The sequence below is a fragment of the Amycolatopsis nivea genome, assembly GCF_004522235.1.
Taxonomy (GTDB): domain Bacteria; phylum Actinomycetota; class Actinomycetes; order Mycobacteriales; family Pseudonocardiaceae; genus Amycolatopsis; species Amycolatopsis nivea.
The window spans coordinates 1-55,611 of the sequence record NZ_SDLT01000027.1; the positions used below are offsets into that span (position 1 = coordinate 1).

54 protein-coding genes and 6 tRNA genes (1 of these 60 only partly in view) are annotated in these 55,611 nt (G+C 71.8%); 19 read left to right on the forward strand and 41 right to left on the reverse strand.

Features of this window, described 5'->3' with window-relative positions; genetic code table 11:
* Positions 1-205 precede the first annotated feature (205 nt).
* From EIZ44_RS27775 to EIZ44_RS27830, 12 genes are all read right to left on the reverse strand, one after another.
* On the reverse strand, positions 206-907 hold the full coding sequence (locus EIZ44_RS27775; RefSeq protein ID WP_134732151.1) for a CBS domain-containing protein: 702 nt from the start codon (positions 905-907) through the stop codon (positions 206-208).
* 10 nt (positions 908-917) lie between these two features.
* Positions 918-1,415, reverse strand: coding sequence for a universal stress protein (locus EIZ44_RS27780; RefSeq protein ID WP_134732153.1), 498 nt, complete (start codon positions 1,413-1,415; stop codon positions 918-920).
* Between the two features lie 29 nt (positions 1,416-1,444).
* Positions 1,445-3,688, reverse strand: coding sequence for a phosphoenolpyruvate synthase (gene ppsA, locus EIZ44_RS27785; RefSeq protein ID WP_134732155.1), 2,244 nt, complete (start codon positions 3,686-3,688; stop codon positions 1,445-1,447).
* Positions 3,685-6,357, reverse strand: coding sequence for a cation-translocating P-type ATPase (locus EIZ44_RS27790; protein ID WP_134732157.1), 2,673 nt, complete (start codon positions 6,355-6,357; stop codon positions 3,685-3,687). The genes ppsA and EIZ44_RS27790 overlap by 4 nt, the downstream gene beginning before the upstream one ends.
* A gap of 9 nt (positions 6,358-6,366) precedes the next feature.
* Positions 6,367-6,993, reverse strand: coding sequence for a hypothetical protein (locus EIZ44_RS27795; RefSeq protein ID WP_134661435.1), 627 nt, complete (start codon positions 6,991-6,993; stop codon positions 6,367-6,369).
* A complete protein-coding gene (locus EIZ44_RS27800; RefSeq protein ID WP_134661436.1) occupies positions 6,990-7,400 on the reverse strand; it encodes a hypothetical protein in 411 nt (136 codons plus the stop codon). Before EIZ44_RS27800 ends, EIZ44_RS27795 begins: the two co-directional genes overlap by 4 nt.
* Positions 7,366-8,490 (reverse strand): acetate/propionate family kinase, encoded by a 1,125-nt coding sequence (locus EIZ44_RS27805; RefSeq protein ID WP_134661437.1) that lies wholly within the window; start codon positions 8,488-8,490, stop codon positions 7,366-7,368. The genes EIZ44_RS27800 and EIZ44_RS27805 overlap by 35 nt, the downstream gene beginning before the upstream one ends.
* A gap of 18 nt (positions 8,491-8,508) precedes the next feature.
* Entirely contained in the window at positions 8,509-11,154 is a 2,646-nt protein-coding gene (locus EIZ44_RS27810) for a GNAT family N-acetyltransferase (RefSeq protein ID WP_134732159.1), read from the reverse strand.
* A 61-nt stretch (positions 11,155-11,215) separates the two neighbouring features.
* Positions 11,216-11,623, reverse strand: a complete 408-nt coding sequence (locus EIZ44_RS27815) for an Hsp20/alpha crystallin family protein (protein ID WP_134661439.1) — start codon at positions 11,621-11,623, stop codon at positions 11,216-11,218.
* Positions 11,624-11,658: 35 nt separating this feature from the next.
* Positions 11,659-12,240 carry a flavodoxin domain-containing protein gene (locus EIZ44_RS27820; protein ID WP_134661440.1) on the reverse strand — a complete coding sequence of 194 codons (582 nt, stop codon included), beginning with the start codon at positions 12,238-12,240 and terminating at the stop codon, positions 11,659-11,661.
* A gap of 23 nt (positions 12,241-12,263) precedes the next feature.
* The gene (locus EIZ44_RS27825; RefSeq protein ID WP_134661441.1) at positions 12,264-13,064 is read right to left on the reverse strand and encodes a universal stress protein; all 801 of its coding nucleotides are present in this window, start codon (positions 13,062-13,064) and stop codon (positions 12,264-12,266) included.
* Positions 13,061-13,240 (reverse strand): hypothetical protein, encoded by a 180-nt coding sequence (locus tag EIZ44_RS27830; protein ID WP_134661442.1) that lies wholly within the window; start codon positions 13,238-13,240, stop codon positions 13,061-13,063. The genes EIZ44_RS27825 and EIZ44_RS27830 overlap by 4 nt, the downstream gene beginning before the upstream one ends.
* Before the next feature lie 165 nt (positions 13,241-13,405).
* On the opposite strand from EIZ44_RS27830, the gene EIZ44_RS27835 reads away from it, so the two are divergent.
* Complete coding sequence (locus EIZ44_RS27835) at positions 13,406-14,560, forward strand: site-2 protease family protein (RefSeq protein ID WP_134732161.1); 1,155 nt, start codon at positions 13,406-13,408, stop codon at positions 14,558-14,560.
* Here EIZ44_RS27835 and EIZ44_RS27840 read toward each other — a convergent pair.
* Together EIZ44_RS27840 and EIZ44_RS27845 are read right to left on the reverse strand one after the other, a co-directional pair.
* Complete coding sequence (locus EIZ44_RS27840) at positions 14,536-16,809, reverse strand: heavy metal translocating P-type ATPase (protein ID WP_134732163.1); 2,274 nt, start codon at positions 16,807-16,809, stop codon at positions 14,536-14,538. The genes EIZ44_RS27835 and EIZ44_RS27840 overlap by 25 nt on opposite strands.
* 83 nt (positions 16,810-16,892) lie before the next feature.
* On the reverse strand, positions 16,893-17,888 hold the full coding sequence (locus EIZ44_RS27845; protein WP_167754302.1) for a zinc-binding alcohol dehydrogenase family protein: 996 nt from the start codon (positions 17,886-17,888) through the stop codon (positions 16,893-16,895).
* 176 nt (positions 17,889-18,064) lie between these two features.
* Here EIZ44_RS27845 and ftsH point away from each other — a divergent pair, with 176 nt between their 5' ends.
* From ftsH to EIZ44_RS27860, 3 genes are all read left to right on the forward strand, one after another.
* Positions 18,065-20,008: an ATP-dependent zinc metalloprotease FtsH gene (gene ftsH, locus EIZ44_RS27850; protein ID WP_134732167.1), complete on the forward strand. Its 1,944-nt coding sequence runs from the start codon at positions 18,065-18,067 to the stop codon at positions 20,006-20,008.
* A gap of 145 nt (positions 20,009-20,153) precedes the next feature.
* On the forward strand, positions 20,154-20,630 hold the full coding sequence (locus EIZ44_RS27855) for a hypothetical protein (RefSeq protein WP_134732169.1): 477 nt from the start codon (positions 20,154-20,156) through the stop codon (positions 20,628-20,630).
* Between the two features lie 271 nt (positions 20,631-20,901).
* A complete protein-coding gene (locus EIZ44_RS27860) occupies positions 20,902-21,342 on the forward strand; it encodes a DUF6292 family protein (protein ID WP_134732199.1) in 441 nt (146 codons plus the stop codon).
* A 75-nt stretch (positions 21,343-21,417) separates the two neighbouring features.
* Here the strand turns inward: EIZ44_RS27860 and EIZ44_RS27865 are convergent, their stop codons facing one another.
* From EIZ44_RS27865 to EIZ44_RS27910, 10 genes are all read right to left on the reverse strand, one after another.
* Positions 21,418-21,876 (reverse strand): DsrE/DsrF/DrsH-like family protein, encoded by a 459-nt coding sequence (locus tag EIZ44_RS27865; RefSeq protein ID WP_134661449.1) that lies wholly within the window; start codon positions 21,874-21,876, stop codon positions 21,418-21,420.
* Positions 21,877-21,890: 14 nt separating this feature from the next.
* Positions 21,891-22,208, reverse strand: a complete 318-nt coding sequence (locus EIZ44_RS27870) for a TusE/DsrC/DsvC family sulfur relay protein (protein WP_134732201.1) — start codon at positions 22,206-22,208, stop codon at positions 21,891-21,893.
* A gap of 15 nt (positions 22,209-22,223) precedes the next feature.
* Complete coding sequence (gene sqr, locus EIZ44_RS27875) at positions 22,224-23,471, reverse strand: type III sulfide quinone reductase, selenoprotein subtype (protein ID WP_037806024.1); 1,248 nt, start codon at positions 23,469-23,471, stop codon at positions 22,224-22,226.
* Positions 23,472-23,546: 75 nt separating this feature from the next.
* Positions 23,547-23,882 (reverse strand): cupin domain-containing protein, encoded by a 336-nt coding sequence (locus EIZ44_RS27880; RefSeq protein WP_037806023.1) that lies wholly within the window; start codon positions 23,880-23,882, stop codon positions 23,547-23,549.
* 40 nt (positions 23,883-23,922) lie between these two features.
* Complete coding sequence (locus EIZ44_RS27885) at positions 23,923-24,486, reverse strand: DUF2231 domain-containing protein (RefSeq protein WP_134732203.1); 564 nt, start codon at positions 24,484-24,486, stop codon at positions 23,923-23,925.
* Positions 24,487-24,580: 94 nt separating this feature from the next.
* Positions 24,581-24,832 (reverse strand): ferredoxin, encoded by a 252-nt coding sequence (locus EIZ44_RS27890; protein WP_134732205.1) that lies wholly within the window; start codon positions 24,830-24,832, stop codon positions 24,581-24,583.
* Positions 24,802-26,133, reverse strand: coding sequence for an NADH-ubiquinone oxidoreductase-F iron-sulfur binding region domain-containing protein (locus EIZ44_RS27895; RefSeq protein ID WP_134732207.1), 1,332 nt, complete (start codon positions 26,131-26,133; stop codon positions 24,802-24,804). Before EIZ44_RS27895 ends, EIZ44_RS27890 begins: the two co-directional genes overlap by 31 nt.
* Positions 26,133-26,693 carry a ferric reductase-like transmembrane domain-containing protein gene (locus EIZ44_RS27900; protein WP_134732209.1) on the reverse strand — a complete coding sequence of 187 codons (561 nt, stop codon included), beginning with the start codon at positions 26,691-26,693 and terminating at the stop codon, positions 26,133-26,135. Before EIZ44_RS27900 ends, EIZ44_RS27895 begins: the two co-directional genes overlap by 1 nt.
* Positions 26,690-27,628, reverse strand: a complete 939-nt coding sequence (locus tag EIZ44_RS27905; RefSeq protein ID WP_134732211.1) for an FAD:protein FMN transferase — start codon at positions 27,626-27,628, stop codon at positions 26,690-26,692. Before EIZ44_RS27905 ends, EIZ44_RS27900 begins: the two co-directional genes overlap by 4 nt.
* Positions 27,625-27,948, reverse strand: a complete 324-nt coding sequence (locus EIZ44_RS27910; protein ID WP_134732213.1) for a hypothetical protein — start codon at positions 27,946-27,948, stop codon at positions 27,625-27,627. Before EIZ44_RS27910 ends, EIZ44_RS27905 begins: the two co-directional genes overlap by 4 nt.
* 111 nt (positions 27,949-28,059) lie before the next feature.
* Between EIZ44_RS27910 and EIZ44_RS27915 the strand changes: the two genes are divergently transcribed.
* The 10 genes from EIZ44_RS27915 to EIZ44_RS27960 all read left to right on the forward strand — a co-directional run bounded on the left by EIZ44_RS27915 (position 28,060) and on the right by EIZ44_RS27960 (position 40,376).
* Positions 28,060-28,743 (forward strand): response regulator transcription factor, encoded by a 684-nt coding sequence (locus EIZ44_RS27915; RefSeq protein ID WP_037806018.1) that lies wholly within the window; start codon positions 28,060-28,062, stop codon positions 28,741-28,743.
* Complete coding sequence (locus tag EIZ44_RS27920; protein WP_051728502.1) at positions 28,740-29,978, forward strand: sensor histidine kinase; 1,239 nt, start codon at positions 28,740-28,742, stop codon at positions 29,976-29,978. The genes EIZ44_RS27915 and EIZ44_RS27920 overlap by 4 nt, the downstream gene beginning before the upstream one ends.
* A 659-nt stretch (positions 29,979-30,637) precedes the next feature.
* On the forward strand, positions 30,638-34,339 hold the full coding sequence (locus EIZ44_RS27925) for a nitrate reductase subunit alpha (protein WP_134732215.1): 3,702 nt from the start codon (positions 30,638-30,640) through the stop codon (positions 34,337-34,339).
* Position 34,340: 1 nt separating this feature from the next.
* The gene (gene narH, locus EIZ44_RS27930; protein ID WP_134732217.1) at positions 34,341-35,966 is read left to right on the forward strand and encodes a nitrate reductase subunit beta; all 1,626 of its coding nucleotides are present in this window, start codon (positions 34,341-34,343) and stop codon (positions 35,964-35,966) included.
* Positions 35,963-36,640 carry a nitrate reductase molybdenum cofactor assembly chaperone gene (gene narJ / locus EIZ44_RS27935; RefSeq protein ID WP_037806015.1) on the forward strand — a complete coding sequence of 226 codons (678 nt, stop codon included), beginning with the start codon at positions 35,963-35,965 and terminating at the stop codon, positions 36,638-36,640. Before narH ends, narJ begins: the two co-directional genes overlap by 4 nt.
* The gene (gene narI / locus EIZ44_RS27940; RefSeq protein ID WP_134661462.1) at positions 36,637-37,383 is read left to right on the forward strand and encodes a respiratory nitrate reductase subunit gamma; all 747 of its coding nucleotides are present in this window, start codon (positions 36,637-36,639) and stop codon (positions 37,381-37,383) included. The genes narJ and narI overlap by 4 nt, the downstream gene beginning before the upstream one ends.
* Complete coding sequence (locus EIZ44_RS27945) at positions 37,376-37,774, forward strand: CBS domain-containing protein (protein ID WP_037806013.1); 399 nt, start codon at positions 37,376-37,378, stop codon at positions 37,772-37,774. Before narI ends, EIZ44_RS27945 begins: the two co-directional genes overlap by 8 nt.
* Entirely contained in the window at positions 37,771-38,538 is a 768-nt protein-coding gene (locus tag EIZ44_RS27950; protein WP_167754297.1) for a YwiC-like family protein, read from the forward strand. Before EIZ44_RS27945 ends, EIZ44_RS27950 begins: the two co-directional genes overlap by 4 nt.
* 133 nt (positions 38,539-38,671) lie before the next feature.
* On the forward strand, positions 38,672-39,898 hold the full coding sequence (locus tag EIZ44_RS27955) for an MFS transporter (RefSeq protein WP_134732221.1): 1,227 nt from the start codon (positions 38,672-38,674) through the stop codon (positions 39,896-39,898).
* 19 nt (positions 39,899-39,917) lie between these two features.
* Positions 39,918-40,376, forward strand: a complete 459-nt coding sequence (locus EIZ44_RS27960) for a hemerythrin domain-containing protein (protein WP_238606261.1) — start codon at positions 39,918-39,920, stop codon at positions 40,374-40,376.
* A gap of 203 nt (positions 40,377-40,579) precedes the next feature.
* Here the strand turns inward: EIZ44_RS27960 and EIZ44_RS27965 are convergent.
* The 6 genes from EIZ44_RS27965 to EIZ44_RS44875 form a co-directional block, all read right to left on the reverse strand.
* Positions 40,580-40,653 (reverse strand) — tRNA-Lys (locus EIZ44_RS27965).
* 9 nt (positions 40,654-40,662) lie between these two features.
* Positions 40,663-40,734 (reverse strand) — tRNA-Gln (locus EIZ44_RS27970).
* 4 nt (positions 40,735-40,738) lie between these two features.
* Positions 40,739-40,810: transfer RNA gene (locus EIZ44_RS27975), tRNA-Gln, on the reverse strand.
* Between the two features lie 126 nt (positions 40,811-40,936).
* Positions 40,937-41,010: transfer RNA gene (locus EIZ44_RS27980), tRNA-Arg, on the reverse strand.
* A gap of 30 nt (positions 41,011-41,040) precedes the next feature.
* Positions 41,041-41,113, reverse strand: a tRNA-Gly gene (locus EIZ44_RS27985).
* A 26-nt stretch (positions 41,114-41,139) separates the two neighbouring features.
* Positions 41,140-41,224 (reverse strand) — tRNA-Tyr (locus EIZ44_RS44875).
* A gap of 506 nt (positions 41,225-41,730) precedes the next feature.
* On the opposite strand from EIZ44_RS44875, the gene EIZ44_RS27995 reads away from it, so the two are divergent.
* The gene (locus EIZ44_RS27995; RefSeq protein ID WP_134732225.1) at positions 41,731-42,258 is read left to right on the forward strand and encodes a CGNR zinc finger domain-containing protein; all 528 of its coding nucleotides are present in this window, start codon (positions 41,731-41,733) and stop codon (positions 42,256-42,258) included.
* Between the two features lie 269 nt (positions 42,259-42,527).
* Here the strand turns inward: EIZ44_RS27995 and EIZ44_RS28000 are convergent, their stop codons facing one another.
* Both EIZ44_RS28000 and EIZ44_RS28005 read right to left on the reverse strand, forming a co-directional pair.
* Positions 42,528-43,298 carry an SGNH/GDSL hydrolase family protein gene (locus tag EIZ44_RS28000; protein WP_134732227.1) on the reverse strand — a complete coding sequence of 257 codons (771 nt, stop codon included), beginning with the start codon at positions 43,296-43,298 and terminating at the stop codon, positions 42,528-42,530.
* A gap of 4 nt (positions 43,299-43,302) precedes the next feature.
* Positions 43,303-44,493, reverse strand: a complete 1,191-nt coding sequence (locus EIZ44_RS28005; protein WP_134732229.1) for an MFS transporter — start codon at positions 44,491-44,493, stop codon at positions 43,303-43,305.
* 101 nt (positions 44,494-44,594) lie between these two features.
* Here EIZ44_RS28005 and EIZ44_RS28010 point away from each other — a divergent pair, with 101 nt between their 5' ends.
* Positions 44,595-45,662 (forward strand): DUF5937 family protein, encoded by a 1,068-nt coding sequence (locus EIZ44_RS28010; protein WP_134661469.1) that lies wholly within the window; start codon positions 44,595-44,597, stop codon positions 45,660-45,662.
* A 1-nt stretch (position 45,663) separates the two neighbouring features.
* On the opposite strand, the gene EIZ44_RS28015 is transcribed toward EIZ44_RS28010, so the two are convergent.
* On the reverse strand, positions 45,664-46,233 hold the full coding sequence (locus tag EIZ44_RS28015; protein WP_037806002.1) for a TetR/AcrR family transcriptional regulator: 570 nt from the start codon (positions 46,231-46,233) through the stop codon (positions 45,664-45,666).
* A 166-nt stretch (positions 46,234-46,399) separates the two neighbouring features.
* On the opposite strand from EIZ44_RS28015, the gene EIZ44_RS28020 reads away from it, so the two are divergent.
* Positions 46,400-47,743 (forward strand): MFS transporter, encoded by a 1,344-nt coding sequence (locus EIZ44_RS28020; protein ID WP_134732231.1) that lies wholly within the window; start codon positions 46,400-46,402, stop codon positions 47,741-47,743.
* A 22-nt stretch (positions 47,744-47,765) separates the two neighbouring features.
* Here EIZ44_RS28020 and EIZ44_RS28025 read toward each other — a convergent pair whose 3' ends face one another.
* The 5 genes from EIZ44_RS28025 to EIZ44_RS28045 form a co-directional block, all read right to left on the reverse strand.
* Positions 47,766-48,338 carry a dihydrofolate reductase family protein gene (locus EIZ44_RS28025; protein ID WP_134732233.1) on the reverse strand — a complete coding sequence of 191 codons (573 nt, stop codon included), beginning with the start codon at positions 48,336-48,338 and terminating at the stop codon, positions 47,766-47,768.
* On the reverse strand, positions 48,335-48,571 hold the full coding sequence (locus tag EIZ44_RS28030) for a VOC family protein (RefSeq protein WP_134732235.1): 237 nt from the start codon (positions 48,569-48,571) through the stop codon (positions 48,335-48,337). Before EIZ44_RS28030 ends, EIZ44_RS28025 begins: the two co-directional genes overlap by 4 nt.
* 169 nt (positions 48,572-48,740) lie before the next feature.
* Entirely contained in the window at positions 48,741-50,081 is a 1,341-nt protein-coding gene (locus EIZ44_RS28035) for an SPFH domain-containing protein (RefSeq protein ID WP_439098625.1), read from the reverse strand.
* Between the two features lie 116 nt (positions 50,082-50,197).
* Complete coding sequence (locus EIZ44_RS28040; protein ID WP_037805993.1) at positions 50,198-50,632, reverse strand: NfeD family protein; 435 nt, start codon at positions 50,630-50,632, stop codon at positions 50,198-50,200.
* Positions 50,633-50,724: 92 nt separating this feature from the next.
* The gene (locus EIZ44_RS28045; RefSeq protein ID WP_134732237.1) at positions 50,725-51,531 is read right to left on the reverse strand and encodes a DUF3097 domain-containing protein; all 807 of its coding nucleotides are present in this window, start codon (positions 51,529-51,531) and stop codon (positions 50,725-50,727) included.
* A gap of 161 nt (positions 51,532-51,692) precedes the next feature.
* Between EIZ44_RS28045 and EIZ44_RS28050 the strand changes: the two genes are divergently transcribed.
* Positions 51,693-52,685, forward strand: a complete 993-nt coding sequence (locus EIZ44_RS28050; RefSeq protein WP_134732239.1) for an aldo/keto reductase — start codon at positions 51,693-51,695, stop codon at positions 52,683-52,685.
* Between the two features lie 55 nt (positions 52,686-52,740).
* Here EIZ44_RS28050 and EIZ44_RS28055 read toward each other — a convergent pair whose 3' ends face one another.
* Genes EIZ44_RS28055 through EIZ44_RS28065 form a run of 3 tightly spaced genes read right to left on the reverse strand, consistent with a single transcriptional unit; the run spans position 52,741 to position 55,024 of the window.
* A complete protein-coding gene (locus tag EIZ44_RS28055; RefSeq protein WP_037806615.1) occupies positions 52,741-53,619 on the reverse strand; it encodes a phosphotransferase in 879 nt (292 codons plus the stop codon).
* 11 nt (positions 53,620-53,630) lie between these two features.
* Complete coding sequence (locus tag EIZ44_RS28060; RefSeq protein ID WP_037805987.1) at positions 53,631-54,440, reverse strand: SCO1664 family protein; 810 nt, start codon at positions 54,438-54,440, stop codon at positions 53,631-53,633.
* Positions 54,441-54,448: 8 nt separating this feature from the next.
* Positions 54,449-55,024: a DUF3090 domain-containing protein gene (locus tag EIZ44_RS28065; RefSeq protein WP_037805986.1), complete on the reverse strand. Its 576-nt coding sequence runs from the start codon at positions 55,022-55,024 to the stop codon at positions 54,449-54,451.
* A gap of 130 nt (positions 55,025-55,154) precedes the next feature.
* Here EIZ44_RS28065 and EIZ44_RS28070 point away from each other — a divergent pair, with 130 nt between their 5' ends.
* Positions 55,155-55,611: the start of a S9 family peptidase gene (locus tag EIZ44_RS28070; RefSeq protein ID WP_134732240.1), read on the forward strand. Its footprint extends 1,475 nt past the window's final position; 457 of the gene's 1,932 nt are visible here — the first part of the coding sequence; its start codon is at positions 55,155-55,157; the stop codon falls past the right edge of the window.

Genomic DNA, 55,611 nt, shown 5'->3' on the forward strand with positions numbered 1-55,611 from the left:
AAAACCTCAACTCGGTGGATCCAGGTCTGATTCCCTCAAGGGGTCCCTCACAGACCCACGGATACGGTTATACGGGTATTACTCGGGCATTTCGACGGGGCTGGTGTCCTGTGTGGACAGCCCGCGGGCCGAGGCCGCCCGGCTCAAGTCCCCGGCATGGGAATCTGATTCCCGCAGGAGGCTCTCGCGTACGTTCCGGCCTGGCTCACGGACGATGGATCGACCGGTCCGGGAACATCCCGCCCGCCGCGGGCACGCCCGGCCCGATGTTCCGGTCGTCCAGCTCCACCCGCAGGTGCTCCCGCACCTCGACCACCCCGTCGACCCGGCTGATCAGGGCCTTGATCACCCCGATCATGCTGTACCGCTCGACGGCCCCGCTCAGCGACACCACCCCGTCGTGCACCGAGACGTACAGCGTGGACGGGTCGAGGCACATCTCCTGTTTCAAGACCTCGTCGCGCACTTCCTCGCGGATGTCGTTGTCCGAACGCAAATACGCCCGCACGAGGTCCGCCCGGGAGACGATCCCGGCCAGCGTCCCGTCGGCTTCGAGCACTGGCAGCCGGTGCACTCGGTGCTTCTCCATCAGCTGGGCCGCGCGCACGACGTCGTCCTCGACGTCCACCGTGACGGGCGGCGCCGTCATCAGGTCGGCCGCAAAGAGTGCTTCGGCCTTGTGCTTGCCGCGTCGTGCCTGCGGTCCGATGCCGTGGTGTTCGACGTTGCGCTCCAGCAGATCGCCGCGCGAGACGACCCCGAGCACGCGGCCGTCCTTGTCGACGACCGGGGCCCCGCCGACGCCGCGTTCTTCCAGCAGTGCGGCGACGGCCTTGAACGATGTGCCCGGCACGACCTGTGCGACATCGGTCGTCATCACCGAGCGGATCCGGCGTGTTCTCTTCATTTTCCGCTCCTCACAACAGGGGTCCGGGGTAGTAAGCGGCCGCTTCGGGCAGTGGTTCCCGTTCTTCGGCCGACCGGGCCGGGACGATGACCACCGGGCAGCGCGCGTGCCGCAGGCAGCACTCGGAGACCGAGCCGACGAGCATGCGCAGCACCCGGCTGTGCCCGTGGCTGCCCAGCACCAGCATCGCCGCCTCCGCCGACGCGCGGACCAGTGCCGGGCCGGGCGCGCCGTCGATCGTGCCGCTGCGCACGCGCACCCCTTCGGCCTCGTCCCGTGCTTGGTCCAGCACTTGGTCCAGTTCGTGCTGGTAGCGAGCGGCGATGTCGTCCGGAGAACGGGTGACCGCCGATTCGAGGTCGCCGAGCGGGTCGAACGTCCAGGCACGCAACGCCACCACCGTCCGGCCGCTCGACTTCGCTTCCGCCAGCGCCCAGCGGACCGCCGCGGCGCTGCCCGCCGACCCGTCGACGCCGACGACGATTTCGTGTTCATTCGCTGTGGTCATGGTTTTCTCCTCCGTGCACGATGCGGCGCTCAGCGCGCCTTTTCCAGCAGGACGCGGCGTTCGGCCGCGGCGATCGCGCCGCGCGCCGCCCCGATCGCGTCCGGGTTGACCGAGATCGACGTGATCCCGGCGCGCACGAGATGTTCGGTGAACGCCGGGTTCGTCGACGGCGCCTGGCCGCACAGCGACGACGTGATGCCGCAGTCGCGGGCTGTCCGCACGATTCTCGAGATCGCGTCCAGCACCGCGGGATCGGCCTCGTCGAACAGTTCCGCGCACACCGCCGAATCCCGGTCGACGCCGAGCATCAGCTGAGTGAGGTCGTTGCTGCCGATCGACACCCCGTCGATGCCGAGGCCGGCGTACTCGCGCAGCCAGTAGACGACCGACGGGACCTCGGCCATGATCCACCGGCGCAGCCCGCGCTGCTTGCCGAGCGGGCTCGCGTCCACCGCCTCCAGGCACGCCTCCAGTTCCCATTTCGTGCGCACGAACGGGATCATCAGGTGCAGGTTCGGCGTCCGCTCCCGCACCCGGGCCAGCGTCCGCAGTTCCAGCGCGAACAGGTCGTGCTCGCGCACGTAGCGGTAGCAGCCGCGGTAGCCGATCATCGGGTTGTTTTCGACCGGCTCGTACTCGGCGCCGCCTTCGAGACCGCGGAATTCGTTGCTGCGCAGGTCGGTCGCCCGGTAGACGACCGGACGCGAACCGAACGCGGCGGTGATCTCGAGCAGCGATTCCGCCATAGCGTCCACAAAGGACTCTTCCTCGCCGCGCGCGAGCAGGGCGCGCGGATGCCGTCCGCCGAGCGCCGTGGTCAGCAGGAACTCGGCCCGGAGCAGGCCGACCCCGTCGACCGGCTGGGCCGCGACCTCGGCGGCGTGGTCGGGCATCGCGAGATTGACGTACAACCGGGTGCCGATCGCCTCGGCGGCAGCGGGCGCGGCGACCGGTTTCGGGTGCGCCGCCTCGTGCGCGATCGCTCCCGCTCGCACCTCGCCTTTCGTGCCGTCGACAGTGATCAGCGCGCGGTCCGCGAGCACCCGGGTGGCGTCGCCGGTGCCGACGACGCACGGCACGCCCAGTTCCCGGGCGACCACCGCGGCGTGACAGGTCATCCCGCCGCCGTCGGTGACCAGCGCCGCCGCGCGACGGATCGCCGGGACCCAGTCCGGTGTCGTCATCGGGGCCACCAGCACCTCGCCGTCGCGCAGCCGCCGTGCTTCGGCCGGATCGCGCAGCACCCGGACCGCGCCGCTGCCCTCGCCGGGCGAGGCCGCCAGCCCGGTCACCAGCACGCCGGTGGCGCCTTCCTGAACCGGCGGCAGGGTGGTGATCGGCCGGGACTGCACGAGCCAGGTCTGGTGATCGGCGATGGCGAACTCGATGTCCTGCGGCACGCCGTAGTGGTCCTCGACCCGGCAGGCGAGCCGGGTCAGCCCGAGCACGGTGGCGTCGTCGAGCACGCGCCGGCCGCCGACCTGCGCGGTCAGCGCGACCTTCACGTCTCCCCCGCCCGCTTCGGGGATGATCTTGTGCGACTGGGCCCCGATCCGCGCGCTGAGCACGCGGAGGTCCTCTTTCGCCACCACGTAGGTGTCCGGGTCCACCGCGCCGCTCACGATCGCCTCGCCCTGGCCGAACACCGCTTCGACCACCGCCCGGTCGCGGTCGCCGGTGCGCGGGTCGGCGGTGAAGATCACGCCGGACCGCTCGGCCGGGATCATCCGCTGCACGACGACCGCGATCGCCGGTTCGCCGGTGAATCCCCGGCTCGCCCGGTAGCTCACCACGCGCGGCGAGAACAACGACGTCCAGCAGTCCACCACTCGCGCGGCCAAGGCTTCTTCGTCGACGACGTTGGTGTAGCTGGCGTTCATGCCCGCGAAGGAGGCTTCGCTGCCGTCCTCCCCGGTTGCCGACGAGCGCACCGCCACCACCGGCTGGTCGCCTAGTGCCTGGTACGCGCCGGTCACCTCCGACGCCAGTTCCGGAGGCAGCCCGGCGGAGCGCACCAGCTCTCGCAGCCGCTCGCAGGCGGCCGCCAGCTCCTGCGCGTCGTCCACCGCGATCAGCGCCTTGGCGTGCAGGTCGGCGATCTCGGCACGGACCCCGGCGGCCTCCAGCGCGGACCAGTACGCGTCGCGAGTGACGACGAATCCGTCCGGCACCGGGTATCCCGCGGAGATCAGCTCGCCGAGGTTCGCCCCCTTGCCGCCCGCCGTCTCGGCATCGGCGAGCCGGATCTCGGCCAGTTTGCGCACGTGTGTCATGACGATCCTCCTCGGGTACCGCGGGTCAGGCGGCGGAACAGCTCGTCCGCGCCCCAGACCAGCACCGGCATCGGCGCCAGCACCGCGTACACCCACGCGGGCAGCGCCGCGGTGCCGAAGACGTCCTGAAGCCAGGGCAGGTAGATGAGCGCGGCGGCGAAGGCCAGTTCGAAGGCGATGCCGCCGAGCAGAAGCTTGTTGGTGCCCAGGCCGATCGCCCGCAGCGAGACCCGTTCGGTGCGGGCGGCGAACGCGGTGCCGATCTGGCAGAACACGATCGCGGCGAAGCTGGCCGTGGTGGCTTGGAGATAGGCGTGGTGCAGCGGCGCGCCGTCCGACACGTCCGCGCCGGGGTGCCAGCCCGCGGCGTACAGCACCGCGAAGAAGGCGCCGAGCACGAGCGCCGCCGACAGCACGCCCATGATTCCCCACGCTCGCAGAAGCATCCGGCCGGTCACCACGCCTTCGCGGCGGGAGCGCGGCTGGCGCGCCATCAGCCCGGGCTCGGCGGGCTCCCGGCCGAGCGCGAGCGCGGGCAGCGTTTCGGTGCCGAGGTCGATCGCGAGGATCTGCAATACCGTGAGCGGCAACGGGATCGCGCCGCAGGAGATCGCGAACAGCAGGAACGGCAGCACCTCCGGCACCGCGTGCGCGAAGATGTACAGCACGAATTTGCGGACGTTGTCGAACACCCGGCGGCCCTCGCGGACCCCGGCGACGATGGTCGCGAAGTTGTCGTCGGTCAGCACGACGGTCGCGGCTTCTTTGGCCACGTCGGTGCCGCTGACGCCCATCGCGACGCCGATGTCGGCCCGCCGCAGCGCGGGCGCGTCGTTCACCCCGTCGCCGGTCATCGCGACGACCTCGCCGCAGTCGCGCAACGCGTCGGCGATGCGCAGTTTGTCCTCCGGTGCGGCACGCGAGAACACCACTTCGTCTCCCCCGGCCAGCACCGTGTCGAGGTCCGGCTCCGGCATGCGCGCGAGCGCGGTGCCGTCCACGACCCGGTCCGCGCCGATGCCGACCCGGCGGGCGATCTCGGCCGCGGTCAGCCCGTTGTCCCCGGTCACGACGTGCACGGTGATCCCGGCGGAATGGCAGTCCGCGACCGCCGCGGCGACCTCCGGACGAGGCGGGTCGACCAGGCCGACGAAGCCGAGCAGGCACAACCCGTTCTCCGCTTCCACGCGGCTGCCCGGGATCGCCGGCGTCTCCCGCCGGGCGATGGCCAGCACCCGCAGCGCGCGCCCGGCCATGCTGTCGACGAGCGCCGCCAGCTGCGCGCGCCGGGTCGCGGTCAGCTCCGTTCCGTCGAACTCCGTGGTGCACAACGGGAGCACCTGTTCGGGCGCGCCCTTCACCGCCACCACGAGGCCGCCATCCACTAAGTCCACTGTGGACATCCGCTTGAGCCGGGGATCGAACGGGTACAACGTTTTCCGTGCGGCTTCACGGGCGCTCGCGGTCACGTTCGCGCCATGGTCCGCGGCGAACCGAAGCAGCGCGAGTTCGGTCGGATCGCCGGATTCCCCGTCGAGGTCCGCGGTGCTGCACCGCGCGAGGACCTCGGCGGTCTCGCGCGGGTGTGCCGAATCCGCGCCGTCCGGGCCGCGCAGTTCCTCGACCCGCATCGAGTTCTGGGTCAACGTGCCGGTCTTGTCCGTGCAGATCACGGTGGTCGAGCCCAGCGTCTCCACCGCCGACAGCCGCTTCACGAGCGCGCCTGCCTTCGCCATCGACCGCACCCCGGCCGCCAGCGCGAGCGTGATCGTCGGCAGCAGGCCTTCGGGCACGTTGGCCACCAGCAGGCCGATCGCGAACACGAAGGCGGCCGACCACGAAAGCCCCGCCGCGACGCCGAGCGGAAGGAACCCGACCCCGACGACCACCGCGACCCCGGCGATCAGCCACGCGACCCGCCGCACCTGCCGCTCCAGCGGGCTCTCCTCGCGGCCGATCCGGGCCGAGAGCGACGCGATCCGGCCGATTTCGGTGCGCCGTCCGGTCGCGTGCACCACGGCCCGCGCGGAACCCGCGACACAGACCGTGCCGCTGAAGACCAACACCGGGGAATCCAGCGAACGGTCGGCGTCGTCCACGGCGTCGGCGGTCCGGGTCACCGGAGCCGACTCGCCGGTGAGCATCGACGCGTCGATGTCCACCGTCCCTTCGATCAGCCGCGCGTCCGCCGGAACCCGGTCGCCTTCGGCGAGCAGGACGACGTCGCCGCGAACCAGCTCGGTTGATTCGAGGTGCACGACGACGCCGTCACGCAGCACCGCGCTGCGCTCGGGCAGGTACTTGCCCAGTGCTTCGACCGCCCGCTCCGCCTGCTGTTCCTGGAAGAACGCGAGCAGCCCGTTCAGGATGATCACCCCGACGATCGCGTACGCCAGGTTGGTCGTCCCGGCGAACCACGCCAGCCCGGCCGCGACCCACAGCAGCAGGGCGAGCGGGTGGACCAGCTGGCGCAGCAGGGCGAGCGGCCACTGCCTGCCGCCCTTGTGCGGCAGCTCGTTCGGCCCGTAGACCTGCAGTCGCCGGGCCGCTTCCCGGCCGCTCAAGCCGCCCGGCGCGGAGCGGAGATCCCGCAGCAGGAGGCCGATCGGCTCCCGTGCGTCGACCTCGGGCTCCGCTGTCGCGGGCGGCGGGCGCAGATGCGTGGTCATGGAATTCCCTCAGCTCTCGAACACGTGAAGGACCGCCTGCGGAGCCGGGCTCTGGTCCCCGGGACGCACCTCGGTCGTCAATCCGCGGACCGCGGCTGCGACCCGCAGGGAATGGACCGCCGCGCCGACCAGAACGCGGTCGACGCGAGTCGTTCCGTCGGCGAGCACCACGAGGCCCCGGCTGCCCGGGTGCCGCGATACTCGGGTGCGCGGCCAGGTGTTCTCCTGCGCCAGCTCCGCGAGCACGCCCGGGTCGGCGACCGGCACCGCGCGGCCTCGCGGCGGTCCGGCGACCGCACGCAAGGCGAGGTACCGGTCCCAGTCGCTCGCGGTCGCCGGGTCGTCCGCCCCGGGGGTCACGGCCGCGACCACGTCCGGGCGGCTCGGGTCGTCCGGGAACGACAGCACCGGGCGGATGCCCAGCCCCCGCAGCACGATCCAGGCGGCGGACAGCGCGGTGCCGCATCCGGCGAGCACGTGGCGTCCGCCGGGATCGTGCCGGAGCCGGCCCACCCGGGAGATCGCCAGCTCGCCTGCCCGGGTCTCGACCACGAAACGGCGCACGTCCAGCCGCACCAGCGCGTCCACGAGCACCGCTCGCGCGCAGCGGTCCCAGGCGAAAGCGACGTCGCTCATCCGATCGCTCCGGCGGGTTCCGGCCTCGGTCTCGGGATCGAGGCCGCCGCGCGGCAGGTCGACAACAAGGTCTCGGCGTCGGTCACCGTGACCCGGTCCTCAAGCCCCGCGGGCGCGGCCACCGGCAGTCCGGGTTCCGGCGGGACGATCGCCACCGGGACCTGTTTCCGCAGCGCGCACACGACCCCGAACTCGCGTGCGGTGAGCTCGGGGTCGGCGTCGCGAACGTCCACGGCGAGCACCGGCGGATCGGCGCGGTCGTCGAGCGGGCACGACGAACCCGGCGCGAGTGCGAGGCAGATCCCTTCCCGCGCATGGCACCGGCTGACCCGGCACCCGTTGTCCCGCAACGGCTTGCTGAGCGCGTCGCAGTCACCGAACTTCGCTTCGGTCAGCAGTACGTGCACGATGCACCTCATTTCCCAGATCGGCGAGCACGGTTTCCGCGCCGCGGGCGAGTTCCAGGTCTTCCCGGGCGCGGACCACAAGCACCGGCGCGGCCGAGCCGGACGCGCTGATCGCCCGGTCCGCGTCGGACCTCTCGAGCGCCCCCACCCGCACGCCCAGCGCCCCGAGGCCGCGCGCGACCTCGGCGACGGTGTCCGGCTGGTACTGCGCGACCCCGCCGGTGAACACCAGCGCGTCGAGCCGGTCGAGGCTGACCGCCGCCGCGCCGATCTCCCGGCGGAGCCGGTGGACGTAGACCTCGACCGCCAGCGCTGCGTCGGCGTTCCCGGCCGCGGCGGCCGTCCGCACTTCTCCGAGGTCGCCGCTGGTCCCGCTCATCCCGGCGAGCCCGGACCGCAGGCACAGCGCGTCGGCCAGCTCGTCGGGTCCCATCGGCGCGGTTTTCATGACGTGCAGCAGCAATCCCGGGTCGATCGAACCGGACCGGGTGGCCATCGCGGGCCCTTCCAGCGGGGTGAACCCCATCGAGGTGTCCACGCTCCGCCCGCCGCGCACCGCGGTCACCGACACCCCGGCTCCGACGTGTGCGCAGACCAGTTGCAGCTCGTCGGCCGGCCGCCGCAGCAGTTCCGCGGCACGGCGCACCGCGTGCTGCACGGACAAACCGTGGAAACCGTAACGGCGCAACCGGTTCTGCCGCGTCCACTCGCGCGGCAGCGGGTAGTGCGCTGCCGCGTCGGGCAGCTCGGCGTGGAACGCGGTGTCGAAGCAGGCCACCACCGGCACGCCGGGCAGCAGTGCCCGGACCTGCCGGGTGACGTCCAGCGACAGCGGCTGGTGGATCGGTGCCAGCGGAACCAGCCGGTCGAGGTTCGCGATCACCTGGTCGGTCACCAGCACCGGCGCTTTCTGCGCGCCGCCGTGGACGAACCGCACCGCCACCGCGTCCGGCCGGGGCCAGCGCTCCACGGCATCGACGACCGCGCGGGACATGTCGCTCTGCCACGCCGCCCAGCCGACCGCGACGCCGTCGTGCACGACCGCCGCCTTCACACTGGAGGACCCGGGATTCAGGGTCAGGATTCGCACTGGCTTCTCCTCGCTCGGTCAGCCGGACAGCTTGCGCAGGTACGGATCGGCGGGCTTCCGGCGCTCGAGCCGGATCCGGACGTCGAGCGCGGCGCAGCCGTCCGCCCGCGCGACCACCGGATTCAGGTCCAGTTCCGCGAGCTCCGGCACGAGCGTCGCCAGCCGGCCGGTCTTCAGCAACAGCTCGCGCACCGCGGCCCGGTCGATGCCGGACGCCCACAGCGCCTCGGCCGAGCGCAGGCCGTCGAGCAGCAGGTCCGCGTCCGGTCCGGTGAGCGGGGCGAGCCGCGCGGCGCGGTCGGCCACCAGATCGGTGTCGATCCCGCCCAGCCCGAACACCACCAGCGGGCCGAACACCGGGTCGGACCGCACGCCGACGAGCAGTTCCCGGCCCCGGTCGGCCATCGGCTGGATCACCACGCCGCGCAGCGCCGGACCGAAGCGCGTCAGCAGCAGCCGGTACGCGTCCCGCGCCCCGGACGGTCTCTCGACGCCGAGCAGCACGCCGCCGCCGGCGGACTTGTGCAACAGTCCCTCGGCATCCGCCTTCACCGCGATAGGCCCGTCGAATTCCTCGGCGGCGCGGACAGTCTCGGTCTCGTCGCGGGCGTATCGGGTCGGCGCCAACGGGATTCCCGCGAGCCGGAGCAGTTCCGCCGCGGCGGCGGGCGACAGCCAGCCTTCGCGCTCCGCTGCTCGCGCCGTCGCGAATTCCCGCACCGCGGCGGAATCGATCTCCGGCAGAGTCGTGGCGTCGTTCCTGGGCCGAGCGAGCCATTCGGCGTACTCGGCTTGCCGGGCGAGCACGAGCGCGGCGGTGGCCGGATCGTCGTAGCACGCGGTGACCGCGGGTCCGTCCGCGCACAGCGGCGACACCCGTTCCCGCTGTCCCGGCCGGACCGCAAGCACGGTCTTGTCCACGTCCGGCAGCACGTCGGCGAGCGCGGCCGCGGGGTTCCCGACCGCAGTCGGAACCGTCGCCGCGATGACCGCGTCGACGCCCGGATCGGCGAGCACGATCTTCAGCGCCTGCCCGAATTTCTCCGCCGGAACCGCCGCTGTCGTGTCCACCGGATTGTGCACAGCGGCCTCGGCGGGCAGCAGCTCGCGCAGCCTGGCCGCGGTCTCCGCCGACAGGCTCGCCATCGTGAGTCCTTCGCGCTCGCACGCGTCGGCCGCGAGCACCCCAGCTCCGCCGGCGTTGCTCAGCACCGCGACCCGACGGCCATGCGGAAGCGGTTGCCAGGAAACACCGGCGAGCACATCCACCAGCTCCGCGACCGTGTCGACGGCGATGATGCCCGCCTGTGCGTAAAGCGCGTCACGAGTCACCGCGGGAGTCGCCGCGGCGGCAGTGTGCGAAGCAGCGGCGCGCTGGGCGGTCCCGCCGCTTCCGGCCCGCACCGCGAGCACCGGCCGGGTCCTCGCCAGCCGAGCCGCCAGCCGGGCGAATCTGCGGGGATTGCCGAAAGATTCGAGGTACAGCACCACAGTCTCGGTGCGCCGGTCGCTCGCCCACCACAGCAGCAGGTCGTTGCCGCTCACGTCGTATTTGTCGCCGGTGGAGACCAGCGAGGAAAGCCCGAGGCCGAGCCCGGTCAGCGCCTCGACGAGGGCGATCCCGACCCCGCCGGACTGCGTCGTGACGCCGATGCCCCCGGCCCGCGGACGGCGGGCGAGGAACGTCGCGTCCAACGGACAGGACGGATCCGTCGAAAGCACGCCGAGACAGTTCGGGCCGACCAGCCGCATGCCGTGCCTGCGCACCGCGTCGCGGACGCGCTCGCCGGCCGCGGTCCCGGTCAGCCCGGACGAAACGACGACCGCCGCGGCCACTCCGCGTTTGCCGCATTCCTCCACCGCGTCCGCGGCGGCTTCCGCGGGAAGGCAGATCACCACCAGTTCGGGAGTCCGGGTCAGGTCCGCGATCGACGGCGCGCAGCGCACGCCGAGGATTTCTTCCGCCGCCGGGTGCACGACCTCGACCGAGCCGGGAAAACCGCTGTCCAGCAGGTTCGCCAGCACCGCGTGCCCCACCGAGCCCGGCCGCCTGCCCGCGCCGATCACCGCGACCGACGCCGGCCGCAGCAGATGCGCCAGGCTGGCCGCCTCGGCGACCTCGTCGCGGCGGGCGAACGCGTCCGGATAGCGGTCCTCGCCGTCCAGCCAGATCGTGACGGACCATTCCGGGCCCTCGTGGTCGATTTCGTAGGGCAGGCCGAGTTCGGCGAACACCCGGATCACCTTCGCGTTCTCCGCGAGCACTTCGGCGACGAACCGGGAGATGCCGTGCGCGCGGGCCGCCGCGGCGAGGTGTTCGAGCAGCAGCGTCGCGATCCCGTGCGTGCGCCGGTGCCCGTCCACGACGAGCGCGATCTCGGCGTCGGCGCTTTGCCCGATCCGCTCGCAGTGCGCGACCCCGGCCAGCTGCTCGCCGAGAAAACAGCCGACGGCCGTGTGGCATTCGTCGGACGTCCCGGCGATCTCCGCCGCCAGCCTGTCCACAGTGGACGGCAGCGGGCCGAAGAACCGGAAGTACCGGTCCCGCTCCCCGAGGTCGGTGTGCAGCCGCAGCACGGCCTCGGTGTCGGCCGGTCCGAGCGGGCGCACCAGGCCGACCTGTCCGTCGGCAAGCAGCACCCGTGCGGGCTGGTCCGCGCTCATCGGAACTCCTCCCTGCGCGAGGCGGCGGGCACGGCCGCGACCGTGCCCGCCGCCTGGTCCGTCATGCCTTGTCGACGTGGATCGAAACCTGCTTCTCGTGCGGCTGCCGCGCCAGCGGCATCGAGATCTCGAGAATGCCGTCGGCGTACTTCGCGGCGATCTTGGCGGCCTCAGCGCCGGCGGGAAGGCCTACCGTGCGGCTGAACTTGCCGTAGTAGAACTCGCTGCGGCCGCCCGTGTCCTTCTTCGCTTCGCGCTCCGCCTCGATGGTCAGCAGCCCGTCGTGCGTGGTCACAGAGATGTGTTTCTCGGGATCGAACCCCGGCAACTCGGCTCGCACCGTGTACTTGCCGTCCTCGGCGGACTCCTCGATCCGCACCGGGTTGTGCTCGGCGAACGGCCACGGGTGGTCGAGCCAGGCGGCGATGCTCGGCAGCGCCAGCCGGGAACCGGGCAACAGCGACGTCATTGCGCGCTCCTCTCTTCGCGAACGGTCTCGCACTTTCAGACAACTCCAGGCGCCCGCCGCGGCGACGCGGCCGGATTGCCTGAAGACGATGGACGAAGGTCACCGGCCGTCCCCGCGCTCAGCTCGCGGGCGATCGCCCGGCCCCAGGCGCGGATCACCGGCCAGTCCCGGTTGTCGCCGTCGCGCACCCGCAGCGCGGCGACCATCGCGCGCTCCGGGAACCGCAGCAGGGAACGGTCGAGCCGGCCGCCGAACAACCGGTGCTCCTTCGCTCCGCTGCGGGCGAGCACGTCGGTGACGTCCACCGGTTCTTCGCCGGGTTTGCTCCGCTCCCCCACCGGACCGCTGGAAAACAGCCACACCGGGATCCGGGACAGCTCGTCCTGATGAGCCCGCACCAGTTCGCGAGCGGGCTCGAGCCAATGTCCGATGTAGACAGCGCTGCCGAGCACCGCCGCGTCGCAGCCGTCGAACGACGTGACGCCGCCCGCGTCTGCCACCACCACCTCCGCGGGCGTGCCCGTCTTCGCGAGCTCTCCGCGCAGCGAAACCGCGATCTGCTCGGCGATCTCCCGGGTCGCCCCGTGCCGGGTCGCGACCGCGACAACAATTCTCATGAGACTCAGTCCTTCCCTCGCATTCAGCGGGCGACCACGACCGGGCAGGCCGCGTGCGCCAGCAGACCGTTGCCGGTCGAGCCGAGCAGGCCGCCCGCGACCGGTCCGCGGCCGCGGCTGCCCACGACGACCACCCGGGCGCCGCGGGAAATCCCGGCGAGCGCACGGGCCGCCGAACGAGCACGCACCGTCCGGACGCGCACCGGAACCGCCGGATGTTTCCGGGACCACGCGGCGACCTGTTCGGGGACACCGTTTTCCCGGTTTCCGTCATGCCACGCGTGCACCGCTTCCAGCGCCGCTCCGTGCGTTTCGGCGGTTTCGAAAGCGAAGGCCAGCGCTCGTTCGCTGCCGCCGGAATCGTCGACCCCGACCACCACCGGCCCTGCCGGATCCGCGCGGCCGCGCACGACCGCTACCGGACAGCGAGCGGAGGCCGCGACGCTGAGCGGCACCGAACCGGTGACCGCGCCCCGCATCCCGCCCACGCCGGACGGCCCGAGGACGAGCAATCCGGCTTCGGCCGACTGTTCGACGAGAAGGCCGGCCGCGGCCCCGAGCCGAAGACACATCCGCACCGAGACCCCGGGCACCGCGCGGCGCGCCTCGTCCGCCGCCCGCCGAAGCAGGCGGTACCCGGGTTCGAGCAGCAATTCCGCTTCGACGGGCGGTTTCCGGTGCGGCAGCAGGTCCGGGTCGTCGAACAGTTCGGCGCGGAACACCACGAGCCCGCCGCCGCGCGACCGGGCTTGCGCCGCCGCCCACCGGACGGCGGCCGATGACTCCGGCGAGCCGTCGATCCCGACGACCACCGGCGGGATCATCGGTGCGGCGCTGGCGCCGGCTCGGGGACCTCGCCGCGTTCGTTTTCGTTGCTCGCCCGCTGTTCCTCCGCCAGGAGATACCGCCGCATCGCCGGGCCGTGCCCGCCGTGCTGTCCGCGCTCGGCGACGCTGCGGCGGGCGTCTTCCTCGATCAGCGCCTTTTCCTTCTCGTCCATCGCGTGCCTCCTCCGAGCCGGGACTCGCTCGTCCCGAAGCCGACGCTAAGACCGCGCGGCCGGCGGCCGCTGCGGGCGGACGTCCGCGGCGCCGGAGTCTTTGGTCCCGCGGCGAGAGGCGCTGCGGCCCTGCCGCTCGCACCGGCCCAGCGGGAGATTCGGGCCATGACACAGGCGACATTCCCGCTCGGCCGCGTCGCCGGGATCCGCGTCGGCGCGCACTGGTCCGTGCTGATCGTGATGGGCCTGCTGGCCGATCTCCTCGCGACGACCGTCCTTCCGCTCGGCGCCCGCGGTTCGCCGGTCGCGGTCGACTGGACGGTCGCGGTCGTGAGCGCGCTGGTGTTCCTGGCGTCCCTGCTCGCGCACGAGCTGTGCCACGCGCTCGTCGCGCGGCATTACGGGCTCCGGGCGGAACGCATCACGCTGTGGCTGCTCGGCGGTTCCACCGAGTTGCCCGAGGAACCGCCGACGCCGCGCTCCGCGCTGCTCATCGCGGCGGCCGGGCCCGCGGCGAGCGCAGTGGCGGGCGGAGGGTTCCTCGGCGCGTCCGCGCTTGCCTCCCCGCTGCTGCCCGCGGTGGTCACCGTGGCGCTCGCCTGGCTGGGCTGGGCGAACGGCGTGCTCGCGGTCTTCAATCTGCTGCCGGGGACGCCGCTCGACGGCGGGCGCGTTCTCGAAGCCGTCGCGTGGCGGCTGACCGGAAACCGGGCCCGTGCCCGGCGGATCGCCGCCGCCGGCGGCCAGGTGCTCGCCAGCGCGCTCGCGGCCTTCGGCGCCTGGCAAATTCTGGCGCTGGGCAACCTCGGCGGACTCTGGACGATCGCCATCAGCTGGTTCCTCGCCGTCGCCGCGCGCACCGAGATATCCGCGGCCCCGCTGCGGCAGCTGCTTTCCCAGCTCCGGCTCCGCGACGTCATGAGCACCGAACCGGTCACCGCACCCGGCTGGTACACCGTGCAAGGCTTCCTGGACCAGGCCGCGCGGACCCGGTTCCTGACCTTCCCCGTGGTGTCCTTCACCGGGGCACCGGTCGGTGTCGTCAGTCTTTCCGCGCTGTCCCGGGTCCCGGAAACCGAGCGGACCGCCACGCGGCTGGAGGACATCTGCGTAAAGCCGCCCGCCTGCCTGATCGCCAGTCCGGACACGCCGCTCTCCCAAGTGTTCGGGGGCGTGCGGCTGCGTCCCGGCCAGGACCTGGTGCTCGTCGTCGACCACGGCGAGCTCGCCGGAGTAGCGGCTCCGGGCGATCTCGCGCGGACGCTCGAACTCGCCGGACTCGGCGTGCGGCCCGCTCACGACGCCGGCAGCGTGAAATAGGCTTCCTCCTCCTGCGCGAAATGCAGGGTGAGCACCGCGTCCAGCCCGTACAGCGTCGCGCGCAGGTCGTCGACCTGGTCCGCCTGGATCCTCGACGGCGACTCGGCCAGATGCCGTTCCAGCCGCCGCGCCAGCCGGGCGATCTCGGCGTGCGCGCGGCTCATCGGCACCGTGCTCTCCGGACTGCCCAGCGCATCGGCCAGCGCCGGGTACAGCTCGGTCTCCTCCGCGGTCTCGTGCGGCAGGACTTGCCGCAGCAGCACGTCGCACGCGTGCCGGACAGCCCGATCCGCCGCCGGGGTCGGCCCGCCGGCCAGTGCGTCGGCGGCCTGCCGGATCGCCAGCAGCGCGGGCCGGAGCCGCTCGTGCTCGGTCTCGAAGCGGTGCACCAGCTGGGCGGGCGCCGGAGCCGCGACCGCGGGGACCCGCAAGGCGCGCAAGGCGTTGAGGATCACCGCGACGTCGATGCCCTCCTGCACGATCGCGCCCCAGACCGGCGTGAGGAAACCGGCCGCCGCGGCCGCCATCGCCGCCAGCGACAGCGCCACTCCGGCCGCGGCGCTCTGCACTGCCAGCCGCCGCGCGCGCCGGGCGATCTCCGCGGCGTCGGCGAGCCGGTCCAGCCGGTCGTCGAGGATCACCGCGTCGGCCGCCTGCGCCGCGGCCGTGGCGCCGCGGGAACCGAGCGCGACGCCGACATCGGCGGCCGCGAGCGCCGGAGCGTCGTTCACGCCGTCGCCGGTCATCACGACGAGTCCCTCGGCCCGAGCGGCGGAAACCGCCGCGACCTTCTCCGCCGGGCTGACCTCCGCCTGGACGCGGTCGAGGCCGAGCAAGGCCGCGACCTCCCGCGCGTTGTCCACCCGATCGCCGGTGAGCAGCCCGATCGTGGCGATCCCGGCCGCCCGCAGCCGGCGCGTCGTGCGGGCCGCGTCGGGGCGGACCCGGTCCTTCGCCAGCAGCGCCGCCACCGGCTCGCCGTCGCACTCGACCCAGAGCACGGACGCCAGGTCGAGCCGTCCCCGGCGCGCGGCACTGCGCGCCCAGGCCGGCGTCTCCCGGCCGGCGGCCGGCCTGCCCACCCGGACCAGCCGCCCGCCGACGCGCCCGGCCACCCCGGAACCGGGCACCTCGCCGACCTCGACCGCCGGGACGCGTTCGATCCCGGCCGATTCCGCGGCCCGGACGACCGCCGCGGCGAGCACGTGCGGCGAGTAGTACTCGACGCTCGCGGCCAGCCGGAGCACCTCCTCGACGGGGTGCCCCGGCGCGCACACCACGTCGGTCACCTCCGGCCGCCCGGCGGTGACCGTGCCGGTCTTGTCCATGAGCAGCACCCGGGCCCGGCCAAGCGACTCCAGCGCGGCACCGTCCTTGACCACGACCCCGGCCCTCGCGGTGCGCGACATCCCGGCGGTCACCGCGATCGGCACCGCCAGCAGCAGCGGGCACGGAGTCGCGGTCACCAGCACCGCGACCGCCCGCTCCGCTTCGCCGCTCAGCAGCCACGCCGCACCGGCCATCAGCAACGCCGCGGGCAAGAACCACACGGCCACCCGGTCCGCCAGCCGCGCGACCGGCGCCGTCTGCGCCGCCGCCGACTCGGCCAGCCGGACCACCCCGGCGTACGTGCTTTCGTCCGCGCTCGCCGCCGCCGTGATCTCCGCCGCGGCCCCGGCGTTCACCACTCCGCTGCGGACCGCGTCCCCGGCGGTGCGCGCGACCGGGAGCGGTTCCCCAGTGAGGGCCGACTCGTCGAATACCCCGCCGGCGGCGAGCGTCCCGTCCACGGGAACGACCTCGCCGGGCAGGACGACCACCGCGTCCCCCGCGGCGACTTCGCCCGCCGGGACCTCGCGAAGGTCGTCCCCCGCCCGCACGTGCGCCGTTTGCGGCACCCGGTCCAGCAGCGCGGTCAGGTCCCGCGCGGCGCGGCGCTGTGCCCGCGATTCGAGCACCCGCCCGGTCGCGACCATCACCGCGACGACCGCGCCGGCGAGGAACTCGCCGACCGCGAGGGTCGAGGCGAGCGCCAGCACCGCCAGCGAATCCGCGCCCGAGCGCCGGTGCCGCAGATCCTCGGCCACCCACCAGACGGCGGGAGCCAGCGCGGCCGCGGTCGCCGCCGCCCAGCAGCCGCCGGACCCGGGGTTCCCCCACCACCAGAGAATTCCTCCGGCTGCCAGCAACACAGCCACCGCGGCGAGCAACAGCGCTTCGCCCGGCAGCCGCTTCCCTTGAAGTGTCATGACGCCTCCCGGCCGCACGATGCGCCGAAGGCCTCCGGCCGGGAAGGGCCGAAGGACCCCGGTTCAGTCCACAGTGGACGGAATCAGTCCGCGTGCAGGACAGCGGCTCCGGTGACCCGGTCCGCCGCCAAGTCCGTCAACGCCTCCGCCGCCGCGGACAGCGGATAGGACATCGTCCGGACGTGCAGCCGGTGCGCTCCCGCGAACTCCAGGAACTCCCGCGCGTCCGCCCTCGTGTTCGCGGTGACGCTGCGCACTTGCCGTTCCTGGAAAAGGTGGTGCTGGTAATTCAGCACGGGTATGTCCGAAAGATGGATACCCGCGATCGAGAGTGTGCCGCCGCGGTCCAGCGCCGCCAGCGCGACCGGCACCAGTTCCCCGGCTGGCGCGAACAGGATCGCCGAATCCAGCGGCTCCGGCGGTGCCTCGGCCGCGTCGCCCGCGGAAGCGGCACCGAGCTCGAGCGCCAGCTTCCGGGCTTCCGGGCTGCGGGTCAGCACGTGCACGGTCGCCCCGCGCGCGAGCGCCACCTGCGCGGCGAGATGCGCACTGCCGCCGAACCCGTAAATGCCGAGCCGGCCGCCTTCGGGGACCTCGGCCCGCTTCAACGCCCGGTAGCCGATCACCCCGGCGCACAGCAACGGCGCCAGCTCCTCGTCGGAGTAGCCGGCGGGCAACCGATGCGCGAACGCGGCGGGGACGACGGCGTACTCGGCGTATCCGCCGTCGGCGTCCCATCCGGTGTACCTCGACTCCGGGCACAAGTTCTCCTTGCCGGACACGCAATAGCGGCAAGCGCCACAGGCCCCGCGCAACCAGGCGATGCCGACCCGGTCCCCCGTCCGGAAGCCGCCCGCCCTCGCCTCGACCACCTCGCCCACGATCTCGTGGCCGGGCACCACTCCGGCGCGGTGCACTGGAAGATCGCCCTCCGCCACGTGCAAATCGGTCCGGCACACCCCGCACACGCGCACCCGCACCAGCAGTTCGCCGGCTTCTGGCTCCGGGACCGGCATCCGTTCCCGCACCAGCGGCCGGCCAGCCATCGGACCGGGCGCGCGCACCCGCCAGGCCCGCATTTCCGCCGTCATCGCGGCTCCTCTCGTCCGCAGTGCCCCGTCCAGGATGTCGGCGGGCCGGATCCGGGACGACGTCCGCAGGTCCCGCCCGCCGGGGACGTTCGGCTCTTCTCTGCGGCGCCGCGGTTGCGCAGAGTCGTGCCATGACTGCTCCCCAGCGTGCGGCGTAGGCCAGGATGTCCCGCACCGCCCGTCCCGGGCCGCCTCCGGACCCGCCCGCGCACAAGCCCGAAGAGCACCACAACGGCGGCCTCATCGGGCTCCTGCTCACCGCGGCGGTTCTCGTCACCGTGGTGCTCATCGCCGGTCCCTCGCTGTGGACCTCGTCAGTCCCGGCGCTCGCCTACACCGAGCTGCTGTCCAGAGTAGACGCCAACCAGGTCGCCGAGATCACGGTCGGCGGCGACGGCGCGGTCTCCGGGAACTACCGCGACGGCGGCAAGTTCACCAGCCAGCTCCCCACCGCGCTCGGCGATCCGCGGCTCGACGCCAAGCTGCGCGAGAAGAACGTCGCCGTCACCGGCGCGAAGACCAGCAGCGGCGATTCGGTCTTCACCGCTCTGCTGGCGTATCTGCCGATCCTGGTGATCTTCGGACTGTTCTGGTGGGCGGGCCGGCGCGCGCGGCAAACTCTCGGCGCGGGCGGGCTCGGCGGCATGGGAGGCATGGGCGGCATCGGCGGGTTCGGCCGGTCGAAGGCCAAGATCATCGAGGCTCAGCGACCCGGCACGAGGTTTGCCGACATCGCCGGGTACGAGGGAGTGAAACAGGAGATCGCCGAGGTCGTCGACTTCCTGCGCGATCCCTCGCGGTACGCCGCCGCCGGGGCCAAGGGCCCGCGCGGGGTGCTGATGGTCGGGCCGCCCGGCACCGGGAAAACCCTCCTCGCCCGCGCGGTGGCCGGCGAGGCGAGCGTGCCGTTCCTGTCCATCACCGGGTCCGCGTTCGTGGAGATGTTCGTCGGCGTCGGGGCTTCCCGGGTGCGCGACCTGTTCTCCGAGGCCCGCGATCGCGCGCCGTCGATCATCTTCATCGACGAGATCGACGCCGTCGGCAGCCGCCGCGGCATCGGCGGCGCGGGCGGGCACGAAGAGCGCGAGCAGACGCTGAACCAGCTGCTGGCCGAAATGGACGGTTTCGACCAGAGCGGCGGCACCGTCGTGCTCGCCGCGACGAACCGGCCGGAAACCCTCGACCCCGCGCTGCTGCGCCCCGGCCGGTTCGACCGGCAGGTCACCGTCCCGTTGCCCAACCAGGCCGAGCGGGCTGAGATTCTCGCGGTCCACATCGACGGAAAGCGGCTCGATCCGGACGTCGACCTGACGGTCGTCGCCCGCGGCACGCCCGGGTTCTCCGGCGCCGATCTGGCCAACCTCGTCAACGAGGCGGCGATCAACGCCGTGCGGGACAACCGGACCGTGCTGACCGCGGACGACCTCGCGACCGCACGGGACCGGGTCCTGCTCGGCCGCCGCGACGCCTCGAACGCGCTGCTTCCCGAGGAGCGCCGGTCTGTCGCCGTGCACGAGGCCGGGCATGCTCTCGTCGCGGCGCTGTGCGAACACGCCGACCCGGTGGCGAAGGTGACGATCCTGCCCGCGGGAATGGCCCTCGGAGCCACCGAGCAGCTGCCGGAGGCCGAACGGCGGCTCTACTCCGAGAGCTACCTGGCCGATCTGCTCACGGTGCGCCTCGGCGGACGGGCGGCCGAACTGGTCGCGCTGGGAGAAGCGTCGACTGGTGCCGCCAACGATCTCGCGAGCGCCACCGCGATCGCCGCGAAAATGGTCACCGAGTTCGGGCTCTCCCCCGCGCTCGGCCCGATCGGCTACAGCCGCGGCGGAGCCCCCGCCGTCGCCGACGACGGCCCGGAGCTGCTGGGCAGGCCGTACTCCGAACAAACGCAACGCGTCGTGGACCAGGAAATCGGCCGCCTCGTGCGGGAGGCCGAGGCCCGGGCGGTCGCCCTGCTCGAACAGCACCGCGACGCGCTCGACCGGCTCGCCGAGCGGCTGCGCGAGGAAGAGACCGTCGACGGCACGGCCGTGCAGGCTGCTCTGGCGGCCAGCCGAACCGCGCCCGAGGATTTGGCCGAAATCCCGGCCGCAGTGCCGCGATAGGTGCCGATCCGGTGCCTAAAGTCCCCGCGCGGCAAGGAGAACCGCTCGCCGCCGGGAGCCGGCGGGCCCTCCGGAACGGGCAGTGCGGCCCTCGTGGCCCCGAGCGTCGAAGCGGAAGCTCGGACGCAACGAAAGCGAGGCGACCATGAGCATCGACCGCATCTCCCCGGACCGCCCTCCCGCGCCCTCGACGACCGTCCCGGCCGGACTGCGGCGCAACCGCCACGACCGGCTCGCGCTGGTGCCGGACGGTCGCGTCGACGCCCGGTACGCCGATCTCCGCGACCTCCGTCTCGCGCTCGCGCTGACCGAGGAAGACGCCCGCGAGGAGACCGATCTCGACCCGTTCGACCGGATCACCTGCCGGACCCATCGCCGCTGGCTCCACCAGTGCGTCTCGTCCCCGCACCACGCGGTGCCGCTCAGCGGCCACCGCTGGTGCCGCCCGTGCGGCCGCCCGCTCGACGCGGCCGTCGACGAACTCTCCGGCGACGTGCGGTTCTCCTGCCCGCGCTGCGGCCAGACCCCGGGCACCCGCGCCACCCGCCAGCTGACCCGCGCGTGCCGGGCGAGCATCGCCGCGGCCTTCGACCGCTCGTCCGGCCGCGACCTGTGCGCCTGAGCGAACGGAACCGCGCGGCGCGGCGAACCTGTGCGCGGCTCTGGCCGCTGTCCACAGAGGGCGGAGCCGGGGACCTTCGGCCCTTTTCCGGCACCTGCCCGAAGCGCAGCCTGGAGACAGGCAGCCGGGCGCCCGATTCCCCCTGACCGTCGCGAACCGGCGGCCAGGGCGAGCGCGGGAACGCCATTCCGGGCATAGGCGAAAGCCCGCCCGACCGAACCGCCTGCGCCGAGAAGTCCGCCGTGCCAGGCGGCAGCAGAAACGAGAACCGATGAGCGGCCAGCAAGCGACCACCGACGACGAATACCTCCTGCACTGCGGAATGAGCGGCTACCTCGACGCGGTGAGCGTCGCAGCGGGCGTCGGCCCCGAGTCCGCCACGATGGACCTCGACTCGCCGATGTCGGCCTACCTCGCACTCGACGGGCAGCTCGCCGTCCATCCCGGACGCGACACAGCGCTGGTCTGGGACGAACGGCACGGCTGGTCGTTCACCATCGAAACCCATTCCGGCGAAGACCTGCTCGTGGTGGCCTACCTCGGCGACGACCTGGTACCGCCCCCTTCCCGCGTCCGGGAATTCGTCCGCGCGGTCCGCGCCCTGACCCGGCGCACGCCGCCGCCCGCGCCGCCGGAGCTGAACCGCGGGCGGGCCGACCTCCTCGCCCGGCTTCTCGGCTACCGGACTCCGCAACCGCTGGCCAGCCAGTGACCCCGCTCGAGCGGGAGCGGAGACGCAAGCGGGCCGGCACAGCCAAGCTGGTGCTTCCCGCGCGCAGCGGGGCGCTCAGGTGAAGATGATCTGGCCGCCCGCCGCTTTGGCGTAGAATTCGCCGACGGTGATGATGTCCCGCACCTGCTCGATCAGATCGTCCTTTTCGAGGCCGAACAGGTCGACCGACGCCTTGCACGCGTACAGCCCGGCCCCGGTGTCGGAAATCATTTCGAGGAATTCCGGAATGGCGGGGATATCGAGCTTTTCCATCTTCCGTTCGAGATACTGCGTCATGACCGACGACACGCCGGGCAGTCCGCCCGCCCACGTGGCCAGGTGCAGGCCCGGATTGCCGACGGTCGCCAGCTTGATGTGGTCGTGCCGGGCCTTGTGCACGGCGTCCAGCCCGAAAAAAGTGAAGAACAGATCGGCTTCGATGCCTTCCGCGCGCGCCCCGTTGGCCATGATCAGGCCGGGGTAGATCGCGTCCAGCGAGCCTTTCGAGACGATGACGGAGACCTTTTCGATCATGCCGGGATTCCTCCTCAGATGCAGCCGCGCGGTTTCGGGATTCCGGCGATTTTCGCGGCGAGCTTGGCCGGGCCCTTCGGGAAGAGCCGGTACAGGTCTTTGATCGTCACGCCGGAAGTGCGCCCGAGCGCCCGCACGGTCGGGCCGGTGCCCTTCTCCGCGTATTCCCGCCGCATGAACTCGATGACCTTCCAGTGCTCGTCGGTCAGCGCGTCGATGCCGGATTCGCGGGCGATCTCCGGAGCCATCTGTTCGGTCCAGGACTCCGGCTCGGTGAAGAAACCCTCGTCGTTGACAGGCACCTCGGTGCCCGCGTAGGTCGCGGTGGGCATGAGCGTCCTTTCTGGTCAGTGTTCCGCGGGCGCCGGGAACTCCTTGCCCGCGCGGGGCATCTCGGCGGCGATGCCGGGGATTTCCCGGCCGGGCAGCAGGCTGTGCCAGTACAGCCACGAGAACATCAGCTTGCCGAGGTGGTTCAGCCGCGATTCGCGCAGCAGCGGAAGCCCGGCCGCCGCCGGGAAATGACCGGGCAGAGGTTCGGTGTCGTAGTTGAAGTCGATGAGCATCGCCTTGTGGAAACCGCTCTCGATGAAGCAGTTGGTGTGCCCGTCGAATCCGGGGTCGAGCGGACGGCCGGCGAGGTACCGTGCGACGTTGCGGGCCAGCACCGCGCCCTCGAAGTGGGTGACCGAACCTGCCTTGGACGCCGGCACCCCGGCGGCGTCGCCGAGCGCGAAGATGTTGGGGTACGCCGTGGACTGCAGCGTGTGCGGATCGACGGAAACGAAGCCGAACTCGTCACCCAAACCGGGCGATCGGTCCACATAGGACGCTCCGCTGTGCATCGGCACCACCACCGCGAGATCGAACGGGACCTCGCGGCCGTCGTAGGAGACCAGCCGACCGCCCGCGCCGTCGACCTCGCCGGTGTTGAACTCCGTCACCAGTTCGATGCTCTTGTCCTCCAGCAGACCGGCGAGCGTCTTCGCCGCCACCGGCTTGGTGAACGCGGAATCGAGCGGCGTGACATAGGTGATCCGCACTTCGTCGCGGATTTCCTGTTCGGTGAAGTACCAGTCGGCGAGGAAGCAGAATTCCAAGGGGGCGACCGGGCATTTGATCGGCAGGTCGATCACGTTCACCACGAGGCGCCCGCCGGTGAACTCGTCGAGCGCGGACGCGAGCGCCATCGCCCCGGCGTAGTCGTAGAAGGTGTGCACCGTCTCCCGCCAGCCCGGGCCGGTGAGTCCCTCGGTTTCCTCGGGCACGAGCCGGGCGCCGGTCGCGATCACGAGCGCGTCGTAGGCGAGCATCGTGCCGTCCGCCAGACCGACTCGCGCGGCTTCGGCGTCGACGTGGTCTACCGCGCTGCGGTGGTACTCGATTCCTCGGTGCAACTGCGCCGGGCGGGACCGGACGAGGTCCTCCGGCTGGGCGAGGCCGAACGGCACGAACAACAGGCCCGGCTGGTACACGTGGTCGTTGTCCTGGTCCACCACGGTGATCCGGACCTGATCGCCCAGACCGCGCCGCAGCCGGTTCGCGGCCAGGGTGCCGCCCGTCCCGCCGCCGAGAATCACGATGTGCTTGGTCACCGCTCCAGTCTCGAAGCGGCCCGCCGGTCCGGTTAGGGTCTTCGGTCACCGGCGGGGGCGACCAAGGAGGGCCGGTTACCGCAGCGCGACAGTCAGCAGCACGACCGCGTCTCCCAGCGCCTGCAGCCCGTGGCGTTCCGGCGGAACGACGGCCAGCTGCCCGCGTTCCAGCGTCCACTCCGCACCCTGGGTGTGCAGCCGCACGGTGCCTGCGACGACCTGGAGCGTGGCCGCGGGCGGCGAGTCGTGCTCGGCCAGCTCGGCGCCGTCCCCCAACGCGATCAGCGTCGCCCGCTGGGAGGTTCCGGACACCAGCGTCCGCGCGGCCCGCCGTGATCCGTGCGCGCCGGCTTCGACCTGCAATTCGGCGGCCACCGCGTCGATCGAAGACACTGCCGGGTGATCGGTCATCGCTTCTGCTCCCTCCTCGGCGGGCCCCCGCGGCGGAGCGTCACCGAGTACCGCGTGGGGCGGCGTTCTCGCTGAACTTACCCTGCCACGATGCCTGCGCACCGGAATCGCCGATGCGGTAGACGTCGTAAAGGGTCGCGCCGGCGACCAGGACCGCGACGACCGCGATCACCGTCGTGACCTTCGTCGAGGCGGGCGCCAGGTAAGTCTTGCGGCGCACGGCGGTGGCGACCGCGGCGTTGTCCTCGACGGCCCCCACGTCGGTTTTGTCCGTCACCGTCGCGTTTTCGCGCTGGCGCCACCACACCACGAGCGCGAGCACGGCGACCGGGATCGCGACCCAGAGCGCGGTGTCGCCCAGTTCGGTGTGGTCGCGCAGCAACTGAGTCCGCGGAACTCGCCGCTCGAGCCATTCGCCGGCGTCCGTGGTGATCGGAACCAGGATCAGCGCGATCACGGCCAGCACGGCGTTCGGCGCGGCGAGCTTGCCGCGTGCTTTCGGCCAGACGCTGCTCAGCACCAGCAGCAGCGCGCTCAACGGCAGCAGCACGACAATCGCGTGCACGAGCAGGATGTGGGCGGGCAGGCCGTTCACGGTCGTCATGATGTCCTTAATCCGGTGGAATTTCGCGATTCAGCGGGAACTCTGCGAAGGCGCGCTCACGGCGGCACGGTGGAGACCGGTTCGCGCCGGGCAGTCATCGGCGCCCGCCCGCCAGCCGCAGCGCCAGGGTCGGGCAGGCGGCGACCGCCTGGCGCGCGTCGGACAGCACCGGGCCCGGCACCGGCCGGTCGACCAGGATCGGGTAGCCCCACTCGTCGAGGTCGATCAGTTCGGGCAGCAGTTCGGCGCAGATTCCGTGGGCCCGGCAGGCGATCGGGTCGACCCGCAGCTGACGGGAGCGTCGTTCGGGCACGGTCACGTCCAATCGCCGCTTCGGTTGTTCCATCCCGGCAAGGGCAGCGCGGGGTGCGCCGCCCACGCGCACGGACGCCCGGCGAGGTGGGCTCGCAGGTCGTCGGCGAAACACCGCAGCGCGCTCGCGGCCAGCCGGACGGCGCCGTCGGGATGGGCGCACGCGCCGCGCCCGGGAATGACCGAGAGCCGCGTGCGGAGCCGTTGCCCGGCCAGCGCCGCTGCCCGGCCGCCGAGCACCAGGGAGGTGAAATCGTCGGCGACGGCGGGGAGACCGAACATGCACGGACCGCATTGGCGCGCGGACTCCCCCGCCAGATAGCGCAGCAACCGAGCGGTTTCGGCGAGACCGCAGGCGCGCGCGGGCAGCACGGTCAGCGAGGCGACGCCGAGTGCTGCGCCCGCCGCGCGAAGGTCCTCATGGGACAGCCGGATGCCCGCCGCGACAGGCACGGGCAGCCAGGTGCCGCTGTATCCGCCGAACAGGATGGCCTGGGGTGTTCCCGCCGGGCCGCCCGCCTGGTCGAGCACCTCTGCGACCGGGGTGCCGAACGCGGTTTCGTACACCCCCGGCCGGGCGACTCCGCCGCCGGCGGTGACCAGCGTGGTGCCGGGCGAGTCCCGGGTGCCGCAGCCCCGGAACCACTCCGAGCCGTAGCGGGCGATCAGGGCGAGATGGGCGAGCGTTTCGACGTTGTCGACCAGGGTCGGCCGGCCGCGCACCCCGCGCTCGAAAGGACGGGGCGGTTTCGCGGTCGGCCGGGCGTCGCCGGTCTCCAGGAAGTTGACGAGCGCGGATTCCTCGCTCGCCACGTACCGGCCGGGCGCCTGGACCAGCCGGATCGGGATCTCTCCGCTCGGCCGCTCGGCCAGCGCACCGGCGACGGAGCCGGCGATCGGATCGGCGCGGTGCACGCACAGGATGATCTCCGTCGCGTCGGTCGCCGTCGCGGCGAGCACCGCCCCGTCGATGACCAGGTGCGGCGCGACGGTGAGCAGTGCTCGGTCCTTGCCGCTCGCCGGTTCGCCCTCGCAGCCGTTGGCCACGACGACCGGGCGGCGGCCGCGGGCGACGGCACGCAGCTTGCGGCCGGTGGGGAAACCCGCCCCGCCGCGCCCTCGCAGCCCTGAAGCGTCCACTGTGGACAGCAGCAGGGCCCTGCCGTTCCGTCCGGCGTAGCGTTCGACGGGCAGCGCACCGTACCGGGCGCTGTGCTCGGCGAATCCGGCGGACTGCCGGGCTTCCAGCCAGCCCGCGAGAAGACGGCGCGGGCGGGCCGGGTCAGGCGGCAGCAGCGGCCCGCTGGCCGCCCGGGGATGGCGAGCGGTCGTCATCACAGGCCTCCCAGGGTGCCGCGCCGGGCCTCGGTGTCGGGATGCCGCACCGTCGCGCGCCACCCCACGGCCGCCGCGGCGGCGAGCACGCAGGCCACCAGCAGCACCCGGACCCAGCCCAGCCGGGAGTCGGCGCCGCCGATCTCGAAGCCGTGCACCACGGCCGCGGGCCAGGAGAGATACGCGGCCCAGTGCACGGCTTTCCAGACCTTGGCGTTGATCCGGGGACGGAGCAGGCTGGACACGACCACAGCGACGAGCAGATCGAACGCGACGGCTCCGATGCCGAGCGACACCGGGTGGTACGCCGAGACGAACGGGATCACCACGCTGATCCACCGGATGCCCGCGTACGTGTCGATGATCGCGGTCGCGATGTGGACGGCCAAGAAGGCAAGCGTGATCAGGGACAGATTCCGGTGGAAGGCGGCGACGGCGAACCTCGGCCACCTCGGCGACGCGAGCCGGGCGCTGGAGATCGCGCCGAGGACCACCACGGCCGTGAACAGCACCAATGCGGCCAGTCCTGTCGCCCGGCTGACGTACCACAACGCGCTCATGCCGGCGCCTCTTCCGGCCATCCGGCGACGCGGACGACGCGCCCGTCCGAGGCGACCAGGCGAGCGGGCAGCCGGCGTTCCGCGAGCCACGCCGGAGCGAGTTCGCCGAGCACGACGGCCGCGGTGCTGGCCGTGTTGGCGTCCGCGCACGTGGCCGCCGCGACGGTCACAGTCCGCCAGCAGGGATCCGGGATGTCCCCGGTGCGCGGATCGACGATGTGGTGCACCGTCCGCCCGGCTCGCCGCCAGGTGCGGCACACCGTGCTGGACGTGGCCAGTCCGCCGCTGGCCACGGCGATCACCGGGTCGCGGAGAGGATCCGCCGCGGCGTGGTCCTCGCCGACCACCACCGGCCATCCCCCGGCCGGTGCGCGTCCCGCGACAGCGACGTCGCCGCCGAGCCCGACCAGCACGCCGCAGCCGAGTTCGCGCGCGAGCGCGGTGCTGGCGCGGTCGGCTGCCCAGGCCTTCCCGGTAGCTCCCAGGTCCAGCCGCACGCCGCGCGGGACGACGACCTCGCGCCGGGGCCAGTCGGCGGTGATCCGCCACCAGCCCGGAGCCTCGCCCGCCGGCTTGACCGGTGCCGCGAGATCGCGATCGATCGCGGAGAAGTCCCGGTCGTAGCCGAGGTCGCACACGGCTTGGCCGACGGTCGGATCGACCAGCCCGCCGGTCGCCTCGGCGGCCCGCAACGCGACCTGCAGCGCTTCGGCCAGCAAGGGGCTGACCCGCACGGGAGAACCGGCGTGGCGGTGCAGCTCGGCGATCTCCGAATCGTCGCGAAACCGGCTGCACGTCTCGTCGACGGCACGCAGTTCAGTCCGGAGCAGGTCCGTCGCGATCGGGAGGCGGTCCGGCTCGGTGACCACCAGTTCGGCCGTGGTGCCCAGCGCGCGGAACCGGATGCTCGCGAACGGTTCGGCGGCCGTGGTCATGAGCCGCCCGAGCGCGCGGCACTGTGGTGCCGGCGACCGACGACCGGCGGCTGCGCGGGCGGGCTGACCGCCGGAGGCGCGCTGCTCTCCGGGATGCTGTCCGGGGTGCTGTCCGCGGAGGTCTGCGGCGGCGGGACCGCGGACGGCGAGGAGGTCACCGGCGGAGAAGCCGGTGCGGTGGTGTCCGCCGTCGCTTGCTGAGCGAGCGTCACCCCGAAGACCGTGGCCAGCGCCGCGCCGCCCAGTCCCGCCGTCCACGTCGCCGTCGAGACGCTGCGGCGGCCGCGGGCACGGGCCCGGACGCGTTGCCGGTGATTCACGCGGGTCTCCTTCCGGGAGGTCTGCTGCCCAGTTTCGACGGGAGTCCTGGGGAAAATCTGGGAATCCGGGCCGCGGATGCCGCGTGCCGCGCGGGCAGGCACGATTGCGGGATGGACACTGCGCACCCCGGCTCCGGCCGGGTCCTGCTGGTCGAGGACAACGCCGAACTGGCCGAGCTCCTGACCGAACTGCTGTCCGACGAGGGCTACGAGGTCGAAACCGCCGCGGACGGGCAACGCGGCCTGCACCTCGGCCTGGTGCGGCAGTACGACGTGGTGATCCTGGACCGGGGCCTGCCCGCGCTCGACGGCCTCGACGTGCTCGCCCGGCTGCGCGGCAAAGGCGTCACGACGCCGGTGCTGGTGCTTTCCGCGCTCGGCAACCCCGCGGACCGCGTCGCGGGCTTGGACGCCGGAGCCGAGGACTATCTGCCCAAACCGTTCGATGTGGACGAACTGCTCGCCAGGCTGCGCGCGCTGCGCCGCCGCCACCTCGACGTCGCCCGGGTGCTGCCGGTCGGCACGATGCGGCTGAACCTGGACACCCGCCAGGTCGAGCCGGGCCCCGGGGCGGGCGAGCCGGTCCGGCTGTCCGAACGGGAATGCGCGCTGCTGGCGACGCTCGCGGGCAGGCCCTCCCGGGTCTTCACCCGGCGGGACCTGCTCAGCCTGGCCTTCCCGGAGGCCGACAGCGAGGCCGTCGTCGACACCTACGTGTCGTACCTGCGCCGAAAGCTCGGGCGGCCGGTCATCGCGACGGTCCACGGGCGCGGATACCAGCTGGGCGCGCCGTGAGCCGCCCGCCGGCTTCTACCGAAGCGAGGCTGCTGCGACGCGCGACCTGGCGACTGGGCTTGCAGGTCGGGCTGTCCGTCGCCGCGATTGTCGTGCTGCTGTCCGGCCTCGCGGTGTTGATGGTGCTGCGAAGCCAGCAAACCGGCGTGGCCGCCCTGCTGCAGCAGGCCGCCTCTCAGGCCGACGATGTGCAGGACCCGCCCGCCGGGGTATGGCTCGCCATCCAGGGACCCGGCGGCCTGGCGTCGACGCCCGGCGCACCGGCCGTCCTGCCCGACCGGGCGGCGCTGGCGAACGTCGCGAAGACCGGGACCGCGCAAACCGACGAGGTCCGCGGCGAGCGAGCCGGCTACGAGGTCTACACCGAGCAGCGCGGCACGCAGACCGTGCAAGCGGCGCTGGACCTGCGGGCGAACAACGACGAACGCGAGCGGTTGCTCGCCGCCATGCTCTTCAGCGGCGGAGTGGGACTGCTGCTGGCAGTAGGCGCGGGTGTGTGGTTCGGGCGGCGCGCGGTCGCACCGCTGGCCACCGCGCTGGGCATGCAACGACGCTTCGTCGCCGACGCGAGCCACGAACTCCGCACCCCGTTGACCCTGCTGTCCATGCGCGTCCAGGTGCTGCGCCGGCATCTGCGGCGCGGCGACTCCCGAGAACGGCTGACCGCCGAAATCGACGGGGTCGTCGCCGACGCCGGGCACCTCACCGACATCCTCGAAGACCTTCTGCTGGCCGCCGACGTCCGCGCGGACGGACTCACCGCGACGCTCGATCTCGTGGAACTCGCCGCCCGGGCGGCCGCCGCCGGAACCCCGGCCGCGGCCGAGCGCTCGATCGTCATCGAGGCACGCCCGACGGTGCCGACGCTGCTCGTGCGCGGCACTCAGGGCGGCCTCCTCCGCGCCGTGACCGCGTTGGTCGACAACGCCGTCACGCACGCCCGTTCGGCGGTCACCATCACGACGAAGCGAACCGGAACCACCGGCGTCGTCGAGGTTTCCGACGACGGGCCCGGCATCGACCCCGCGGTCCTGCCGGGGTTGTTCGAGCGGTTCTCCTCCGCCCGCCCCGAATCCTCGCCGCGCCGCCACTACGGCCTCGGGCTGGCGCTGGTGAGCGAAATCGCCGACCGGCACGGCGGCCACGTCACGGCCGGAAGCAATCCCGGCGGCGGAGCGCTGCTAACCCTCACCCTGCCGCTGGCCGGACGCGATTCCCGCGCCGCTCCCGGCTGATCAGCCGATTCTGAGCAGGGAGCCGGCGGCAGCGAAGCCGCGGCCCGTCCTCGTTGCCGCAGAACGTCTTCCGCGGTCAACGACGCGCGATGAGGTCCACCCCGTCCGGCACCGAGATGCCTCCGCTGAGGATCTCGACCGCTAGCCGGCTGGATGCTCATCGGCGACGCCAGCAGCGACAGCGGCCACCGGCGCTGCCCTTCGTCCTCCGCGGCGAGGACATTGCGCCCTGCCGTTCCCCCGACGGCAAGAAGAAGAATCGAAAGCGCGAGAGCCGCGAGCGGGCCAACCCCGACGATTCGGCAGCAGCGCTCTCGCCTCGAGCGGTGGTAGCGGCATGGGGCTCTTCCCCTCGTCCCCGGCCCCTCCGCTGCCGCCGCTCCCTGCGGAGAACACCGTCACGGCCGTCCGTTCCGCTTGCGCGGCAGCCGATCGATGGCGGGCGCAAGAGACTCTTCCCGCGGAATCGTGGTGGATTCCCGACAGGACTGCGCGTACGCGCGCATGGCGGCCCGCAGAGGCCGAAGGTCACTTCGACCCGTGACGAACGCCCGGTGAACGGTCCGCCTCCTTCGCCGAAGCTGAATGGCGTACGGCCGGCACCAGGGTGGTGTCGCAGCGGGACAGTCCCGCCGAGCCGACCGCCCGAAGGAGTCGCATTGCCCACACGACCAGTGCCGGCCAACGACCGCGTTCCCGGGCACGGACCGCTGCTCGGCGTGCGGCGGCTGCTGACCAAGGAGACCGTCGGCGACCACGGGCGCACCCTGCACCAGATCGACGCGAACGCGTGGGAGTCGTTCTACCGCGACCGGTGGAGCTACGACCGCGTCGTGCGTTCGACGCACGGGGTGAACTGCACCGGTTCGTGCTCGTGGAACGTTTTGGTCAAGGACGGCCTGATCACCTGGGAGCACCAGGCGACCGACTACCCGGGCACCGGGCCGGACAGCCCCGACTACGAGCCGCGCGGCTGTCCCCGGGGTGCGTCGTTCTCCTGGTACGAGTACTCGCCGTCGCGGGTGCGCCATCCGTACGTGCGGGGTTCGCTGCTCACGATGTTCCGGGCCGGGCTCAGGCGGTTCGGCGACCCGGTCGCGGCCTGGGCGGACATTGTCGAGGACCCGCGCAAAGCCAAGGCCTACAAGGAACAGCGCGGCCGCGGCGGGTTTGTCCGCGCCACCTTCGACGAGGCGACGACGATGATCGCCGCCGCACACGTCTACACCACCAAGACCTTCGGGCCCGACCGCGTGGTCGGGTTCTCGCCGATCCCGGCGATGTCGATGGCGTCCTTCGCCGCGGGCACCCGCTACCACGCGCTGCTCGGTGCCACGCTGCTGTCGTTCTACGACTGGTACGCCGACCTGCCGGTCGCTTCGCCGCAGGTGTGGGGCGACCAGACCGACGTGCCCGAGGCGGGCGACTGGTGGAACTCCACCTACCTGGTCATGTGGGGCTCCAACATCCCGGTCACCCGCACCCCGGACGCGCATTTCCTCGCCGAGGCGCGCTACCGCGGCGCGAAGGTGGTCGCGGTCAGCCCGGACTATGCCGACAACGTCAAGTTCGCCGACGACTGGCTGGCTCCGCACCCGGGCACGGACGGGGCGCTGGCGATGGCCATGGGCCACGTCGTCCTCACCGAGTTCTTCCGCGACCGCCAGGTGCCCTACTTCACCGACTACGTGCGGTCCAACACCGACCTGCCGTTCCTCGTGACGCTGCGGGAACGCGAGCCCGGCGTCTACGCCACCGACCGCTTCCTCACCGCCGCCGATCTCGGCGACGACGGCGAAGGGGCGCGGCACAAGACCGTCCTGCTCGACGACGCCACTGGAAAACCCTTGGTGCCCAACGGATCCCTGGGTTTCCGTTACGGCGCCGAGGGCGAAGGCCGCTGGAACCTCGACCTCGGCGACGTCGTGCCCGCGCTCGGCGTGCTCGGCCACGCCAGCGGCCAGGTCGCCGTCGACCTCGCCCGCTTCGACATCGGCGAGACCGAGGGCGGCGCCACCATGCGGCGCGGCGTGCCCGTCGTGCGGGTCGGAGAACACCTCGTCACCAGCGTCTTCGACCTGCTCATGGCCCAGTACGGCGTCCAGCGCGGCGACCTGCCGGGCGAGTGGCCCACCGGGTACGACGACGCCGACGCTCCGCACACCCCGGCCTGGCAAGAGCGGATCACCGGCGTGCCGGCGGCGCTGGCCGCCCGGATCGGGCGCGAACTGGCGCGCAACGCCGAACGCAGCCACGGCCGGTCGATGATCGCGCTCGGCGCGGGCGCGAACCAGTGGTTCCACTCGGACATGACCTACCGCGCGCTGATCGCACTGGTCACCCTCACCGGCTGCCAGGGCGTCAACGGCGGCGGCTGGGCGCACTACGTCGGGCAGGAGAAGGCCCGGCCGCTCACCGGGCAGCAGCACCTGAGCTTCGCCTTCGACTGGCAGCGCCCGATGCGCCACCAGGCCGCCACGCCGTTCTGGTACCTGCACACCGACCAGTGGCGCTACGAGAAAGTGCCCGCCGACGAGCTGGCTTCCCCGCTCGGCGAGGGCAGGCTGGCCGGGATGTCCTTCGCCGACACGGTCGCTGCCGCGCAGCGGATGGGCTGGTCGCCCGGCCACCCCGCGTTCGACCGCAACCCGCTCGACCTCGCCGACGAGGCCGCGGCCGCCGGAGTCAGCGCGGCCGAGCACATCGTCGGCGAACTGCGAGCGGGGCGGCTGCACGCGGTCGCCGACGACCCCGACGACCCGGCGAACTTCCCGCGCTGCCTGACCCTGTGGCGGGCCAACCTGCTCGGCTCCTCGGGCAAGGGCAACGAGTTCTTCCTCAAGCACCTGCTCGGCGTGGATTCCCTCGCCTCGGCCGACGAATGCGGCACCGACGAACGCCCGCGCGACGTGAAGTGGCGGGACGACGCGCCGACCGGCAAGCTCGACCTGCTCACCACGGTCGACTTCCGGATGACCAACACCGGCCTGCACTCCGACCTCGTGCTGCCCGCCGCGACCTGGTACGAGAAGCACGACATCTCCACCACCGACATGCACCCCTTCGTGCACGCCTTCTCCCCCGCGGTCGAGCCGCCCGGGGAGGTGCGCACCGACTACGACGCGTTCCTCGCACTGGCGGACAAGGTCAGCGAGCTCGCGGTCGCCCACCTCGGCACTCGCCGCGACGTGCTGGCCGCGCCGCTGCAGCACGACACTCCCGACGAACTGGCCACGCCGTCCGGACGGGTCCGGGACTGGGGCCGCGGCGAATGCGAGCCGGTGCCGGGCGTGACGATGCCGAAGCTGATCGAAATCGAGCGCGACTACACCCTGCTCGGCGCCAAGATGCGCGCGGTCGGCCCGCTGCTGGACAAACTCGGCACCACCACCAAGGGCATCACCGTCGACGTCGCCCCGGAACTGGAATACCTGCGCCGCCGCAACGGCGTCATCGCCGACGGCCCGCTCGCCGGGCGGCCGTCGCTGTCCACCGCGGACCGGATGTGCGAGGCGATCCTCGCGCTCTCCGGCACGACCAACGGCCGCGTCGCGCACGAAGGCTTCCTGCAGCTGGAAAAGCAGACCGGGCAGCAGTTCACCGACCTGGTCGAGGGCCACGAAACCGAGCACGTCACCTACGCGGCCACGCAACAGGCCCCGCAGCCGGTGATCACGAGCCCGGAATGGTCCGGTTCGGAAAAGGGCGGCCGCCGCTATTCGCCGTTCACCATCAACGTCGAGCGCCGCAAGCCGTGGCACACGCTCACCGGACGGCAGCAGTTCTTCGTCGAACACGACTGGGTCGCCGAACTGGGCGAGCATCTGCCCGGCTACCGGCCGCCGCTCAACATGGCGCGGCACTTCGGGAAGCCCGGCGACCTCGCCGACGGCGGCGTCACCGTCCGGTTCCTGACCCCGCACGCGAAATGGTCGATCCACTCGATGTACCACGACAACGAGCTGATGCTCGCGCTGTCGCGCGGCGGGCCGGTGCTGTGGATGAGCGTCGAGGACGCCGCGAAGATCGGCGTCGCCGACAACGACTGGGTCGAGGCGGTCAACCGCAACGGCGTGATCGTCGCCAGGGCCGTGGTCAGCCACCGGATGCCCGAGGGCACGGTGTTCCAGTACCACTCCCCCGAGCGGACGGTGAACGTCCCGAAGACCGAAAAAGGCGGCCGCGGCAAGGGAAAGCGCGGCGGCTACCACAACTCGATGACCCGGTTGCTGGTCAAGCCCACGCATCTCGCGGGCGGGCACGCCCAGCTGACCTATGCCTTCAACTACTACGGACCGATCGGCAGCCAGCGCGACGAGATCACCGTCGTGCGGCGGCGCAGCCAGGAAGTGGAGTACTGACATGCGCATCCGCGCTCAAGTGGCGATGGTGATGAACCTCGACAAGTGCATCGGGTGCCACACCTGCTCGGTCACCTGCAAGCAGACCTGGACCAACCGCGAGGGCACCGAGTACGTCTGGTTCAACAACGTCGAGACCAAACCCGGCATCGGCTACCCGAAGCACTACGAGGACCAGGAACGCTGGAAAGGCGGCTGGAAGCTCGACGCCAAGGGCAGGCTGGTGCTCCGCTCCGGCGGCCGGGCGAAGCGGCTGTCGCGGATCTTCGCCAACCCGGACCTGCCGTCGCTCGAGGACTATTACGAACCCGCCACCTTCGACAAGGACATCCTCCTCGACGCGCCGGCCGGGTCGGCCGACACGCCGGTCAAGCAGCCGCGTTCGGCGCTCACCGGCGAGCCGATGCGCCTGGAGTGGGGCGCCAACTGGGAGGACGGTCTCGGCGGCGCGCCCGAACGGGCCGGAACCGACCCGAACATCGCGGCCATGGACCCCGAGGCCGCCGCGCGGGTGAAGTTCGAGTTCGAGAAGACGTTCATGTTCCACCTGCCGCGGATCTGCGAGCACTGCCTGAACCCGGCGTGCGTATCCGCCTGTCCCTCGGGCGCGATGTACAAACGCGAGGAGGACGGGATCGTCCTGGTCGACCAGGACCGGTGCCGCGGCTGGCGGATGTGCGTGAGCGCGTGCCCGTACAAGAAGGTCTACGTCAACCACGCCACCGGCAAAGCGGAGAAGTGCACCTTTTGCTTCCCGCGGATCGAAGCGGGCCAGCCGACCATTTGTTCCGAAACGTGCGTCGGCAGGCTGCGCTATCTCGGGCTGGTCTTCTACGACGAGGACGCAGTACTGGCCGCGGCCTCGGTGGAGGACGGGCACGAGCTGCTCGCCGCGCAGCGGGCGGTGTTCCTCGATCCGCACGACCCCGAAACGGTGCGGCTGGCGTATGAAGCGGGCCTGCCGGAGGAATGGGTGCTCGCCGCGCAGGCGTCGCCGGTGTGGCGGCTGATCAGCGAGTACCGGATCGCGTTGCCGCTGCATCCGGAGTACCGCACGCTGCCGATGGTCTGGTACGTGCCGCCGCTGTCCCCGGTGCTCGACGCGGTCGGGGCCGCCGGACGCGACGACACCGACGCCGACGACGTTTTCCACACCATCCGCGACCTCCGGATCCCGGTCGAGTACCTGGCGGAACTGTTCACCGCCGGCGACTCCGAGGCAGTCGCCGGAGTGCTGATGAAGCTCGCCGCCATGCGCTCCTACATGCGGGCGCGCACCCTCGACGGCACTGTCGCCGAGGAACTGTGCGAGGCCGTGGGAATGCCGGGCGAGCAGATCGAATCGATGTACCGGCTCCTGGCCATCGCCAAGTACGACGAGCGCTACGTCGTGCCCGCGGCCTACGACAAGGACGCCGCGGCCCTCGAAGCGCAGGCAGCGTCCACTTCGGACTGCTCGCTCGACTGCACGGGCGGGCCGGGGATGACCGAACAGGCCGCCACCGCCGAGCGATTCCACCTCGTGTCCGAAGACGAGCGAGTCCGTCCAGGGCGCCGCGGCCTCCTCAGCCGTCGCTCCGACGGCAGGCTCGGGCTGACCATCGACCCGGCGGGAGGCACGGCATGACGGTCGATCCGGCGGACCGGACCCGGTTGTTCGACCTCGCCTCGGTCCTGCTCGCCTATCCCGACGCCCGGCTGTTCTCCGCGGCGGACGAACTCCGCGAGACGGTCGCGGCGATCGCCCACCCCGAGGTCCGCGACCGGATGACGGGATTCCTCGACTGGTTGCTCACCACTGAGACGCTTGCCGTCGAGACCCATTACGTGCGCACGTTCGACCTGCGGCGGCGCAGCGGGCTGTACCTGACCTACTATCTGCACGGCGACACCCGCAAACGCGGCATCGCTTTGCTCACGCTCAAACAGCGCTACCGCGCGCACGGCCTGCGCCTGGCCGAGGGCGAACTGCCCGACCTCCTGCCGGTGGTCCTGGAATTCGCCGCCGCCGCGGGTCCCGGAGACGGCGAGGCCCCGCTGCGCCAGCACCGGCGCGGCCTGGAATTGCTGCGCTGCGCGCTCGAAGAAGCCGGATCGCCGTACCGGCACGTCGTCGACGCTGTCGTCGCCGCGCTGCCGCCGCTGACCCCGGACGACCGGGCGGCGGTCGCCGCGCTCGCCGTCGACGGCCCGCCGGTGGAATCGGTCGGGCTGGCGGCTTACGGAGCCGACGTCGACGCGATCGGCTTCGGCCCGGAACTCACCTCTGGCTCGTGTCCTTCCCTGGAGAGTGCCCCGTGACCACCTTCGTCTGGATCGTGCTGCCCTACGCCTGCCTGGCGGTGTTCGTGCTCGGCCACGTCTGGCGGTGGCGCCACGACCAGTTCGGCTGGACGACGCACACCAGCCAGTTGCTGGAGAGCCGCATTCTGCGGTGGGCCTCTCCGCTGTTTCACCTCGGCGCGTTCGGCGTGATCGTGGGACACGCGGGCGGCCTGCTGGTGCCGTCGTCGCTGACGAGCGCGATCGGTGTCCCCGAAGGGCTGTACCACGCCGTCGCGGTGTGGGGCGGCACGCTCTCCGGGCTCGTGCTGGTCGCCGGGCTGGTGCTGCTGATCGCGCGCCGCGTGGTCAACGGCCGGGTGCGCCGCGCCACGACCACAATGGACAAAGTCCTCTACGTCGCGCTCGCCGCGATGGTGGCGCTCGGCATGACGGCCACGGTCGGCGTCAACCTGTTCGGACACGGCTACGACTACCGCGAGACCATCGCCGTCTGGTTCCGCGGCATCTTCTGGTTCTCCCCGCAGAGCCAGCTGATGATCGACGCCCCGCTGGTCTACCAGCTGCACGCGGTCGGCGGATTCCTTTTGCTCGCGCTGTGGCCGTTCACGCGGCTGGTGCACGTGTGGTCGGCGCCGCTGGCCTACCTGTGGCGGCCGTACGTCGTCTACCGCGCCCGTCGCGGCGCGCCGCCCGCACCGCAACCGGCTCCGGCCGTCGTGCGAGACCGGGCGACCGGAGAGAGGCAAACCCTTGCCTGAACCGACGGTCGCCGATGTGGTCGTCCGGCTGCCGAAAACCTTGCCCGCCAAGGCTTCCGTCGCCGAAGCCAGGGCTTGTTTCGCCGACGACCACGTCCACATGCTCCTGTTCACCGAGTCCGGCCGGCTCCTGGGCACGCTCGTTCGCGAAGACCTGGACGAAACCGCATCCGGCCCCGCCCTGCGGTACGTCCGGCTGACGGGCCGGACCGTCTCCGCCGACCTGCCCGCCGAGGACGCGCGCCAGCTCCTGCTCCGTCGCGGGCAGCGGAGACTCGCCGTCGTCGACCACGACGGCGCACTGCTCGGACTGCTGTGCCTCAAACGCCACCGCACCGGATTCTGCAGCGACGCCGACGTCGCCGCGCGGGCCGCGGAGCCTCTGCGGTGACCGCACCGACGACGCGCCGCAAGGCTCCCGTCGTTCCGCCGCAGCACGGAGCCTGGGGATTTCTCGGCCTGCCGCTTCTGCTCGGCGTCGCGGCAGGCGGCTGGTCCGCCTGGCTGATCCCGTTCGCGGTGGCCTGGGTGTCCGCCCATCCGGCAGGCTGGGCCGTGACCGGGCTGCTCACCGCACGACGGCCCAGCCGGTTCCGCCGGGCCGCGCTGCTGTGGATTCCGGTGTGCGCGACCGCGGGCGCGGTCGTGCTCAGCGCGTGTCCCTGGCTGATCTGGGTACTGCTCGGCTATCTGGCGCTGTTCGGCGTCACTCTCGGGTTCGCACGAGCGCGCCGCGAACGGTCGATGGCCAACGACCTCGTCCTGATCGCCGAGTGCGCGCTGCTGGTTCCGGTCGTGGCCGGAGTGGCCGCCGGGAGCCAGCCCTGGGCAGCCATGACCGCCGCTCCGGTTCTCGCTGCCACTGTGTTCACCGCCCTCGCGCTCGTCGGCTCCACGCTGCACGTGAAGTCGCTGATCCGCGAGCGCGCCAATCCCGCGTATACCGCCGCAGCGCGCGCTTTCTCGCTCGCCGCCGTCGTCGCGACGCTCGCGCTCGCGATGGCCACCGGCTGGTGGTGGCCGGTGGCCGCGTTCGTGCTGCTCGCCGCTCGCGGCGCCTGGTGGCACGACCCGTCGTGGCGGCCGTCGCGGATCGGGATGGTCGAGCTCGCCGGACTGGTTTCCGTTGCCACTGCGGGATTTCTCACCTTCTAGTCCGGAGTGGACGGTGAGGACCTTCGGCCCCCGCCCGGGGAAATTCGGCTCTGCTGCCGATCCCCGCCGGAGCCGGAAACTGGACGGGCCCTCGCCGACCGGCGGGCGCTCGCACGACACGAATGAGGCGTCGATGACCTCGACACAGGACCGCCCGGCCGGAGCCGGCAGACCCGCGCTGATGCTGACCCTCGCGACCGCCGGGTTCGCGCTCAACTTCTGGGCCTGGGCACTGCTCAGCCCGCTCGGCCCGCTGTTCAAGGACTCCTTGAAGCTGACCGCGTTCGAACAGGCCCTGATGGTCGCCGTCCCGGTCGTGGTCGGCTCGCTCGGCCGGATCCCGGTCGGCGCGCTCACCGACCGCTACGGCGGCCGGATCATGTTCCCGGTGCTCTCGGCCCTGACCGCGCTGCCGGTGCTGTTCCTCGGCCTCGCCGGGCATTCGTCGTTGCTCGCGCTCCTGATCGGCGGCTTCTTCCTCGGCCTCGGCGGCACGTCGTTCGCGATCGGCGTCCCGTTCGTCAACGCCTGGTTCCCACCCGAGCGGCGCGGACTCGCGATCGGCATCTTCGGCGCGGGCATGGGCGGCACCGCGATCAGCGCGCTGACGACCGTCCCGCTGGTCAAGGCCGGAAGCGTCGCGACCCCGTTCCTGATCACCGCGGCCGTCCTCGTCGGTTACGCGATCCTCGCCGCCGTCCTGCTGCGCGACGCACCAGACCGCACAGTCCCGACGGAACCGCTGGCCCAGCGGATGCGCCAGACCCTCCGGCTCGCGGTGACCTGGCAGGCCTCGGCACTGTACGCGATCGCCTTCGGCGGCTACGTCGCGTTTTCGGTCTACCTCCCGGCCTACCTCAAGACCGGCTACGGACTGGCCCAGACCGACGCCGCCAACCGGATGGCCGGTTTCGTCCTCTTCGCCGTGGTGATGCGCCCGATCGGCGGCTGGCTTTCGGACCGCTTCGGCCCTGTGCGCGTGCTGGCCGGAGTATTCGGCGTCGTCGCTGCCTGCGCCGCGGTACAGGCGTTCACTCCCGGCCTGATGCCGCTCGGCACAATGGCATTCCTGGCAATGGCCGCAGCCCTCGGAGCGGGCAGCGGCGCAGTGTTCGCGATGGTCGCCATGCTCGTCCCGGCGAACAAAGTCGGTTCGGTGACCGGAGTTGTCGGAGCGGCCGGAGGCCTGGGCGGCTTCATTCCGCCGCTGGTGATGGGAGCGCTCTACGGCGGCCTCGGCTCGTATGCGCTCGGCCTTGCCGCACTCGCGCTGGTCGCCGCCGCAGCCCTCGCGTTCACCGCAACGGTGGCGAAGCGGTCGTTCCAGCAGCACTTCCGTGTGGAGAAGGCCGGTGTGTGAGTACTGCGGCTGCCAGGCTGTGCCCGCGATCGCAGAACTGACCCGGGAGCACGACGAGGCGGTCGCGTTGATCAGCCGCACCCGCACCGCGCACGGCGCGAACGACGTCGCAGCGATGGCAAACCTCGCCCGCCGGATCGCCGAAGTCCTCGGTCCACACACGACAGTCGAAGAGCAAGGCCTTTTCCCAGCGCTGCACGACGAGTTCCCGGACCACCTCGCGGCGCTGGCTGATCAGCACCGGCAGATCGAGCACGTGCTCGGCGAGGCCGCCGACGGGACACCTGCCGACCCGGCGTGGCCCGCGCGGCTGATGGCCACGCTGCACCTGCTGCGCGAACACATCCTCGCCGAGCAGGACGGCGTCTTCCCCGCCGCGCTCAGCCGGCTCGACCCGGCCCAGTGGGAGGCCGTCGACGCGGTACGCCGAAACATCGAAGCCGGGTTCTCGACGCAGTACAGGGCGTGTCCAGGCTAGGGGCAGGCATAGCTGCGGGGGGAGGCGACGCTGATGCTGGCCGCCGGAGTGGACATGAAGGTGATCCAGCACATCCTCTGCGCACCCCGCCCGCGCCTCTCGGGCTCACACCAGACCACAATGGACAGTCCCGCACCGGAAGACCCGCTCCCGGACAGCACAAAACCCCAGGTCACCGAGCCCGGTGACCTGGGGTTCGAGAGTGGGCCGCCAGGGATTCGAACCCTGAACCCGCCGGGTAAAAGCCGGCTGCTCTGCACGATTGAGCTAACGGCCCGAGCTGGGGCTGCCCGTCGAGGGTTCGAACCTCGGTTTCCGCGTCCAGAGCGCGGCGTCCTGCCAGTTGGACGAACGGGCATCGGCTCCCGGTCCAGGAGTCGAACCTGGGCCAGCGGATCCAAAATCCGCGGTGCTGCCTGCTACACCAACCGGGAACGAGCGATGGCGAAGTGGGATGCCCGCGGGTCGAACGCGGTGTCTCCTGGTCCCGAACCAGGCGGGGTCGCCACTGCCCCTCGCATCCGGCGGAAAGCCCCGGCGCCCCCTCGGCGCCGGGCCCGTACCCCTGCCAGGACTTGAACCTGGGGCCTCCGCATTCGTAGTGCGGCGCTCTGTCCGACTGAGCTACAAGGGTGTGCGTCCGGTGCCAAGGCAGCGGACCGCGAGCGGCCGGAGGGCATCGAACCCTCTGCTTCGGTTTGGAAGACCGACGTGTCCGCCGAGTTCACCACGACCGCAGGAAGCGCCCTGGGCTCGGGCGCGGTGGTGAAGGAGGGAGTCGAACCCTCATTGCCGCGAAGGGCGCCCGGGTTACAGCCGGGTGGGGCTGCCACCGCCCCGTCTTCACCGTGCGGGTCCGGCGGCGGTTGGCTGCCGGACCCGGCGCTCGTCCTGGCCGCGGGTGAGGCGACGGGGACGAGTCTCGGAAATGTCTTGCTTCGCTGTGCAGTTGTCAAAGAACCGCCGCCCGGAAATGGGCAGCAGCAGTTGGGAAAAAATGGAGATTTATTGCCCGAAACAGCCCTGACGAGAGAAGCCGCCCTGATCGGTTTCCCGATGGGCGGCTCCCTGTGCGCGCAGCGATTGCTGCGTCAGGTCAGGGAGCGGATACCGCCCAGGATCCCGCCTTTTCGGCTGATGTGGCGCTGGTGGAGCGGCGCACGCTGGACAGCGCGGAGGGCGGCCGGATACTGGCCTCGCATCTCCCGCGTCCGCACGTTCGTCATGTCCGCTCCTTCATCCGCTGTGGTGGAATCATCTTCACCTACCGCGAAGGCATGCGTCAATCTTATTTTCCGCAGAACAGTTTCCAGCCGGTCTTTCCGAAGAAGAAGGGTTGTGCTGTAATGGGCGAGTGCACTTCAACCCTTACGGTGGCGCGGGCGCGCAGGTAGCCGCCGACCTGGCCACGCTTGCCCAGCGCGACGACGTCACGGCCGCCGAGGTGCGGGCCGCGGGGCAGGCTCGCGACATGGTGCTGCCGCGCATCACCGCGGACGAGGCGGGGCGGATTCTCGCGTGGGGGCGGCGGCTGCATCAGGTGTTCGTCGCGGAGACGACCGGCGAGCGGATCGATCTGCTCAACGAGCTGCTCGCCATCGCCGCGTGTCGGCCGAACATCGCCAGTCACGACGGGAAAGCGCCGCATCTGCACTACTCCAGCGAGGGTGCGGGGGTGGTCGCGCGGTTCTACGCGTACACGGCGGGCGGGCTCGCGCATCTGGTGTGCGAGGAGCCGCACCGTCTCGGCGTATGCGCGCGTGAGGGGTGCGGCGTCGCGTTCGTGGACACGTCGCGCAACGGACGCCGACGGTTCTGTTCCACTCGCTGCGGCACACGGGTCAACGTCGCCGACCATCGCGCGCGGCAGCTCGCGGGCTAGACCACAGATGAGGCGGCAGCCGCGCCGACTGCTCGCTGCGGCACGCGAGCCGACCACCGCCCGCGGCGGCTCTCGGACTAGACGACCGGTCAGTCGGCAACCGCGCTGGACGACCGGCTCGCTGCGGCACGCGGGCAGACGTGGCCGACCATCGAGCGGGCCAACTTGCGGGCTAGGCGACCGGTCAGCCCTGTCGAACAACCGCGCGTGGAGGCACGCGGGCAGACGTGGCTGACGATCGCGCGGCAACTCGCGGCCTAGACCACCGGTCAGTCAGCAATCGCCTCGAACGAGTGCAGTTCCGGGTACTTCGGCGCGATCGTGTCGCCGGAGGACTCGCCGCGCAGGCGTCGGCCGATCCACGGCAGGGCGTGTTCCCGTCCCCAGCGAAGGTTTGCCGCACGCTGCTCCCGGGTGGACAGGCGGGGGCGAGGTCCCAGCGCGGCGTGCGTGAGGCTGTGCTGCACGCCCAGCGCGTCGAGCACAGCGATGGCGATTTCGGTGTGCCCGGCGGCATTCAAGTGCAGCCGGTCCGGGGACCACATGCGACGGTCGCGCAGCTGGCGCATCGACCACATGTCCACGAGCAGCGTCTCGTGCCGCGCCGCGATGCCGCGGACGTGTTCGTTGTAGATCGCGACCCGGCCGCGGATCTGGCGGAACAGCGCGTCCTCGACGCCGTCGACGCCGGTGAACAGCAGCACCTGCGCACCGGCCGCGCGGAAGCGGGCCACGGCGCGTTCGTAGGAGTCGGCGAGGCTGTCGATGTCGACACGCGGCCGCATCAGGTCGTTGCCGCCCGCGTAGACGGTGACGAGGTCCGGCTTCATCGCCAGCGCCGGTTCGATCTGCTCGTTCAGCACCTGCGGCAGGAGCTTCCCGCGCACCGCCAGATTGGCGTACTGGAATCCCGGCTCACCGGCGGCCAGCACCTCGGCGACCCGGTCGGCCCAGCCGCGCACCCCGTTGCGCGCGGACGGATCGTCGTCCCCGACGCCTTCGGTGAACGAATCGCCAATACAGACTAAGCGGTTGGTCATTGCCTCAGTTTAGGCCCGGCTCCCCCGCCCTGGTCACGGCGCCCGCGGACAGCAGCGTAGCTCCCGCGAGACCGCCCCAGAGCGCGCCAGGCCCGAGCGGAGCGAGTGCGGTGAGCACTGCCGGGGAGACCGCGAGTCCGATGCCGGTCGACAGTTCGAAGCGGGCGGCCGCCTGGCCGAGCAGGCGTGCGGGCGCGAGGGCCAGGACGAAGGCGGTGGCGCTGCCTGCGTAGATGATCTCGCCGATGGTGCAGACCACCGAGACCGCGGCGATCGCCGGTGCCGCCCAGCCGGATCCGAGCAGGGTCGCGGCGAGGAAACCGAGGTAGGACACAGTCAGCACGATTCCGCCAGTCGCTAGTGCGGTTCGCCGGGAGATCCGCGAGAGCAGGACGGTGACCGGCACTTGCAGGGCGACCACGAGCACTGTGTTGGCCACGAAGATCGCCGCCGACCACACGGGGGACGCGTGCAGGTACGCGGTCAGCACCAGCGGCAACGCGATCTCCGGGACGTTGAGGCAGAACGCGTAGACGACGTTCGCGCCCAGCAGCGCGCCCATCCGCGGCGCACGCTCGAGGGTCGGCTCCGCCGTGACGGCCGGGGCGCGCAGGCGCACTGACCAAGCCAAGCCTGCGGCGACCAGGTACGCGATTCCGGTGCCGATCGCCATGGTGCGCAACGCATCCGAGCCGCCTGTCAGGCAAGCAGTCGCGAGCAACGCGCCGATGCCGAGCGCTGCGTTGCGGAGGGAACGGCCGGCGGCGAGGGCGGCGTCGCGTTCCCGGCCGGTGGCGAGCGTCGCGACGAGCGCGGCATGTGCCGCTGGCCAAGCCTGGTTGCCCGCGGAGAGAAGGATCGCCGCGCCGACGAACGGCCACATCTCCCCCGTCGGCGCGGCCAGCAGCATCGCGACGCCGAGTGCGCGCACCAGCATCGAAGCGGCCACCACGGTGGTGCGCGCACCTCGATCGAGCCATCGCCCCACGAACGGCATGCAGCCGAGGCCGACGAGCACGCCTGCGGTCATGGCCGCGCCGGTCGCGGGCGCGGACAAGCCCAGCACGGTCACGCCGTAGATCAGGAGAAACGGGCGCAACAGGCCGGTGCCGAGCGCGTCGACGGCCATCGCGGCCGCGTAGCGCGGGCCGCCGGACACGCGGATCAGCGCGCTCGGCCGGATCTTGGTGGTCATGGCGCTCGACAGTGCCGCGCGGGCCTGGGGCGGAGCACGCCGATTCGCAGTTTCCGTCAACCGGCGAAGTCCCGGACCGCTCGATCGGCGATGCTGGTGCGGTGCCGTTGAGGATCGACATCGCCGGACTGCCGGCCGAGCAGGTGCGGTTCGCCGCGTCGCCGCTCGCGGAGCTGACCGCGATGCTGCACGTGCTCGCCGAACCGGGCCATCATCCGCGGTTCGCCGCGTGGGCGGGCGAAGTCTGGGCCGGGCTGCGGCCTGAACTGGCCGAACGCGTGCGAGAGGCGGATTCCCTGTGGCGGTCCTCGCAAGCCGACTTCCTGTTGCCCGGACGTCCGCGCCCTGCTCTCGCCGAGGAATTGGCTGACGTCGACGCGATCGACGACGAAACCTATGCGACCGCGGCGCTCGTCTCGACCTGCGGCAGCACCCGGATCGCGACCCGTTCTCCGCTCACCGACCCGGCATCGCGCGAACGCGCCCTCGACCTCGCCCAAGCGCGCGGCCCTCGCCAGGAAGCGTTCGCCGAAAGCCTGCTGACCGATCCCGCGGCCACGCGCGCCCGGATCCGCGACACCCTCGAGCAATGCGCCGAAGCGTTCTTCGACAGTGCTTGGGCCGGGCTGGAACCACAGCTCTCCGCCGACCTTCGGCGCAAACAGGATCTGTTGCGACACAAGGGAATCCGTGCGGCGCTCGATGCGGTGTCCAGTGCGGTCGCCTTGTCGGAAGACGGCTGCCGCATCGTCGTGGACAAGCTGCAGGACAAGGCGACCGCCGCCCGGGAAAGCGTCACCTTCATCCCCAGCGTGTTCGGCAGTCCGCACCTGGTCGTGGTGCACGCGGCGGGCTGGCGGCCGGTGGTGCAGTATCCGGTCGCCGACGCCGCGCTGGTGCCGCTGGAAACGGTTGAACTGCGACTCGACGCGCTTGCGCATCCGGTGCGGCTGCGGCTGGTCCGGACACTCGCGCGCAGCCCGCACACGACCAGCGAACTGGCGCATAGCTGGGATCTCTCCGCGCCGGAGGTGTCCCGGCATCTCGCGGTCCTGCGCCGGGCGGGCCTGCTCACCGCGAAGAGACAAGGCCGGTACGTGCGCTATTCGCTCGACTTGCCGCAACTGTCCTCGCTCGGGACCGATCTGCTGGCCGCCGTGCTGCGCTGACTCAGGTGCGGAGGCCGTCGAAGAGGATTGCGATCGTGCGGTCCCGCAGCGCGCGGTCGGACCCGACGTGCTCGGCGGCCTTCGCGGTGCCGATGATCACCGGGATCAGTTCGGTGGTGGTGACGTCGCGCCGCACCGCGCCGCTGTCCTGGGCGCGGCGCAGGAGCACGCCGAGGGATTCGCGCAGCCGCTCCCCGATCACCGAACCCGTGCTGGGGACGCACACGCCGGCCGAGCTGAGCGCTTCGAAGTAGGCGTTTTTGGCGCTGGACATCTCGATCCAGCTGGTGAGGAAGGTGAAAAACGCGGCTCCGGCGTCCTCGGCGTTCTGCGCGACGACCGCGTCGGCCTCGTCGACGAACCGGTGCAGCCGCGCGTAGAGCACGGCTTCCAGGAGCGCTTCTTTCGTGGGGAAGTGCCGGAACACCGTGCCGATGCCGACGCCGGCCTCGCGCGCGACCTCTTCGGTCGGCGCACCGGTGCCCTTGGCCGCGAAGACCGTCTCGGCGGCTTCGAGCACCTTGGCGCGGTTTCGCCGCGCGTCGGCGCGCAGCGGTTTGTCCTCCGTCACGGCTGTGATGGTAGTCGCGCGTGCTGGCCGCGCGTCGCCCGATACTGGTCCGTCCGGCGTGCCGCAGCGGCGGAAACAACCCGTCCGGAGCAGGCGTCAGGAATCGTCAAACCTCTGCCGGTCGTTCACACTGTAGTGTGACGACCGTCACGAGAGGTGCACGACCATGACTCTAGGCGACAACGAGGTCACCCAGTCAGTCCAAGCGTCGACCGGCGACCGGCGGGTGCAGGTACGCCGGGCGGCCCTGGCCGGGTCGATCGGAACCACCATCGAGTGGTACGACTTCTTCCTCTACAACACCGCCGCGGCGTTGGTCTTTCCCCATCTGTTCTTCCCCGCGTCGTCGGCCTACGCCGGGGTGATGCAGTCGTTCGCGACCTACGCGGTCGGTTTCGCGGCCCGCCCGGTCGGCGCGGCGATTTTCGGCCATTGGGGCGACCGGCTCGGCCGCAAGGCGACGCTCATCGTGACGCTCCTGCTGATGGGCCTGTCCTCGGCCGTGGTCGGCCTGCTTCCCGGCGCGGCGACCATCGGCGTCGCCGCCCCGTTGATCCTCGTCCTGCTGCGCCTGGTGCAGGGCATCGCGATCGGCGGCGAGTGGAGCGGTTCGGTGCTGCTGGCCATGGAATGGGGCGACCAGCGACGACGCGGCCTGCTGGCGAGTTTCGCGCAAGTCGGCGTCCCGGTCGGTCTCGTGCTCGGCACCGGCGGGATGACCCTGCTGTCGGCGACCCTTTCGCCGGAAGCATTTTCCTCGTGGGGCTGGCGGATCCCGTTCCTGCTGAGCCTGGTGCTGGTGGCGATCGGCCTGGTCATCCGGCTGCGGATTCTGGAAACGCCGATGTTCGCCGCGGCGGTCGCGGCCAAGCGCACGTCGAAAGCCCCGGTGAAGGACGTGGTCCGGCGCCACTGGCGGGAAATCCTGCTGTCGGCCGGGTTGCGCTTCAGCGAGCAGATGCCGTTCTACCTGTTCACCAGCTACGTCCTGGTCTACGTCGTGCAGCGACCGGAGTTCAGCAAAACGTTCGTGCTCAACGCGGTCCTGGTCGGGGCCGCGGCGGAATTGGTGCTGATCCCGCTGTTTTCCCAGTTCTCCGACCGGATCGGGCGCAAACAGGTGTACCTGACCGGCGCGGTGCTGACCGGAGTGATCGCGTTCCCGTACTTCACGGTCCTGACCCACAGCGGGCACGGGATGATCTTCCTCGCCATCATCGTGTCCCTTGTCGCGCACTCGATGCAGTACGGCCCGCAGGCGGCGCTGATCGGCGAGAGTTTCCCGACGCATCTGCGCTACGGCGGGGCGGGGCTGGGATATCAGCTGGCGTCGGTGTTCGCGGGCGGTCCCGCGCCGCTGCTGGCGACCTGGTTGCTGCACACCACCGGCACGCCGTACTCGATCTCGATCTACATTGTCGCGTCGGTCGTGGTGACCGTGGCGTGCGTGATCGCGCTGCCTGATCGCTCGAAGGCCAACATCGACGACGTCGGCGTGTACGCGCGCTGACGAGAGCCGCGTAGTCCGGATGTCACCGGACTACGCGGTAACGGAGGTGGGTGACGCCGCGGCCTTCGAGCCGCCGCACGGGCTCGAGTTCGACGCGGCCGAGCCCGGTCGGTTCGAACAGCCGCCGTCCCGCGCCCAGCAGCACCGGAATCAGGTGCAGTTCGATTTCGTCGAGCTGGTCCGCGGCCAGGAGTGCCTGCGCCGCGCCCGCGCCGTGGACCAGCACGGCCCGCTCCCCCGCTTTGTCGCGGGCTTCGTCGGCGCACGCGTTGACGTCGGTGTAGAACTTCGCGCTGCCCGGCGGCGCGTCGCCCGGGTCGACATGGTGGGTGAGCACGTGGATCGGGACGCCGTCGTGGTGGTCGCCGTGCCACCGGTTGGCCAGCTCGAACGTGCGGCGTCCGGAGATCACCGCGCCGGTCGCGGATGCCTCGGCGTACACCTGCCCGTTGATCCCCTCCTCCGCCCGGTCGTCGAGCCAGTCGAACAGCCGGAATCCGTCGCGGCCGAGCTCCTGGCCGGGCCGGTCGTCCGGGCCGGCGATGTATCCGTCGACGGACACGGACATGTACAGCCGCACTGGGGTTCTGCTCATTTCCCGATCTCCTTTTCGAGGAAGTCGACGATGGTCATGCCGTCGGCGTGGTGAGCGGGCCACTGGACGAGTTCGATCCGGCGGGCGGCCAGCGCGGCGAGCGTGTCGGCCCTCGACTTGACCTGCACGACCAGGTGGCTCACGCCGGTGCCCGTCTCGTAGCCGATCGCCGGGTAGAACGCCAGCGACCGATCGAGGTCGGTCACCCGCAGTCCGAGGTGCAATGTCCGCATTCCGGTGCCTCCGTCGCGCCTGGCCTTGCGGTGCGCCGCTTTCACCAGTGCGTCGAACGCGCGGTGCCGGATTCGACAACCCAGGGGCGAGATTCTTTTTCGGCGGCAGGCACAGAAAAAGGGGCTGCCACCCCGAAAATCGGAGTGGCAGCCCCTGTGCGTGACGCGATCAGCGCTGCGGCGGCGGTCCGCCCTGCGGTCCGCCGAACGGGCCTTGCTGCGGGAACGGTCCGCTGCCCGGTCCGGGGCCCTGCGGTCCGCCGAACTGCTGCGGCGGCGGGCCCTGGTACGGCCCGCCCGGCGGCGGCCCGGCCGGGGGCTGCGGCTGCGGCAGCGACTGCTGCTGCTGAGCAGGCGGCGGCGCACTCGGCTGCGGGCGCTCCGGCGGTGCGGGCGGCTCTTCCTCCTGCACCGGCTCGGGAGCCTCCCGCTTCGCCGGAGCCCCGCCGATCGCCCGGCGCTCCGTCGACGCGCCCAGCGGTCCGTCGACTTCCTTGCGCGCCACCGCTTCCGCGGCGGCGACCGCCTCGGCGACCTTCGGGTCGCTGCTGGTGTCGAACCAGCCGGCGACCTCGTCGTCGTCGAGGTCCGGCTTGGCGGGCGTGTCGTCCTTGGGCGGTTCGTACCGGAACACGCCGTCGTCGCCCGGGGCGCCGAGCGCGCGGGCGAAGCCTTCGAGGGCCTTGCCGTAGTCGCTCGGGATCATCCAGACCTTGTTCGCGTCGCCCTGCGCCATCTGCGGCAGGGTCTGCAGGTACTGGTAGGCAAGGACTTCCGGCGTCGGGCGGCCGGCCTTGATCGCGGCGAACACCTTCTCGATCGCCTTCGCCTGGCCCTGTGCCTGGAGGTAGCGGGCGGCTCGTTCACCCTGCGCGCGCAGGATCCGCGACTGCCGTTCCGCCTCGGCGGCGAGGATCGCGGCCTGCTTCTGGCCTTCCGCGGCGAGGATCTGGCTCTGCTTCTGGCCTTCGGCCGTCTTGATCGACGATTCCCGCTGGCCTTCGGCGGTGAGGATCATCGCGCGCTTCTCCCGGTCGGCGCGCATCTGCTTCTCCATCGAGTCCTGGATGGAGGCGGGCGGCTCGATCGCCTTCAGCTCGACGCGGGCGACGCGGATGCCCCAGCGGCCGGTGGCCTCGTCGAGCACGCCGCGCAGCTGCGTGTTGATCGAGTCGCGGGAGGTCAGCGTCTCCTCCAGGCTCATGCCGCCGACCACGTTGCGGAGCGTGGTGGTGGTGAGCTGCTCGACGCCGATGATGTAGTTCGAGATCTCGTAGACGGCCGCGCGCGAGTCGGTGACCTGGAAGTACACGACGGTGTCGATGTTCACCGTCAGGTTGTCCTCGGTGATCACCGGCTGCGGCGGGAACGACACGACCTGCTCGCGCAGGTCGATCCGCGCGCGCACCTTGTCCAGGAACGGGACGAGGAAGGTCAGGCCGGGCGAAGCGACCGTGCGGAACCGGCCGAGCCGCTCGATCACCGCCGACTGGGCCTGTGGCACCACCATGATCGCCTTGACCACCGTGATGATGACGAACAGAGCCAGCAGTGCGACCACGACGATCGCTATTGTCGACAAGAGCGTTTCCCCTTACCTAGTACCGTTTTTCCTCGGACGGAACCTCACGAGACGATGTCCACCACGGCCGTGGCGCCGGAGATCTCGACGACCGTGACGCTGGTGCCCGGAGCGATCGGCGGCTGCGATTCGTGCACGGCGCGCGCCGACCACACCTCGCCGCCGATTTTCACCTGGCCAGCATCGTAGTCCACAGTGGACACCACGACGGCCCGGGCTCCGACCAGCGCGTCGATGCCGGTGGGGATGGCCGACCCGGCCAGGAAGCGGCGTTTGAGCGCCGGGCGGGCGAGCGCGAGCAGCCCGACCGAGCTGACCGCGAAGACGGCGACGTCGATGTAGATGTTGCCGGTCAGCGCCTCCGAGCCGGCTCCGAGCAGCGCGCCGACGCCGAGCATGATCAGCACGAAGTCCCCGGAGATCACCTCCGCGATCATCAGGACGATGCCGATGATCAGCCAGATCAGAGCCGCTGCCATGCCCTCATGCTCTCAGATCGCGTCGTTTCGCACCGGGCAAACTACTCGACGTGACCGACGCGTGACCTTGGATTTTTCCGACATACCGGACACTACGGAGCGTCGCCACCCGGTTCGGTCACGAAGTCGATGAGCCGTTCCACCGCGCCGATCAGCGGCGTTTCGAGATCGCGGAAGCTGCGCACCCCGGCGAGCACACGCTGCCATCCCTCGTACGGTTCGCCCCAGCCGAGCGCGTCGCAGATGCCGGTCTTCCACTCGACGCCGCGCGGGATCTCCGGCCAGGCGCGGATGCCGACCGACGCGGGTTTCACCGCCTGCCAGACGTCGATGTACGGGTGGCCGGTGACCAGCACCTGCTCGTCGCGGATCTGCCCGACCAGCCGGGATTCCTTGCTGCCCGCGACGAGATGGTCGACCAGCACGCCGAGCCTGCGGCCGGGTCCGGTGCCGAATTCGGCGATCCGGTCGGCCAGCACGTCGACGCCGTCGAGCGGTTCCACGACGACGCCTTCGACGCGCAGGTCGTGTCCCCAGACGCGTTCGACCAGTTCGGCGTCGTGCTTGCCCTCGACCCAGATCCGGGAGTCGCGCGCGACCCGGGCCTGCAGCCCCTGCACGCGGACCGAACCGGACGCGGACACCTGCCGCGCGGGGGCGGCGGTCTTCTTGACCGGCACGAGCGTGACCGGTTTGCCTTCCAGCAGGAACGCGGCGGGCGCGAGCGGGAACACCCGGTGGCGGCCCTTGGCGTCCTCGAGGACGACGTTGCCGTATTCGATCTTCACCACCGCGCCGCAGTACCCGCTGGCCGGGTCTTCGACCACGAGCCCTGGTTCGGCCGGGACCTCCGGCACTTTCCGCTTGCGGGGGCCGGACAGCACGTCGTGATAGCGCACGGTCGGGCACGTTATCGGCGCAGCGCCGGGGCGTCCCGCCGCCACGCCGGGGACGGGCGGCCGATGCGCCGGCTTGACGTGGAGCGCGGTCCAGCTCCTAGCGTCGGTGGCGTCAGCCGTCGAGGTGCCGCCCGGGTCCGCCGGGCAGGAGGAGCAACCGCATGATCACCCGAACCACGCTCGGCTCGTCCGGTCTTCGCGTCAGCGCGATGGGACTGGGGTGCATGGGGATGAGCGAAAGCTACGGCGCCTCCGACTGGGACGGCGGCCTCGCGACCATCGACCGTGCCCTGGAGCTGGGCGTCACGTTCCTGGACACCGCCGACGCCTACGGTGCCGGGCACAACGAGGTGCTGGTGGGCCGCGCCGTCCACGGCCGCCGCGACCAGGTGCAGCTGGCCACGAAGTTCGGCATCGACCGCAGCGTCGGCGACCGCGCGCGGCGCATCCGCGGCGCCCGGGACTTCGTGCTGCGCTCCTGCGACGCGTCGTTGCTGCGGATGGGCGTCGACGTGATCGACCTGTACTACGCGCACCGCCCACCCCAGGACGTGGAGATCGAGGAGACCGTCGGGGCGATGGCCGAGCTGGTCCAGGCGGGCAAGGTCCGGCATCTGGGCTTGTCCGAGGTCGACGGCGAGCTGCTGCGCCGGGCGCACGCGGTGCATCCGATCGCCGCGGTGCAGAGCGAGTACTCGCTGTGGACGCGCGACGTCGAGGCGGTCACCCCGGTGATGGCCGAGCTGGGGGTCGGGCTGGTGCCGTACTCGCCGCTGGGGCGGGGGTTCCTGACCGGGGCCCTGGATCGCTCCGCGTTGGGCGAGAAGGACTTCCGGCGCACCAATCCCCGCTTCGCCGGCGAGGCGGGCGACGCCAACGAGAAGATCGCGCAGACCGTGCGCGACGTGGCCGACCGGCTGGGTGCGACGCCGGCTCAGGTGGCGCTGGCCTGGGTGTATGCCCAGACCGAGCGGCTCGGGGTGGCGGTGGCGGCGATTCCGGGCACCCGCAGCCCGGCCCGGCTGGAGCAGAACGCGGCCGCGCTGGAGATCGTTCTGGACGCCGAGGCGCTGGCCGCACTGGAGCCGCTGAGCGACCAGGTGCGGGGCGAGCGCTACACCCCCGCGCACACCGCTGAGGTCGCCCGGGGCTAGTCGCTTGGTCGCGAGGGTTCAGCCCGGCAGGAGTCTTCGGGTCGGACGGTCCGGCTCAGCGAGCCATCCGCAGCACCGCGTCCGTGAACGGCGTCGGTCCGCCGCGGCGGAGCGGGCCCATCGCGACCAGCGGGGCGAGCGCGACGCACCACGCGCGGACCCGGTCGCCGTCGAGGTGCGGGAGCTCGGCGATCCCGTCCTCGACGGCACCGCCGTGGGCCATCGGCAGGACTGCCCAGTCGACGGCGTCGAAAGCTGGATCGCCGACGCACGGGCGCGGGTCGATCGCGACCGCGCCGCGTTCCGGTCCGGCGTCGAGGACGTTGCCGGGGTGCAGGTCGCCGTGCACGAGGGCGATCGGGCCGCTGGCCGCCAGTTTCTCGGACCGGGCGAGGCCGGTGCGCAGCGCTTCCAGCGGCAGGTGCGCTTCGGCCGGGGACCCGGCGAGGCGTTGCTCGGCGAGGCCGAACATGAACCGGACGCGTTCGAGCTGGGTCGGGAACGGACCGGCGGCGGGGACGCCGTGCACGTCGGCGAGCAGTTCGCCGATCTGGTCCCAGGGGACGTCGGCGCCGCGTCCGGTGAACGTGTCGCCGGGTTCGAGTCCTTCGAGCAGGACGGCGCCGTGGTCGAGGTCGGCGTCGAGGATCTGGACGACCCGCGACAGTCCGGCCCAGGAGCCCAGAGCGGTCGCCTCGGCGGTCGCGATCGCGCGGTCCGGGCAGAGTTTGAGCACCTTCAGCGCGCCCTCGCCGTCGCGGCAGAGCAGGGTGCGGCCGGTGTTGCCGGGCCGGGCCTCGGAGACGGTGAGGCCCCACTGGCGGCAGAGCCGCTCGACGAGCGTGGGCAGCGCGTCGCACCAGGCTTCGGCGACGGGGCCGAACCGGGTGACGAGGCGGGCGCGGGCGTCGGCGTCCATCAGGGCGGTGTCCATGGATTCCGCCATCAGAACAGCGGCCAGGGGATCGCGCGCCAGTCGTCGCCGGGCTCGGGGAACACCGCCTCGGCGAGCAGGTAGTCGGTGCGCTGCGAGAGCGCCCGGATCTCGAAGGCGGTCAGGTGTTCGCCGAGTTCCGCGCCGAGGCGGCCGTCGAGGTCCGCGCGGAGTTTCCGCAGCTTCTCGACGGCGTCCTCGGGCAGGTCCTCGCCGATCCAGCCCCACAGCACGGTGCGCAGCTTCGGGTCGGTGTGCAGGCAGATGCCGTGGTCCACGCCGTAGACGTGGCCGTCGGTGCCGGCCAGCAGGTGCCCGCCCTTGCGGTCGGTGTTGTTGACGACGATGTCGAGGACCGCGAGTTCGCGCAGGTCCGGGTGGTCGGCGTGGACGAGCACCGCCGGTTCGCCGAGCCGGTCGTGCGCGTGCAGCACGGTGCGCCAGCCTTCGGGGACCTCGTCGGGCGCGCAGACGTCGACCACTTCGGCGTCCTCGTCGGTCTCGACCCACAGCTGCACCATGCCGGGCCCGAACGGGCCGTCGCGCAGCACGGTCGGCGGGATCGCGCCGAGGCCGCAGGCGTCGGAGATCATCGCGGTCGCGACCTCGCGGCCGGCCAGCGTGCCGTCCGGGAAGTCCCACAGCGGCCGCTCCCCCGACACCGGCTTGTACACGACGCGGCCGGTGACGCCGTCGAGTTCGATCGCGCAGAACAGCGTCACGTTGGAGGCGTCGACGAGCCTGCCTTCGACGTCGATGCGCCCGCGGGAGACGAAATCGCGGGCGGCGGGGTCGGCAGGCCCTGGCGCGGTGCTCGCCACAGCCGCCCTCAGTCCTCGGTCACGTCGACGTCGCGCCGGTACCCGTTCTGCCGCGGGCAGATGTGCCCGGCCGGGTCGAGCGGTTCGCCGCACAGCGGGCACGGCTTGCGGCCGGCGTTCACGACGCGGTCGGCGCGTTCGGCGAAGGCGCGGGCGGCGACCGGGGTGAGGAACACGCGGACCGCGTCCGGGCCTTCCTCGGTGTCGTCGAGCACGACGGTCTCGTCGATCTCGCCCTCGGTGATCGCGAGCAGTTCCACGACGACCGCGCCGGAGTCGGCGTCCCAGCCGAGCCCCATCGTGCCGACCCGGAACTCCTCCTCGACGGGCACCGTGAGCGGGTCGGTGTCGACCTCGTCGTCGGGGGCGTGGCTGGGCACGTCGGCGCCGAACCGGCTGGCGACTTCCTCCAGGAGCGACCCGAGCCGCTCCGCGAGGACGACGACCTGCTGTTTTTCGATCGTGACGCTGATCGTCCGCACGTCCTCCGTCGCCTGGAGGTAGAAGGTGCGGTCGCCGGGCTCGCCGACCGTGCCGGCCACGAACCGGTCGGGCTTGCGGAAGACGTGGATTACGCGTGACATAGCGTCTTCGACCCTAGGCCACGGACGCATGATCGGCATCCGCCGCCCCGGGTTGAGGGACCTTCGCGCGCGATTCCTGCGCGGTGCGTGCGGATCCGGACACGCAGCGGATCCTCGTTAGGCTTTCCGGGTGCCTCGCATCTCTCCTCATGGAACCTGGACCTCTCCCGTCACAGCGGCCGGCGCCGCGGCCGCCGGCGGCGGCGCGCAATGGCTCGCCGCGGTCGACGGCGCGCTCTGGTGGGCGGAGGCGCGGCCCGCCGAAGGCGGCCGGGTCGCGCTCGTGCGCGCGCTTCCCGGCGGCGGCGCCGAGGACGTGCTGCCCGCGCCGTGGAACGTCCGGAACCGGGTGCACGAGTACGGCGGGCGGCCGTGGCTCGCGGTCGGCGGCGTCGTGGTGTTCACGCACTGGGCCGATCAGCGGGTGTACGCGCTCAAGGACGGCGAGGTCGCCCCGCTGACGCCGGAACCGGCCACGCCGCAGGGCGTCCGGTACGGCGATCTCCGGCCCGGTCGCGAGGGCGAGGTGTGGGCGGTCCGCGAGCGCAGCACCGGGCCGCGGCGCACGGACATCTCCCGCGAGCTGG

Excerpts from the sequence above, each read along its gene's own strand:
- EIZ44_RS27775 (WP_134732151.1), bottom strand. The coding sequence starts at position 907 with ATGAAGAGAACACGCCGGATCCGCTCGGTGATGACGACCGATGTCGCA.
- EIZ44_RS27780 (WP_134732153.1), bottom strand. The coding sequence starts at position 1,415 with ATGACCACAGCGAATGAACACGAAATCGTCGTCGGCGTCGACGGGTCG.
- ppsA (WP_134732155.1), bottom strand. The coding sequence starts at position 3,688 with ATGACACACGTGCGCAAACTGGCCGAGATCCGGCTCGCCGATGCCGAG.
- EIZ44_RS27790 (WP_134732157.1), bottom strand. The coding sequence starts at position 6,357 with ATGACCACGCATCTGCGCCCGCCGCCCGCGACAGCGGAGCCCGAGGTC.
- EIZ44_RS27795 (WP_134661435.1), bottom strand. The coding sequence starts at position 6,993 with ATGAGCGACGTCGCTTTCGCCTGGGACCGCTGCGCGCGAGCGGTGCTC.
- EIZ44_RS27810 (WP_134732159.1), bottom strand. The coding sequence starts at position 11,154 with ATGAGCGCGGACCAGCCCGCACGGGTGCTGCTTGCCGACGGACAGGTC.
- EIZ44_RS27815 (WP_134661439.1), bottom strand. The coding sequence starts at position 11,623 with ATGACGTCGCTGTTGCCCGGTTCCCGGCTGGCGCTGCCGAGCATCGCC.
- EIZ44_RS27820 (WP_134661440.1), bottom strand. The coding sequence starts at position 12,240 with ATGAGAATTGTTGTCGCGGTCGCGACCCGGCACGGGGCGACCCGGGAG.
- EIZ44_RS27825 (WP_134661441.1), bottom strand. The coding sequence starts at position 13,064 with ATGATCCCGCCGGTGGTCGTCGGGATCGACGGCTCGCCGGAGTCATCG.
- EIZ44_RS27830 (WP_134661442.1), bottom strand. The coding sequence starts at position 13,240 with ATGGACGAGAAGGAAAAGGCGCTGATCGAGGAAGACGCCCGCCGCAGC.
- EIZ44_RS27835 (WP_134732161.1), top strand. The coding sequence starts at position 13,406 with ATGACACAGGCGACATTCCCGCTCGGCCGCGTCGCCGGGATCCGCGTC.
- EIZ44_RS27840 (WP_134732163.1), bottom strand. The coding sequence starts at position 16,809 with ATGACACTTCAAGGGAAGCGGCTGCCGGGCGAAGCGCTGTTGCTCGCC.
- EIZ44_RS27845 (WP_167754302.1), bottom strand. The coding sequence starts at position 17,888 with ATGCGGGCCTGGCGGGTGCGCGCGCCCGGTCCGATGGCTGGCCGGCCG.
- ftsH (WP_134732167.1), top strand. The coding sequence starts at position 18,065 with ATGTCCCGCACCGCCCGTCCCGGGCCGCCTCCGGACCCGCCCGCGCAC.
- EIZ44_RS27855 (WP_134732169.1), top strand. The coding sequence starts at position 20,154 with ATGAGCATCGACCGCATCTCCCCGGACCGCCCTCCCGCGCCCTCGACG.
- EIZ44_RS27860 (WP_134732199.1), top strand. The coding sequence starts at position 20,902 with ATGAGCGGCCAGCAAGCGACCACCGACGACGAATACCTCCTGCACTGC.
- EIZ44_RS27865 (WP_134661449.1), bottom strand. The coding sequence starts at position 21,876 with ATGATCGAAAAGGTCTCCGTCATCGTCTCGAAAGGCTCGCTGGACGCG.
- EIZ44_RS27870 (WP_134732201.1), bottom strand. The coding sequence starts at position 22,208 with ATGCCCACCGCGACCTACGCGGGCACCGAGGTGCCTGTCAACGACGAG.
- EIZ44_RS27880 (WP_037806023.1), bottom strand. The coding sequence starts at position 23,882 with ATGACCGATCACCCGGCAGTGTCTTCGATCGACGCGGTGGCCGCCGAA.
- EIZ44_RS27885 (WP_134732203.1), bottom strand. The coding sequence starts at position 24,486 with ATGACGACCGTGAACGGCCTGCCCGCCCACATCCTGCTCGTGCACGCG.
- EIZ44_RS27890 (WP_134732205.1), bottom strand. The coding sequence starts at position 24,832 with ATGGAACAACCGAAGCGGCGATTGGACGTGACCGTGCCCGAACGACGC.
- EIZ44_RS27895 (WP_134732207.1), bottom strand. The coding sequence starts at position 26,133 with ATGACGACCGCTCGCCATCCCCGGGCGGCCAGCGGGCCGCTGCTGCCG.
- EIZ44_RS27900 (WP_134732209.1), bottom strand. The coding sequence starts at position 26,693 with ATGAGCGCGTTGTGGTACGTCAGCCGGGCGACAGGACTGGCCGCATTG.
- EIZ44_RS27905 (WP_134732211.1), bottom strand. The coding sequence starts at position 27,628 with ATGACCACGGCCGCCGAACCGTTCGCGAGCATCCGGTTCCGCGCGCTG.
- EIZ44_RS27915 (WP_037806018.1), top strand. The coding sequence starts at position 28,060 with ATGGACACTGCGCACCCCGGCTCCGGCCGGGTCCTGCTGGTCGAGGAC.
- narH (WP_134732217.1), top strand. The coding sequence starts at position 34,341 with ATGCGCATCCGCGCTCAAGTGGCGATGGTGATGAACCTCGACAAGTGC.
- narJ (WP_037806015.1), top strand. The coding sequence starts at position 35,963 with ATGACGGTCGATCCGGCGGACCGGACCCGGTTGTTCGACCTCGCCTCG.
- EIZ44_RS27955 (WP_134732221.1), top strand. The coding sequence starts at position 38,672 with ATGACCTCGACACAGGACCGCCCGGCCGGAGCCGGCAGACCCGCGCTG.
- EIZ44_RS28000 (WP_134732227.1), bottom strand. The coding sequence starts at position 43,298 with ATGACCAACCGCTTAGTCTGTATTGGCGATTCGTTCACCGAAGGCGTC.
- EIZ44_RS28005 (WP_134732229.1), bottom strand. The coding sequence starts at position 44,493 with ATGACCACCAAGATCCGGCCGAGCGCGCTGATCCGCGTGTCCGGCGGC.
- EIZ44_RS28020 (WP_134732231.1), top strand. The coding sequence starts at position 46,400 with ATGACTCTAGGCGACAACGAGGTCACCCAGTCAGTCCAAGCGTCGACC.
- EIZ44_RS28025 (WP_134732233.1), bottom strand. The coding sequence starts at position 48,338 with ATGAGCAGAACCCCAGTGCGGCTGTACATGTCCGTGTCCGTCGACGGA.
- EIZ44_RS28030 (WP_134732235.1), bottom strand. The coding sequence starts at position 48,571 with ATGCGGACATTGCACCTCGGACTGCGGGTGACCGACCTCGATCGGTCG.
- EIZ44_RS28035 (WP_439098625.1), bottom strand. The coding sequence starts at position 50,081 with ATGGTGGTGCCACAGGCCCAGTCGGCGGTGATCGAGCGGCTCGGCCGG.
- EIZ44_RS28040 (WP_037805993.1), bottom strand. The coding sequence starts at position 50,632 with ATGGCAGCGGCTCTGATCTGGCTGATCATCGGCATCGTCCTGATGATC.
- EIZ44_RS28050 (WP_134732239.1), top strand. The coding sequence starts at position 51,693 with ATGATCACCCGAACCACGCTCGGCTCGTCCGGTCTTCGCGTCAGCGCG.
- EIZ44_RS28055 (WP_037806615.1), bottom strand. The coding sequence starts at position 53,619 with ATGGACACCGCCCTGATGGACGCCGACGCCCGCGCCCGCCTCGTCACC.
- EIZ44_RS28065 (WP_037805986.1), bottom strand. The coding sequence starts at position 55,024 with ATGTCACGCGTAATCCACGTCTTCCGCAAGCCCGACCGGTTCGTGGCC.